Origin of the sequence: Falsirhodobacter sp. 1013 (assembly GCF_051195255.1) — a bacterium.
In the GTDB taxonomy this organism is placed as follows: Bacteria; Pseudomonadota; Alphaproteobacteria; order Rhodobacterales; family Rhodobacteraceae; genus Falsirhodobacter.
This window is the reverse complement of sequence record NZ_JBNJLK010000002.1, coordinates 435919-492150: the sequence shown is the minus strand read 5'-3', so window position 1 is coordinate 492150 and position 56232 is coordinate 435919. Positions and strand designations below refer to the sequence as shown.

General features: G+C 65.9%; 49 protein-coding genes, 2 tRNA genes and 2 pseudogenes (1 of these 53 only partly in view). 25 read left to right on the top strand and 28 right to left on the bottom strand.

All coding sequences use genetic code 11. The annotated features are described in order from the left end of the window. Nucleotides 1-114: 114 nt before the first annotated feature. Nucleotides 115-606 carry a GNAT family N-acetyltransferase gene (locus ACSHZY_RS06080; protein ID WP_435166812.1) on the bottom strand — a complete coding sequence of 164 codons (492 nt, stop codon included), beginning with the start codon at nt 604-606 and terminating at the stop codon, nt 115-117. A 71-nt stretch (nt 607-677) separates the two neighbouring features. Between ACSHZY_RS06080 and ACSHZY_RS06075 the strand changes: the two genes are divergently transcribed. Beyond that, nucleotides 678-1268, top strand: coding sequence for a flavin reductase family protein (locus tag ACSHZY_RS06075; RefSeq protein ID WP_435166810.1), 591 nt, complete (start codon nt 678-680; stop codon nt 1266-1268). Here the strand turns inward: ACSHZY_RS06075 and ACSHZY_RS06070 are convergent. Further along, complete coding sequence (locus ACSHZY_RS06070; protein ID WP_435166808.1) at nt 1222-2238, bottom strand: pseudouridine synthase; 1017 nt, start codon at nt 2236-2238, stop codon at nt 1222-1224. The two genes, ACSHZY_RS06075 and ACSHZY_RS06070, sit on opposite strands and share 47 nt — an antisense overlap. Before the next feature lie 70 nt (nt 2239-2308). On the opposite strand from ACSHZY_RS06070, the gene ACSHZY_RS06065 reads away from it, so the two are divergent. The 9 genes from ACSHZY_RS06065 (at nt 2309) to ACSHZY_RS06025 (ending at nt 8962) form a co-directional block, all read left to right on the top strand. Continuing rightward, nucleotides 2309-2761 (top strand): nucleoside deaminase, encoded by a 453-nt coding sequence (locus ACSHZY_RS06065; protein WP_435166805.1) that lies wholly within the window; start codon nt 2309-2311, stop codon nt 2759-2761. A 49-nt stretch (nt 2762-2810) separates the two neighbouring features. Further along, nucleotides 2811-3785, top strand: a complete 975-nt coding sequence (locus tag ACSHZY_RS06060) for a phosphoribosylaminoimidazolesuccinocarboxamide synthase (RefSeq protein ID WP_435166802.1) — start codon at nt 2811-2813, stop codon at nt 3783-3785. A 41-nt stretch (nt 3786-3826) separates the two neighbouring features. Then, a tRNA-Ser gene (locus ACSHZY_RS06055) sits at nt 3827-3916 on the top strand. A gap of 147 nt (nt 3917-4063) precedes the next feature. After that, on the top strand, nt 4064-4351 hold the full coding sequence (locus tag ACSHZY_RS06050) for a hypothetical protein (protein ID WP_435166799.1): 288 nt from the start codon (nt 4064-4066) through the stop codon (nt 4349-4351). A gap of 547 nt (nt 4352-4898) precedes the next feature. Next, entirely contained in the window at nt 4899-5867 is a 969-nt protein-coding gene (locus ACSHZY_RS06045) for an ABC transporter substrate-binding protein (protein ID WP_435166796.1), read from the top strand. Next, nucleotides 5864-6694 (top strand): ABC transporter permease subunit, encoded by an 831-nt coding sequence (locus ACSHZY_RS06040; RefSeq protein WP_435166793.1) that lies wholly within the window; start codon nt 5864-5866, stop codon nt 6692-6694. Before ACSHZY_RS06045 ends, ACSHZY_RS06040 begins: the two co-directional genes overlap by 4 nt. Beyond that, nucleotides 6667-7401 (top strand): ABC transporter ATP-binding protein, encoded by a 735-nt coding sequence (locus tag ACSHZY_RS06035; protein ID WP_435166791.1) that lies wholly within the window; start codon nt 6667-6669, stop codon nt 7399-7401. The genes ACSHZY_RS06040 and ACSHZY_RS06035 overlap by 28 nt, the downstream gene beginning before the upstream one ends. Before the next feature lie 13 nt (nt 7402-7414). Beyond that, nucleotides 7415-7861 carry a cupin domain-containing protein gene (locus ACSHZY_RS06030; protein WP_435166788.1) on the top strand — a complete coding sequence of 149 codons (447 nt, stop codon included), beginning with the start codon at nt 7415-7417 and terminating at the stop codon, nt 7859-7861. 12 nt (nt 7862-7873) lie between these two features. After that, a complete protein-coding gene (locus ACSHZY_RS06025; protein WP_435166785.1) occupies nt 7874-8962 on the top strand; it encodes an LLM class flavin-dependent oxidoreductase in 1089 nt (362 codons plus the stop codon). A gap of 273 nt (nt 8963-9235) precedes the next feature. On the opposite strand, the gene ACSHZY_RS06020 is transcribed toward ACSHZY_RS06025, so the two are convergent. From ACSHZY_RS06020 to ACSHZY_RS05995, 6 genes are read right to left on the bottom strand one after another with little or no spacing between them, the layout of a single operon-like run. After that, entirely contained in the window at nt 9236-10738 is a 1503-nt protein-coding gene (locus ACSHZY_RS06020) for a tripartite tricarboxylate transporter permease (protein ID WP_435166783.1), read from the bottom strand. Continuing rightward, on the bottom strand, nt 10738-11214 hold the full coding sequence (locus ACSHZY_RS06015) for a tripartite tricarboxylate transporter TctB family protein (RefSeq protein ID WP_435166780.1): 477 nt from the start codon (nt 11212-11214) through the stop codon (nt 10738-10740). Before ACSHZY_RS06015 ends, ACSHZY_RS06020 begins: the two co-directional genes overlap by 1 nt. A 1-nt stretch (nt 11215) precedes the next feature. Then, entirely contained in the window at nt 11216-12184 is a 969-nt protein-coding gene (locus tag ACSHZY_RS06010) for a Bug family tripartite tricarboxylate transporter substrate binding protein (protein WP_435166777.1), read from the bottom strand. 36 nt (nt 12185-12220) lie between these two features. Then, nucleotides 12221-13024: a citryl-CoA lyase gene (locus tag ACSHZY_RS06005; protein WP_435166774.1), complete on the bottom strand. Its 804-nt coding sequence runs from the start codon at nt 13022-13024 to the stop codon at nt 12221-12223. Next, nucleotides 13024-14247 carry a CaiB/BaiF CoA transferase family protein gene (locus tag ACSHZY_RS06000; protein WP_435166954.1) on the bottom strand — a complete coding sequence of 408 codons (1224 nt, stop codon included), beginning with the start codon at nt 14245-14247 and terminating at the stop codon, nt 13024-13026. Before ACSHZY_RS06000 ends, ACSHZY_RS06005 begins: the two co-directional genes overlap by 1 nt. Before the next feature lie 2 nt (nt 14248-14249). Continuing rightward, the gene (locus tag ACSHZY_RS05995) at nt 14250-15548 is read right to left on the bottom strand and encodes a CitMHS family transporter (protein ID WP_435166771.1); all 1299 of its coding nucleotides are present in this window, start codon (nt 15546-15548) and stop codon (nt 14250-14252) included. Between the two features lie 91 nt (nt 15549-15639). Here ACSHZY_RS05995 and ACSHZY_RS05990 point away from each other — a divergent pair, with 91 nt between their 5' ends. Continuing rightward, nucleotides 15640-16515: a LysR family transcriptional regulator gene (locus ACSHZY_RS05990; protein ID WP_435166768.1), complete on the top strand. Its 876-nt coding sequence runs from the start codon at nt 15640-15642 to the stop codon at nt 16513-16515. Nucleotides 16516-16766: 251 nt separating this feature from the next. Here ACSHZY_RS05990 and ACSHZY_RS05985 read toward each other — a convergent pair. From ACSHZY_RS05985 to ACSHZY_RS05955, 7 genes and pseudogenes are all read right to left on the bottom strand, one after another. Further along, a pseudogene (locus ACSHZY_RS05985) lies at nt 16767-17054 on the bottom strand (LysR substrate-binding domain-containing protein); the annotation flags it as partial. Beyond that, nucleotides 17015-17515 carry an amidohydrolase family protein gene (locus tag ACSHZY_RS05980; protein WP_435166952.1) on the bottom strand — a complete coding sequence of 167 codons (501 nt, stop codon included), beginning with the start codon at nt 17513-17515 and terminating at the stop codon, nt 17015-17017. The pseudogene ACSHZY_RS05985 and the gene ACSHZY_RS05980, both read right to left, overlap by 40 nt. 174 nt (nt 17516-17689) lie before the next feature. Further along, nucleotides 17690-19198: a tripartite tricarboxylate transporter permease gene (locus ACSHZY_RS05975; RefSeq protein ID WP_435166765.1), complete on the bottom strand. Its 1509-nt coding sequence runs from the start codon at nt 19196-19198 to the stop codon at nt 17690-17692. Between the two features lie 15 nt (nt 19199-19213). After that, nucleotides 19214-19675 (bottom strand): tripartite tricarboxylate transporter TctB family protein, encoded by a 462-nt coding sequence (locus tag ACSHZY_RS05970; RefSeq protein ID WP_435166762.1) that lies wholly within the window; start codon nt 19673-19675, stop codon nt 19214-19216. Beyond that, the gene (locus ACSHZY_RS05965) at nt 19675-20631 is read right to left on the bottom strand and encodes a tripartite tricarboxylate transporter substrate binding protein (RefSeq protein WP_435166759.1); all 957 of its coding nucleotides are present in this window, start codon (nt 20629-20631) and stop codon (nt 19675-19677) included. The genes ACSHZY_RS05970 and ACSHZY_RS05965 overlap by 1 nt, the downstream gene beginning before the upstream one ends. A 30-nt stretch (nt 20632-20661) precedes the next feature. Further along, on the bottom strand, nt 20662-21345 hold the full coding sequence (locus tag ACSHZY_RS05960; RefSeq protein WP_435166756.1) for an RraA family protein: 684 nt from the start codon (nt 21343-21345) through the stop codon (nt 20662-20664). 10 nt (nt 21346-21355) lie between these two features. Next, on the bottom strand, nt 21356-22342 hold the full coding sequence (locus ACSHZY_RS05955) for a hydroxyacid dehydrogenase (RefSeq protein WP_435166753.1): 987 nt from the start codon (nt 22340-22342) through the stop codon (nt 21356-21358). A gap of 113 nt (nt 22343-22455) precedes the next feature. Here ACSHZY_RS05955 and ACSHZY_RS05950 point away from each other — a divergent pair, with 113 nt between their 5' ends. Next, nucleotides 22456-23334: a LysR family transcriptional regulator gene (locus ACSHZY_RS05950; RefSeq protein ID WP_435166750.1), complete on the top strand. Its 879-nt coding sequence runs from the start codon at nt 22456-22458 to the stop codon at nt 23332-23334. Between the two features lie 240 nt (nt 23335-23574). On the opposite strand, the gene ACSHZY_RS05945 is transcribed toward ACSHZY_RS05950, so the two are convergent. Beyond that, a complete protein-coding gene (locus ACSHZY_RS05945) occupies nt 23575-23808 on the bottom strand; it encodes a hypothetical protein (RefSeq protein WP_435166747.1) in 234 nt (77 codons plus the stop codon). Nucleotides 23809-24031: 223 nt separating this feature from the next. Here ACSHZY_RS05945 and ACSHZY_RS05940 point away from each other — a divergent pair, with 223 nt between their 5' ends. The 4 genes from ACSHZY_RS05940 to ACSHZY_RS05925 all read left to right on the top strand — a co-directional run bounded on the left by ACSHZY_RS05940 (nt 24032) and on the right by ACSHZY_RS05925 (nt 34288). Continuing rightward, nucleotides 24032-24790 (top strand): HNH endonuclease, encoded by a 759-nt coding sequence (locus ACSHZY_RS05940; protein ID WP_435166745.1) that lies wholly within the window; start codon nt 24032-24034, stop codon nt 24788-24790. Nucleotides 24791-25475: 685 nt separating this feature from the next. Further along, nucleotides 25476-28658 (top strand): error-prone DNA polymerase, encoded by a 3183-nt coding sequence (locus ACSHZY_RS05935; protein ID WP_435166742.1) that lies wholly within the window; start codon nt 25476-25478, stop codon nt 28656-28658. A gap of 117 nt (nt 28659-28775) precedes the next feature. Next, on the top strand, nt 28776-31961 hold the full coding sequence (locus ACSHZY_RS05930; RefSeq protein ID WP_435166739.1) for a DEAD/DEAH box helicase: 3186 nt from the start codon (nt 28776-28778) through the stop codon (nt 31959-31961). A 107-nt stretch (nt 31962-32068) separates the two neighbouring features. Continuing rightward, nucleotides 32069-34288 carry a putative bifunctional diguanylate cyclase/phosphodiesterase gene (locus ACSHZY_RS05925; protein ID WP_435166736.1) on the top strand — a complete coding sequence of 740 codons (2220 nt, stop codon included), beginning with the start codon at nt 32069-32071 and terminating at the stop codon, nt 34286-34288. Between the two features lie 15 nt (nt 34289-34303). Here the strand turns inward: ACSHZY_RS05925 and ACSHZY_RS05920 are convergent, their stop codons facing one another. Next, complete coding sequence (locus ACSHZY_RS05920) at nt 34304-35536, bottom strand: Hsp70 family protein (protein ID WP_435166733.1); 1233 nt, start codon at nt 35534-35536, stop codon at nt 34304-34306. Between the two features lie 105 nt (nt 35537-35641). Here ACSHZY_RS05920 and ACSHZY_RS05915 point away from each other — a divergent pair. Beyond that, nucleotides 35642-35723 (top strand) — tRNA-Leu (locus ACSHZY_RS05915). Between the two features lie 3 nt (nt 35724-35726). Here ACSHZY_RS05915 and ACSHZY_RS05910 read toward each other — a convergent pair. Next, nucleotides 35727-36260 carry a 5-formyltetrahydrofolate cyclo-ligase gene (locus ACSHZY_RS05910; protein ID WP_435166730.1) on the bottom strand — a complete coding sequence of 178 codons (534 nt, stop codon included), beginning with the start codon at nt 36258-36260 and terminating at the stop codon, nt 35727-35729. After that, nucleotides 36257-37624: a magnesium transporter gene (mgtE, locus tag ACSHZY_RS05905; protein ID WP_435166727.1), complete on the bottom strand. Its 1368-nt coding sequence runs from the start codon at nt 37622-37624 to the stop codon at nt 36257-36259. Before mgtE ends, ACSHZY_RS05910 begins: the two co-directional genes overlap by 4 nt. Before the next feature lie 92 nt (nt 37625-37716). Here mgtE and guaD point away from each other — a divergent pair, with 92 nt between their 5' ends. From guaD to ACSHZY_RS05890, 3 genes and pseudogenes are all read left to right on the top strand, one after another. Then, on the top strand, nt 37717-38979 hold the full coding sequence (guaD, locus tag ACSHZY_RS05900; protein ID WP_435166724.1) for a guanine deaminase: 1263 nt from the start codon (nt 37717-37719) through the stop codon (nt 38977-38979). Between the two features lie 88 nt (nt 38980-39067). Continuing rightward, nucleotides 39068-39235, top strand: a pseudogene (locus ACSHZY_RS05895) (amidohydrolase family protein); the annotation flags it as partial. 49 nt (nt 39236-39284) lie between these two features. After that, entirely contained in the window at nt 39285-40226 is a 942-nt protein-coding gene (locus ACSHZY_RS05890; protein WP_435166721.1) for a metal-dependent hydrolase family protein, read from the top strand. A gap of 214 nt (nt 40227-40440) precedes the next feature. Here the strand turns inward: ACSHZY_RS05890 and ACSHZY_RS05885 are convergent, their stop codons facing one another. Next, the gene (locus ACSHZY_RS05885; RefSeq protein WP_435166718.1) at nt 40441-41757 is read right to left on the bottom strand and encodes a Zn-dependent hydrolase; all 1317 of its coding nucleotides are present in this window, start codon (nt 41755-41757) and stop codon (nt 40441-40443) included. After that, the gene (locus tag ACSHZY_RS05880) at nt 41757-42944 is read right to left on the bottom strand and encodes a hypothetical protein (protein ID WP_435166715.1); all 1188 of its coding nucleotides are present in this window, start codon (nt 42942-42944) and stop codon (nt 41757-41759) included. The genes ACSHZY_RS05885 and ACSHZY_RS05880 overlap by 1 nt, the downstream gene beginning before the upstream one ends. A 138-nt stretch (nt 42945-43082) precedes the next feature. On the opposite strand from ACSHZY_RS05880, the gene ACSHZY_RS05875 reads away from it, so the two are divergent. Continuing rightward, complete coding sequence (locus tag ACSHZY_RS05875; protein ID WP_435166712.1) at nt 43083-43574, top strand: MarR family winged helix-turn-helix transcriptional regulator; 492 nt, start codon at nt 43083-43085, stop codon at nt 43572-43574. A 2-nt stretch (nt 43575-43576) separates the two neighbouring features. Here the strand turns inward: ACSHZY_RS05875 and ACSHZY_RS05870 are convergent, their stop codons facing one another. Then, a complete protein-coding gene (locus ACSHZY_RS05870; RefSeq protein WP_435166709.1) occupies nt 43577-45859 on the bottom strand; it encodes a glycosyl hydrolase family 28-related protein in 2283 nt (760 codons plus the stop codon). A gap of 87 nt (nt 45860-45946) precedes the next feature. Beyond that, nucleotides 45947-47524 carry a lysine--tRNA ligase gene (locus ACSHZY_RS05865; RefSeq protein WP_435166706.1) on the bottom strand — a complete coding sequence of 526 codons (1578 nt, stop codon included), beginning with the start codon at nt 47522-47524 and terminating at the stop codon, nt 45947-45949. Nucleotides 47525-47622: 98 nt separating this feature from the next. Here ACSHZY_RS05865 and ACSHZY_RS05860 point away from each other — a divergent pair, with 98 nt between their 5' ends. Further along, complete coding sequence (locus ACSHZY_RS05860; protein ID WP_435166703.1) at nt 47623-48051, top strand: tellurite resistance TerB family protein; 429 nt, start codon at nt 47623-47625, stop codon at nt 48049-48051. Here the strand turns inward: ACSHZY_RS05860 and dacB are convergent. Both dacB and ACSHZY_RS05850 read right to left on the bottom strand, forming a co-directional pair. Beyond that, entirely contained in the window at nt 48042-49481 is a 1440-nt protein-coding gene (gene dacB, locus ACSHZY_RS05855; protein WP_435166700.1) for a D-alanyl-D-alanine carboxypeptidase/D-alanyl-D-alanine endopeptidase, read from the bottom strand. The genes ACSHZY_RS05860 and dacB overlap by 10 nt on opposite strands. A 33-nt stretch (nt 49482-49514) precedes the next feature. Beyond that, nucleotides 49515-50087 carry a nicotinate-nucleotide adenylyltransferase gene (locus ACSHZY_RS05850; protein ID WP_435166697.1) on the bottom strand — a complete coding sequence of 191 codons (573 nt, stop codon included), beginning with the start codon at nt 50085-50087 and terminating at the stop codon, nt 49515-49517. A 120-nt stretch (nt 50088-50207) separates the two neighbouring features. On the opposite strand from ACSHZY_RS05850, the gene ettA reads away from it, so the two are divergent. The 3 genes from ettA (at nt 50208) to betC (ending at nt 53846) form a co-directional block, all read left to right on the top strand. Next, nucleotides 50208-51863 carry an energy-dependent translational throttle protein EttA gene (ettA, locus tag ACSHZY_RS05845; protein ID WP_435166695.1) on the top strand — a complete coding sequence of 552 codons (1656 nt, stop codon included), beginning with the start codon at nt 50208-50210 and terminating at the stop codon, nt 51861-51863. A 178-nt stretch (nt 51864-52041) separates the two neighbouring features. Beyond that, complete coding sequence (locus tag ACSHZY_RS05840; RefSeq protein WP_271974546.1) at nt 52042-52248, top strand: cold-shock protein; 207 nt, start codon at nt 52042-52044, stop codon at nt 52246-52248. A 101-nt stretch (nt 52249-52349) separates the two neighbouring features. Beyond that, entirely contained in the window at nt 52350-53846 is a 1497-nt protein-coding gene (gene betC, locus ACSHZY_RS05835) for a choline-sulfatase (protein ID WP_435166691.1), read from the top strand. On the opposite strand, the gene ACSHZY_RS05830 is transcribed toward betC, so the two are convergent. The 3 genes in view from ACSHZY_RS05830 to ACSHZY_RS05820 are tightly spaced (at most 58 nt apart) and all read right to left on the bottom strand, a layout consistent with a single transcriptional unit that may run on beyond the window. After that, on the bottom strand, nt 53847-54122 hold the full coding sequence (locus ACSHZY_RS05830; RefSeq protein WP_435166688.1) for a SelT/SelW/SelH family protein: 276 nt from the start codon (nt 54120-54122) through the stop codon (nt 53847-53849). Beyond that, complete coding sequence (locus ACSHZY_RS05825; RefSeq protein ID WP_435166685.1) at nt 54119-56137, bottom strand: M3 family metallopeptidase; 2019 nt, start codon at nt 56135-56137, stop codon at nt 54119-54121. The genes ACSHZY_RS05830 and ACSHZY_RS05825 overlap by 4 nt, the downstream gene beginning before the upstream one ends. 58 nt (nt 56138-56195) lie before the next feature. Next, on the bottom strand, nt 56196-56232 hold the 3' end of the coding sequence (locus tag ACSHZY_RS05820; RefSeq protein ID WP_435166682.1) for a 5-(carboxyamino)imidazole ribonucleotide synthase. It continues 1031 nt past the right edge of the window; only the last 37 of its 1068 coding nucleotides appear in the window; its start codon lies off the right edge, out of view; it ends in the stop codon at nt 56196-56198.

The following is a 56232-nucleotide window of genomic DNA, read 5'->3' as shown; positions in this document are numbered from 1 at the left end:
AGGAATGCAAGTTTAGCGAAGCCCTCGCCGGACATATGTGCCTCGTTGTGTTTGTTCTTCAAACGTAGCCGAGGGTGACCCCCACGCCAAGGGCCACCGGGCGAAATGCGCCGATCAGGCGCCCCGCGCCTTTGTCACTTCGCCCGCCACGCCGTTCCAGGCGCCGGCCACCAGCGCCACGCCCAGCACGCGGTCGGGGTTGGTGGGGGGCGGCATCACCACGTGGTCCAGCTTGCGAAAACCAAAGCGGCGATAATAGGGTTCGTCCCCCACCAGCATCACGCGTTCCCAGCCAAGGATCCGCGCCTCGGCCAGCGTTTCGGTGATCAGCAGCGCGCCCAGGCCCTCCCCCTGCCGGGTGGGGTGCACGGCGACGGGGCCCAGAAGAAGAACGTCATGGCCGTCGATCTCGGCCGGCCAGTAGCGGATCACGGCCGCGATGGGGCCACCCGGATCGCGCAGCACGGCGCACAGCGCGGCCACCGGCGGCACCCCGTCCCGCAACCGATAGGACGACAGGGCCGTGCGTCCCGGCGCGAAACACAGGTCATAGAGCGCCTCGACCTCCCACCAGTCGGCGGGTTGTTCCTGCTCCAGCTGATACATCGGTTCCCCATCGTGACTGGAAATGCGCCTAGCACGGGTGCACATTCCCTGCAAACCTTCAAGGAGTTGCCATGTTCTACCGCCCCGAAGACGGCCATAACCTGCCGCACAATCCCTTCAACGCCATCGTGTCGCCGCGGCCCATCGGCTGGATCTCCACCCGCTCGGGGACGGGGGACAATCTTGCGCCCTATTCGTTCTTCAACGCGGTCGCCTATGTGCCGCCGCAGGTGATGTTCGCCTCTACCGGCATCAAGGACAGCGCCCACGCAATTCGGGAATCGGGGGTGTTCTGCGTCAACATCGTGTCCACCGATCTGGCGGCGGCGATGAACGCGACCTCGGCCAGCTTTCCGCGCGGCACGGACGAATTCACGGCGGCCGGCATCGCGAAGGCCGAATGCGACACCATCGACTGCCCCCGCGTGGCCGAGGCGCCGGCATCGCTCGAATGCCGGGTGACGGAGATCGTGGCCCTGCGGGGCAACGGCAACCTGCTGATCCTGGGCGAGGTGACGGGCATCCACATGCGCGACGATTGCGTGGTGGACGGGCGCTTCGACGTCACCCGCTTCCACCCCTTGTCGCGGCTGGGATACCGCGATTACGCCTCGGTCACCGAGGTGTTCGAGATGGTCCGCCCCGACGACCGGAAGGCTTAGGCTCCCGCTTGGTGGGGTCCGACCCGAAGGCGGTGGACTTGCCGCCCTTTTTGGCGGTTCCGAACGTCTTCGGCCCCGCACCCGCCGGCTTCGCCGGGGGGCGGCGCGGCTTGTCTTCCGTCTCCGCCTCAACCCGGCGGGTGCCGCTGCGCACCGGCTTCACGGCCGTATCGCGATCCTTCTTCAGCGTGACCACGCGGCGCGGCTTCTTCGCGGGCACGTCCTCCTCCACCGGATCGGACAGGCCCAGCTGGTCCTTCAGCACGCGCGGCTTGATCTCCTCCACCTCGCCGGGCTTCAGCTCGTTCAGGCGGAAGGGGCCGTAGCTGACGCGGATCAGGCGGTTCACGGTCACGCCGATCGACTCCATCGCGCGGCGGATCTCGCGGTTCTTGCCTTCCCGCAGGCCGACGGTCAGCCAGGCGTTCGCGCCCTGATGGCGGTCCAGCTTCACATCCATCGGCTGGAAACGCTCTCCGTCGATCACCACGCCCTTGCGCAGCGGTTCCAGCTGCGGATCGGTCGGGTTGCCCTTCACGCGCACGCGGTATTTCCGCAGCCAGCCGGTCGAGGGCAGTTCCAGCCGCCGCTTCAGCCCGCCGTCGTTGGTCAGCAGCAGCAACCCTTCGGAGTTGAGGTCGAGCCGCCCCACCGACATCACGCGCGGCATGTCCTCGGGCAGCGACTCGAACACCGTCTGGCGGCCCTTCTCGTCGCTTTCGGACGTCACCAGACCTTCGGGCTTGTAATACAGCCACAGGCGGGCCGGCTCCGGCGCCTCCAGCGGCTTGCCGTCCACGACGACGCGGTCCTTGGGCGTCACGTTCAGCGCGGGGCTGTCGATGACCTTGCCGTTCACCGACACCAGACCGGCCTCGATCATCCGCTCCGCCTCGCGGCGCGAGGCGACCCCGGCGCGGGACAAAACCTTGGCGATGCGTTCGCCGCTGGGGGAAGTGGGCTCGGTCATGGGAATCCTTCGTTTCGGCCCTGAAGGATATGGGTGGACAAGCCCGCGCACAAGGCGGCATGACATCCGCATGAGCCCCTTTCGCAGCCACATGCAGACCGCGCTGGACGAGGCCGCCGCCGCCGCCGCGCGCGGCGAGGTGCCGGTGGGCGCGGTGATCGTGGCCCCGGACGGCCGCATCGTGGCGCAGGCCGGCAACCGCACGCGCGAGCTTTCCGACCCCACCGCCCATGCCGAGATGCTGGTGATCCGCGAGGCGTGTCGTCTGGCCGGATCCGAACGCCTGGGCGGCCACGACCTTTACGTCACCCTGGAACCCTGCCCCATGTGCGCGGCCGCCATTTCGGCCGCGCGGATCGGGCGGCTGTATTACGCGGCCCCCGATCCGAAATCCGGTGGCGTGGCGCAGGGGCCGCGGGTCTTTTCCCACCCCCAGTGCCACCACGCGCCCGAAGTCTACGACGGCCTGCGCGAGGGCGAGGCTGCCGCCCTTCTGCGCGCCTTCTTCGCGGGTCGTCGTTGACAACATCCCCTCGCCCGCCCATGACGGCTGCGACAACAGGAGGCCCGCCATGCCCGCACTCGACCTGACCCGCGTCCTTCCCGAAGCCCGCATCCCCGAACTGCCGAACCCCTATTTCGGCAAGGTGCGCGATTGTTACGACCTTCCGGACAGGGGCGAGGGCGAACAGCGGATCCTGATCTCCTCGGACCGCATCTCGGCCTTCGACCGCATCCTGACGGCGATCCCGTGGAAGGGTCAGGTCCTGACGCAGATGGCCCGCTGGTGGTTCGAACAGACCGCCGACATCGCGCCGAACCATGTGGTCGCCTATCCCGACCCGAACGTCGTGATCGGCAAACGGGTGGAAATCCTGCCGGTGGAGATCGTGGTGCGCGGCTATCTGGCGGGCACCACCGGCACTTCGGTCCTCACGCTCTACAAGAAGGGCGTGCGCCAGATGTATGGCCACACCCTGCCCGACGGACTGCGCGACAACGAGGCGCTGCCCGCCCCCATCATCACCCCCACGTCCAAGGCCTTCGACGGCGGCCATGATGAACCGCTGGACGAGGCCGCGATCGTGGCGGGCGGCCTTCTGACGCAGGCGCAATGGGACGAGGTGTCGGCCATGGCGCTGGCCCTGTTCGCGCGCGGCCAGACCATCGCCTCCCAGCGCGGCCTGATCCTCGTGGACACGAAATACGAATTCGGGCTGGACGACGACGGCCGCATCCTGCTCGCGGACGAGATCCACACCCCCGACAGCTCCCGCTACTGGCACGCGGCCAGCTATGCCAAGGCGTTCGAGGCCGGCACCCGCCCCGACAGCTTCGACAAGGACGTGATCCGCGCCTGGGTCGCCGAACGCTGCGACCCCTATGCGGATGCCATCCCCGAGATTCCGGCCGAGATGATCGCCCGCACCGCCGCCGCCTATGTGGAAGCGTTTGAAACGATCACCGGCGAAGCCTTTGTGCCCGACACGACCGGTACCACCCCGCTGGACCGCGTCCGCGTCAACCTGCAACCCTTCTTCCAATAGGGCTTGCCGCCGACGCACGGTTTGCTATGCGTCGGCACCATGGAAGTGTGGCCGAGTGGTTTAAGGCTCTGGTCTTGAAAACCAGCGTAGGGGAGACCCTACCGTGGGTTCGAATCCCACCGCTTCCGCCATAATATAAGACAAACGTCTGACCTTATTGCTTAAATTGGACATTCACCAGATCATCCCACCGATAGTCCCACCAAACAAATTGTAAGATTCGCTCAATGAGAAGCCTCCCGTCCTCATAGCTAGCCCTGACGTCGAGGCCATGATCGTTGGAGCGGGTGGCACATGCTTCGCATGGATATTGGATCTACTTAGCTACCATTTTTGCCTCAGATCCCTTCCACGGACTGCTGGTGCAGGAATGCGTCGATCTCGACATCGAGGTGCGCCCCTTCGTCCCAGTGTTGCCAAACCGACTTTTCTTCGTTCAGCCGCTGGGTCCGAAGGCAAGCGAAGGAGCTGTCGCATTCGTGAAATTTGCCACTGCCCGCCTGCAGATGATGACGAATGAGCCAATGATCAAACATGCAGCGCAAGCGATCACGCGGGATAACTGACTTATCTGGGCAGCTCATACAAACCTGAGGACACTGTCATCGTTATGCTGCCCTGCATTCGGCTCGTAACGGATGAACGATAATCTAACAGTGCTCCGAAAACCTGCGTCCGGCCTTCATCGGTGAGGTCCCTAGAAGTGCCGCCCAAAACAATGAAGCCCCAAAGCTGTCGTTGAAGCAGCGCTGAGATCCTACCCGCCGTAGCCTGCGACTTACCCCCTTGATCGTCCCTCCGTCGCGCAGGCGTGGGCTGGTCAAGCGGAGCCGGACGAACAGCTTTGCCATCAACGCCCAAATCTAAAGGCGCCCGCACACACAGCAGAAGGCCATCATTGTGCCGAACAGCAGGATGTCCACGAACATCTGCGGATGCCGGCACAAAGAGTCCGCAAGGGCCCGGGGAGGGGGAAAGGCGTGCCCCCTCGAGTGCGCTCTCCTCCCATCGACGGATCAATCAGAAGTTACATTCCCCTACGCCGCCCTCCTTTGGAACGCCATCATAAATCACGAGTGATAAGGTCGTGTTGATGAACCAAGGAGAATCTGCATGCCAATGTCCATCCTGTCGCTTCGTCGCTTTTCGGCCCTTGTTCTGATGGCGACCACGGTCATGGCCCTTCCGCTTCAGGCACAGGATGTGGTACTGTGGGTGGGCGACCAGGTGGGGGCCGAACGTGCCCGGCTGGAGGCTGCGGGCCTTCTGAAGGACGTGCCCTACACGATCGAATGGTCGGTCTATCCCGCCGCCGTCAATCTGCACGAGGCGTTGAAGGCGGGTGCGATCGATGTGGGCAGTTCGGCCGACTCACCGGCCGTGGCCGCCATAGCGGGCGGGTCGAAGGTGAAGATCGCCGCCGCCTTCAACAACGGCGGGCGCGGCACCTCGATCATCGTGCCCGAGGACAGCGACATCACCTCGCTGGAGGGCCTTCGCGGCAAGACCATCTCGCCCACCACGCGGGGCAGCGTGTCGCATTACCTTGTTCTCGGCGCGCTGAAGCAGGCCGGGATCGATCCGTCCGAGGTGACGCTGGCCTTTCTCGCCCCCACAGACGCCTCGGCCGCGTTCCAGGCGGGCGGCATCGACGCTTGGGGCACCTGGGGCATCTACACTGCGCGCACGACCGGCATCCTGCACGCGCGGATCCTGACCGACGGCGCGGGCATCAACAGCGGATACTCCGTCTACTCCGTGACAGAGGAGGCGCTGGCCGACCCGGCTCGCCGCGCCGCCATCGCCGATTATGTCGACCGGATGGACCGCGCCTATGCCTGGTCTCAGGTCAATCGCGACTCGTTCCTCGAGTTCTATTCCCGCTTCACCAAGCAGGACCGCGAGGTGGTGGAACCGATGTTCGAGGAGCAGACGGCCTATGAACGTCGCCCCGTCAACGACGCGCTGGCCGCAGACTTGCAGAAGGTTCACAACACATGGGTGGAAGCGGGTGTTCTGACGGGCGATCTGGACATGTCGCAATTCATCGACCGCGGCCCGCTGCAGGAGGCCACGCAGTGACCCTGATCCAACCCATTCGACGCGCGCCGCAGCTGGAACGGCTGCGCCCCGCGACCCCGCGCAAGGGGCCGCCCCGCGCCCTGCGCCGCGCGATGGGGCCCTTGCTGCTGGTGGCGCTGTGGCAGGCGGCCTCCATGACCGGAGTCCTGCCGTCCGAGGTGCTGGCCGCGCCCTCCACGGTCATCGGCAGTGCGACGGAACTTGCCCGCACGGGCGAGTTGCAGGACGCGATCCTCGTGTCCCTGCGGCGCGTGATCTTCGGACTGGCCATCGGCGGCGGGATCGGCGTGATCCTCGCCATCACCGCCGGGCTGACCCGGCTGGGCGAGGATCTGGTCGACGCCCCCATGCAGATGATCCGGACGGTGCCGAACGTGGCGCTCATCCCTCTGCTGATCATCTGGCTCGGGATTGGAGAGGCGCCGAAGATCGCCCTCATCGCGCTGGCAACGGCCTTTCCCCTCTACATCAATGTCTATGCCGGCATCCGGGGTGTCGACCAGACGCTGGTGGAGGCGGCGCGCACCCTGGGCCTGTCGCGTGCCGCCATGGTGCGCCACGTCATCCTGCCCGGGGCGCTGCCCAACGCGCTAGTCGGCTTCCGCTACGCCCTCGGCGTCGCCTGGCTGGCGCTGGTGTTCGGCGAGCAGATCAACGCGACCGCCGGCATCGGCTATCTGATGGCCACCGCGCGGGAGTTCTTCCAGACCGACGTGATCGTGGTCTGCCTTGTCGTCTATGCCCTTTTGGGTCTGGCCGTGGACTTCATAGTCCGCCTTCTGGAAAGGAGCCTTCTTGCATGGCGTCCCTCGTTCATCGGCACTTAGAAGCCGCACCCGCCCCACCCGCCGTTCACATCCGCGGGCTGAACCGCAGCTTCGACGGTCGCCGCGTGATCGAGGGGCTGGACCTGACGATCGCGGCAGGGGAATTCGTGGTCCTTCTGGGCGCCTCGGGCTGCGGCAAGTCCACGCTGCTGCGCATCCTCGGCGATCTGGATCGTGACTTCGACGGGGAGGTGGACGTGCCCGCCCGTCGCGCCGTAGCCTTTCAAGCACCCCGCCTGATGCCGTGGAAGCCCGTCTGGCGCAATGTCGTGCTGGGCCTTCCCGGCCGGCCCGATCGGGCGCTGGCCGAACGTGCCCTGGCCGAGGTCGGCCTGTCGCACCGCACCGATGTTTGGCCCAAGGTGCTGTCCGGGGGCGAGGCGCAGCGCGCGTCCCTCGCGCGTGCGCTGGTGCGCGACCCCGAACTGCTGCTGCTGGACGAACCCTTCGCCGCGCTGGACGCGCTGACCCGCATCAGGGCGCAGGCGCTGGTGGCCGAGTTGTGGCAGCGCCATCGCTGCGCCGTCCTGCTGGTCACCCATGATGTGGAGGAGGCCGCCCTTCTGGCCGACCGCGTGCTGGTCATGAAGGACGGCGTGATCGCCCATGAACACCGCATCGACCTGCCGCGTCCCCGCGACGTGGCCGACCCCGACATCTCAAGGCTGAGGGGTCGGTTCCTCGACTGGCTTGGCGTGCACCACTGACAGGAGACATGACATGAACATTCCCCCAACGAACTGGAAAACCGATGGCATCCGGGTCATCGCCCCCCAGGCGCGCGACACGGGCACGCCTGAGACGAAGGGCATGAACCGGCAGGTCGCCATCTCGGGCAGCCGCACAGGGTCCACCTCCCTCTGGGCCGGCACGAACCATATCAAGCCGGGCGAGATCACGGGCGCGCACCACCACGGCCCGCTGGAAAGCATCATCTACGTCACCTCCGGCACGGCCCTGATGCGGTGGGGCGAACGGCTGGAGTTCATCACGAAGGCCGAGGCCGGGTCTTTCCTGCTGGTTCCTCCCTTCATGCCGCATCAGGAACTGAACGCCTCCGACACCGAGGATCTGCACTGCGCGCTCGTCCGCTCGGGCACCGAGGAGGTGGTGGTGAACCTGCCCGACCTCATCCCCGCGGACGATCCCGAATGGATCACCTTCTGATAGGAGACAGACATGAGCATCGAATTCATCGGCTTCATCGGCAACCGGAACGGATCCGAGACGATCCCCTTCACCGGCCCCGTCATCGACCGCGAGCACATCCGCGCCTCCGCCGCCATTCATGAGGCGGGCGGCTTCGACCGGGTGCTGCTGGCCTTCCACTCCCATTCCCCTGAAAGCCTGATGGTCGGGCAATACGCGGCCAGCGTCACCTCGCGGCTGGGGTTCCTGCTGGCGCACCGGCCGGGCTTCGTGGCCCCCACGCTGGCGGCCCGGCAGCTCGCGACACTGGATCACCTGACCGACGGACGTGTGGCCGTGCACATCATCACAGGTGCTGCGGACGCCGAGATGGCGCGCGACGGCGACTGGCTGAGCAAGGACGAACGCTATGCCCGCGCGTCGGAATACATCGACATCCTGCGCCTTCAGTGGCAGGCGCAGGAGCCCTTCGACTACGTAGGCGAGTATTACCGGGTATCTAGTGCCCGGTCCGACGTGCAGCCGCGTCACCTGCCGGTGTTCTTCGGCGGGTCGTCGTCGGCGGCGCTGGCCGTGGCGGGCAAACATGCCGACACCTACGCCCTGTGGGGCGAGACACTGGAACAGGTGGCGGAAACCATCGCCGCCGTCCGTGCCGCCGCCGAACCCTTCGGCCGCACCCCGCGCTTCAGCCTGTCCCTCCGCCCTATCCTTGCGGACACGGAAAAGGCCGCCTGGGCCAAGGCCGATCGCCTGTTGGCCCGCGCGACATCGCTGCGCAAGGATGGCCCCGGGCGCCACGAGATGACGGGAGGCAGCGCAACGCCGCCCAACGAAGGCTCTCGCCGGTTGCTGGCGGCGGCGGAACAAGGCAGCCGACTGGACCAGCGGCTTTGGACCGGAATGGCAAAGCTGACGGGGGCGGCCGGAAATTCCACCTCGCTGGTCGGCACCCCGGATCAGGTGGCCGAGGCCATGCTGGAATATCACCGCATCGGCATCGACACCTTCCTGATCCGCGGCTTCGATCCCCTGGAGGACGCCTTCGTCTACGGCCGCGACCTGATCCCCCGGGTGAGGGATCTGGCAGGGCAGCGGAGGTTCGTCGCCGCTGAATGATCCGGCCGACCTCGCTCCTATACAGGCCAAGCCTCACCTCGCTTGATCCTGCGCAAAACGGATGGCCGGGCTGATACCCAAGTGGCCCCGCGATGTCAGTTCCGCGGAATCCTAGATTTGCTCTGCCTAAAAACGAACGTCCCCCAAGTCCTATCACTGACCTATTTTAACTACCTCCGAGATGCAGACTCTTCGTTGACAGGAGGCTCGCCGGATGGGCCCAAATTGATGGGATAAACGCTGCAGAGTGCAGATCGCTCTGCAGCTAGCTCCTTAAACGGCTCGCCTCGCGCGGAGGCTTCGGCGTAATTCGACGGCCAATGGTAGCAGGATAGCCAGAGCCGCGAGTGCCAGCAGGGTAGCAGCGATGGGTCGGGTTACGAAGACGCTCATGTCGCCTTGGCTGATGGTCATGGCGCGACGGAACTGCTGCTCGGCGAAGGGTCCGAGGATCATGCCTATCACCACAGGGCTGGTCGGAAAGTCGTAGCGCCGCATGATGAAGCCCAAGATCCCGATGCCGTAGAGCAGTCCCAGATCGAAGACCGAACGGCTGATGCCGTAGGTCCCGATCGTCGCGAAGACGAGGATGCCGGCGTAGAGATAGGGCATCGGGATCTTCAGGATCTGCACCCACAGCCCTACCAGTGGCAGGTTTAGCACCAGAAGCATCACGTTGCCGATGTAAAGACTCGCGATCAGCCCCCAGACCAAGTCTGGTTGCGACGTCAGGAGTTGCGGGCCAGGGTTGATGCCGTAGCTCTGGAAGGCCGAGAGCATGATCGCCGCCGTGGCAGAGGTCGGCAAGCCGAGCGTCAGCAGCGGCACGAAGACCCCCGCGGCGGAGGCGTTGTTGGCGGCTTCCGGCCCCGCGACGCCCTCGATCGCCCCCTTTCCAAACTCCTCCGGGTGCTTGGACAGCCGTTTTTCCATGAAATAGGACAGGAAGGTCGGGATCTCGGCTCCGCCTGCGGGCATGGCGCCGATGGGAAAGCCCACGGCAGCACCCCGGAGCCACGGCTTCCACGATCGCGCCCAGTCCTGCCCGTTCATCCAAAGTGAACCCCTGATGGGGATGATCTCGTCCTTGCCGCGCCTGTAGCGGGTGGCAAGGTGCAGGGTCTCGCCCACGGCGAACAGGCCGACGCAGACGATGACCACGTCGATCCCGTCCAGCAGCGACATCTGTCCGAAGGTAAAGCGTGCCTGACCCGTCTGAAGGTCCACCCCGATCAGGCCGATCAGCAGGCCAAGCGCCAGTGCCGTCAGCCCCCTGATGATCGATGAACCGAGCACGGCCGACACGGTAACGAAGGCCAGCACCATCAGTGCGAAGTAGTCGGCGGGCGAGAACATCAGCGCCCATCTGACAATCACCGGTGCCAAGACCGTGATCCCTATTACCCCGATGGTGCCCGCAACAAAGGACCCGATCGCGGCCGTGGCCAGCGCCGGACCGCCACGCCCCGCGCGGGCCATCTTGTGGCCCTCCACGGCGGTCACGATAGTGGCGCTCTCGCCGGGGGTGTTGATCAGGATGGAGGTGGTCGATCCCCCGAACATCGCGCCGAAATAGATGCCCGCGAACAGGATGAAGGCCGCCGCCGGCTCCACCTGAAAGGTGATCGGCAGCAGGAGCGCGATGGTCAGCGCCGGGCCGAGACCCGGCAGCACGCCGATGGCAGTGCCGAGCGTGACGCCCACGACCGACCACAAGAGGTTCATCGGCGTCAGTGCGACCGAGAACCCGTGAATAAGAGAAACGAAGCCATCCATCAGAACAGATCCTCGATGAGGCCGTCACCCATGCGCAAGCCGAGCAGTTGGGCAAACCCAAAATAGGCGACAAGCGCCAAGACGAACCCCACCAGCGCTGCAAACCAGATCCGCCGCGCGCCGAAACCCTTGGCGATCAGCAGATACATCAGCGTGGAGGAGAGGATGAAACCGATCTGCGCGATCAGCAGCAAGTTTAGGAGAAGCCCGCCTGCGACCCAGGCAAGGGGAACGAGGTCGAGCGGCGGCTCTTCGGCGTCGGTGGCCTCGCATTGCCAGCGGCCGGCGAAGGCGTTGACCAGAAGCAGCACGCCCAGCACGGCAAGGGCCGCGCCGACGATGCGGGGGAAGACGGTGGGGCCGATGCGCGCATAGGCTGGCGAGACTTGGATCAGCGTGCTCGCCCAAAGCACTCCGATCCCCGTCAGCAGGACAGCCGATGCGACAAGGACAGGGCCGAGTCGCGATCTGTCCATATCAGCCTGCCAGCCCCAAACCTTGGAGCACGCCCCGGATCCGCGCGGTGTCTTCCTCCAGATAGGCCGCAAACTCGTCCCCTGAGAGGAACAGCCGGTCCCAAGCGCGGTCCTTCAGCGCGGTCTGCCAAGCCTCGGAAGCGTCCATCTTCGTCAGGAGGTCGATGAGCGCGGCGCGGTCCTCGTCGCTGATCTCCGGCGGTGCGAAAACGGCGCGCCAATTCAGGAGCTCCACGTCCAGCCCCTGCTCGCGGATGGTCGGCGCGTCGATCCCCGCCACCCGCTCCGGCGCAGAGATGGCGATGGCACGCAGATTGCCCGCCGCCACCTGCTCGGAAAACTCGCCCCAGCCCGAAACGCCGCAGGTCACCTGATTGCCCAGAAGTGCCGCCATCGCCTCGCCGCCGCCCGCGAAGGCGACATAGCTCACCGCCAGCGGATCGACCTCCGCCGCCTGCGCGATCAGCCCCGCAAGCATGTGATCGCTGCCCCCGGCGCTGCCGCCGGCCCAGGACACCGATCCCGGATCGGCCTTCAGCATCGCCACCAGATCCTTCAGCGACCGGATGTCGGAGGCGGCGGGGACCACGACCACCAGGTATTCACCCGTCAACCGCGCGATCGGCGTCACCATCGACAGGTTCACGGCCGAGTTGTTGGTGATGATCGCACCGACCATCACCATGCCGCCGGTCATCAGGGCGTTGCCCTCGCCGGAATACTGGTTGATGAACTGCGGCAGGCCGATGGTGCCGCCCGCGCCGCCCACATTGGTGATACGGGACGACCCGATCAGACCCTCGGCGCGCAGGACTTGGTCCATCACGCGGGCCGTCTGGTCCCAGCCGCCGCCGGGCGCGGCGGGCACGAAGATCTCCAGGTCGTCGATCTCCTGCGCCGCGGCAAGTCGGGGCATCCCGGCCATCAGGCCCAGCGCTCCGGTCGTCATCATGAATTGTCTGCGATCCATTGTCGTTCTCCTCCCTTGAAGATGCAGATGTCGCGGTCACTCCCCTTCGCGCGACATTGTCCGGTCCTCTGGCCCGTCATAGGTCCAAAGCCATTGCCTGGGGATCGGCCCCTTGTTGCGGGTCGACTCCAGGCTCTGTTCGTAGGCATGGGCCAGAATGCCGACCGAGCGGGACAGGATGAACAGCCCCCGGCACAGTGACGGCGCAAAACCCAGTTCAGCGTAGATGGCGGCGGTGGCCCCGTCGATGTTCATGGGCACCGGGCGCGACTTCGTGCGGCGCAGATGCTCATCGATGGCACGGGCGATGGCGGCGAAGCGCCCCTTCACCGTGCCCGCCGCGACCGCGTCGTCCACCAGCGCCAGAAGGCGCGGCGCGCGCGGGTCTACGGGATGGAAGCGGTGCCCGAAGCCCGGAAGGTATTTCAGCCCCTTCTCGGCCAGCACGTCCGCCACCGCATCCGGGCCGCCCGCCGCGTCGATCTCGAGGAACAGTTCGACCGCCTGCTCCCCCGCGCCGCCGTGGATGTCATCCAGCACGTTGATCGCGGAAGCCATGGCGCCATTGATCCCCACGCCTCCGGTGACGGCGATGCGCGAGATGGCGATGGAAGGCGCCTGCGGACCGTGATCAACCCCTGCGACCATCGCCGCTTCCAGCAGCCTTGCCTGTGCTTCGGTCGGGAGTTCGCCCCGGGTCATCAGCCAGACCATCTGAGGAAAGCTGACCCGGCCGATCAGGTCCTCGATCGCATAGCCGCGCATCCGGATCTCGCCGGGACGCATCTTGATTATGGAGGTCTTCCACCAGTCCTCGGCCAGCTTGCGGTCGTTGCTCATCATATCGCTCCCTCCACGGTCAGACGTTCCAGTTCGGAGGGCTCGATCCCGAGCGCGCCATATATGTCGCGATTGTCAGCGCCAAGCACGGGGGGCGGGTTGACCACTGTCGGAGCCGCACCGTTGAATTTCACTCCGGTGCGGACCACCGTGATATCCCGATCCACGCCTTCCGGTGCAGGAAACGTTGCCAGCAGCCCACGCTCTGCCACCTGCGGCGCCGAAAGGATCTGCGGCACCGACAAGATGGCGCCTGCCGGGACGCCGATGCGGTTCAGATCGGCCGCCCAATCCTCGGCACCACGGGTCGAAAGGGTCTGTTCCAGCTCTGCCCGCAGCGCGAGACGGTTCGTCTTGCGCAGCTCGCGCGTGGCGAAGCGCGCATCGGCCAGCAGATCCTCTCGCCCCAGATGAGTCGCCAGCGTCACCCACTGCTCATCCTTGTTGGCGGCGATGTTGATCGGGCCATCGGCTGTCTCGAATGCGCCCGATGGGGCAGAGGTGACGTTCTCGTTGCCGTTCGCCCGCGGCTCCACCCCCGCGATCAGGTAGTTGGAGACGACCCAGCCCATGGTCGCGACCACCGCCTCCAGCATCGATACGTCGATGAAGCTGCCACGCGCCGGCGCGTTCAGGGCGGCGGCGATGGCCATCGCCGCCGTCAGCCCGCCCACCGTGTCGGCCAGCGGGTAGCCGACCCGCAGGGGCGCGCTGTCCTTGTCGCCGGTGATCGACATGACGCCCGACGCGCCTTGGATGATCTGGTCATAGGCCGGACGATCCTTCCACGGCCCGTCCTGCCCAAAACCGGAAATGGCGCAATAGATCAGGCGCGGGTTTTCGGCCTTCAGAACCTCGTAGCCGACGCCGAGCCGGTCCATCACCCCGGGACGGAAATTTTCAACCAGAACATCGGCCGTCTGCACCAGCCGCTTCAGAAGTGCTTTGCCTTCGGGGTGCTTCAGGTTGACAGTGATCGACTTCTTGCCCGCGTTCTGCGCGAGGAACGACACGCCCATTCCGCGCCGGTTCAGCTCGGCATCCGCGCCAAGGTTGCGGGCAAGATCGCCCCGGCCGGACGCTTCGACCTTGATGACTTCCGCACCGAAATGGACCAGCTGGTGGCAGCAGAACGGCCCGGCAAGGACGTTGGTAAGGTCGAGAACGCGAATTCCGGCAAGCGGTATCATGGAACGATCCTCTGTCTTGATCTGGGTGGACATGTTCATGCGGATGCTCCTGCAAGGGGGATGATCCCGAAGACCAGCACACCGGCCAGCATCGCGACGAGCCCCACGACCCACAGGATCGAAGCGCGCTGGTTGTCGCGGTAATCGACGCCGACTAGGTTCACGAGCAGGTAGGTCGACGCGACAAGCGGGCTAAGAAGGCGGACCGGCTGGCCAATCAGCGAGGCGCGCGCCATTTCGGCGCCAGTGATCCCGTAAGCCTCGGCGGTGGAGGCGAGGATGGGCAGCACTCCGAAGTAGAGCGCGTCGTTGGTCGCGGCATAGGTCGCGACCGCGCTGGAGAGGGCGGTGACCGCTGCCATGTAAGGCCCAAGGTTGTCCGGCATGATGTTCAGGAGGCTTTTCGACATGGCATCATCCATGCCAGTGCCTGCCAGAACGCCGGTGAAGATGGACGCTGCGAAGATGAGGCCCACCACCGACACGACATTGTAGGAATGCGCGGCGATCCGGTCGCGCTGGTCGATCAAGGATGGGTAGTTGACGAGGAGGGCCACCGCGGTCGCCAGGATGAACAGGATCGGCAGCGGCAGGATGCCGGTGATCAGGCCAGCAAGCAGAGCGACCGTCAGCCCGACGTTGAACCAGCACAGCTTCGGGCGGCGGCAGTCCGGTGCCTCTTCCGTGTGCTGTTCGAGTTCGGCTTCCTCTTGCGGGCCGAGGACTCCAAGACGGCGGCGTTCGCGCAGGCCGAAGATCGTGGCCACGACGAGCAGGCACGCAAAGCCAACTGCCATGGCCGGGATCAGCGGGACGAACACTTCTGCAGCCTCAACATGCATCGCGGCCGCCGCCCGCGCCGTTGGTCCACCCCATGGCAGGATGTTCATGATGCCGATCGACATCAGAAGGAGCGTCGCCATGTATCGCGGGCTGAGGCCGATCGCGCGGTAAATGGGCAAGAGTGCGCTGACGCAGATGACGTAGGTGGTGGCGCCGTCGCCATCCAGCGCGACTGAGGTGCCGATGACGGCCGTTCCGACGAGGATCTTGAGCGGATCGCCCTTCGCGATGCGCAGGACGCGGGAGATCAGCGGGTCGAACACCCCGGCATCGGTCATGATGCTGAAGAAAAGGATGCCGAACATGAGCATGGCGCCCGTAGGCGCCAGCATCACGAGGCCGTCACGCATCATGTCGCCAAGACCGGCCGGATCGATCAACAGCCCGAACGCGGCCGGGACCAGCGCCAAGGCGACGAGTGCAGATAATCTTCCCGTCATGATCAGGGTGAGGAACACCCTGATCATGGCGAAGCCGCCGAATGAAAGCATTGAAGTCTCCTCCGTGTCACATGCATGACAGGAAAGACAGCGGCGAAAAATTCAGTTATATTCAGCGACCGCAAACCATCAGGACGCTGTCATGGATGTTCGCGATTTAGCCTATCTTCACGCCATCCTGCGCACCGGCAGCGTCGCCGCCGCTGCGGAACAGATGGGGCGAACTCCACCTGCCCTGACAAAAGCAGTCCGGCGTCTGGAGGAAGAACTGAACGTGACCCTGTTCCGTCGCATGGGGCGCGGACTAGAGCCGACCGAGGCGGCGACGTTCCTTGCCGACCAGACTTGGGGGATGGTGACGCGACTGGAGGTTGTCGGGCGCCAGGTCCGAGATGTCGGGGCGGGACGACGGGGACACCTGAAGCTCGGCGTGGCAGCCACCATGGCGGCAATCTTCCTGCCGTCTTTCCTGCGACGCCTCGGCGCGGAGCATCCCGATCTACGCATCTCCGTGATCAACGGCATGAACGACGTCCTGCACACGGCACTGCGCGAAGGCGACATCGATCTTGTGCTGGGCGTCGTCGACCGGACCAATCCAGACATGACAGATGCTCTTGTCCTTGCAGAGGATCATGTTCGGATCGCGGCGGCGGCCCATCATCCTCTGCAAGGGCGCCCCGTCGCCCTTGAGGAGGTCCTTGCGCAGAAATGGGTCCTGCCTGCACGAAGTGTTGCGATGCGCCAATGGTTCGACGCCGCCTTTGCCGCACGCGGCCTGCAACCACCTTCCCCTCATGTGGAGACTTCGTCGATCGCGGTGCTCGAAGAGCTGATCGGGGGAACCGAATATCTCAGCTTCATCTCTGGCCTGAAGATGGAACTTCCAGCCTTGGCCGACCGAATATCACCTTTGATGATTGATGAGTTCAGCATGGTGCGGCAGATGGGCGCCACTTGGGGGAGTGATCCTTCCCCTTCCACTCGCGTCGCGCTGTCGCTGCTTCTGGAAGCATGAACGCCGAGCCTTGATACAGAACTGAACGGCAGCTTCTTCCCATTAAGCTCATGGAGGGCGTGGCACGCGTATGGACAAAAGTCGTCAGCCGGCTGACAAAATATTTCAGGCGGGTTGCGATCCCATGGATGGGGTGTCATCCGGAGGCTCCAGAAGATCGGCTTCAAAATCGTCACCTGCTTCATGATCGGGAGCATCACCTCGGCCAGAGGTGAAGCGTCATGCCGCATCATGGAGAAGTGTGTTACCAGCGGCAGCCTCAGCACGACGCCAATAATTTGGCGGGCGCCTTCCGCGATCTGTGGCGCAAAGTGGTTGACCGGAAGGTAGCGTACCCCAAGGCCGTAGGTTGTAAGTTTGGCCACCATGCTCAGGCTGTTGCAGGACAGCACATTGTTCAGAACGAAGCCGTTTTCCGCGAACCACTTGCGATACGGGACCGTCAACACGGAATTTTCAGGCTGGCCGATGATCGGCAGCGCCGAGATCTGCTGCGGCGTCAGGGTGCCCTCGGGAAGATTGAGTGTCGGGCTCGCCATCCAGGCATTGCAGATGCGCCCGAGCGGAACGGCGTCGGCAGATCCTTCAGGACGCCTTCCATCGGGACGAGCTGATCCCCGGTCGCGTAAATCTGCACGTGCCAACCCAGAGGCGCGATCCGCCGACAGATTTCCTGCAACCGCTCCACCGTCGTCTCGCCCCACGACTGAGAAACGAAGTTGACCCGGACGCCGGTTGCCCTTTTCGCGGCCATGTCCCGAAGTTCCGTCTCGGCAATGTTGGTGTCGATCACTACCACGGCGCGCGCATCGCGGCCCATCTCCACCGTCGCGTTGAGCGTGCAACGGTTGTCGGTGCCGCAGGTGGACAGGTTGACGATGACGGCACGGCGGGTGCCGATCCGCGCCTGAAGCTGCTGGTAGGCGGTCACCGTCGCATCCTCCACCCGTTGTCCTTTCCAATGCAGGGACGCTGGATATCGCGTATCGAAGATATGGATGTGAGAGTCGCAGACATTAGATGGTATACGAAGCTGCGGTGGCGCATTGCCTGTCGAGGACGGAGCCGCCTAGCCTCCATTCCGTAATGTCGCACCTCGAGTGATATATCGGGTCATTTGGTTCTTCCCAAAACCTTCGGATTGACAAAGGCCGAGGTTGCCCCCGGCCTTTCGTCAGCTTTCTTCTTCTTGGAACGCTTCCTCGCGCTTTTTCCGGAAGCTGGGCAGGATCATCAGGGCCAGCAGGATCACCGTCGCCGCCAGCATGGTCAGGCTGATCGGGCGTTCCACGAAGATCGACGGATCGCCTTGCGTGATCAGCAATGTCCGGCGCAGGTTCGCTTCCAGCAACGGACCGAGGACGAAGCCCAGCAGAAGCGGCCCGGGTTCGCATTTCGCCTTGCGGAAGGCGTAGCCCAAAAGGCCGAAGCCCGCGGCCAGCAGCACGTCGAAGATCCGGTTGTTCATCGAATAGACGCCGACGCAGCAGAACAGAAGGATTGCCGGATAAAGAAGGCGGTAAGGCACCGTCAGCAGCTTCACCCACAACCCGATCAAAGGCAGGTTGATGAAGACCAGCAGCGCGTTGCCGATCCACATGGAGGCGACAAGGCCCCAGAAGATCTCCGGCTGCGAGGTCAGCACCGTCGGGCCGGGCGTGATACCGTGGATCATGAACGCCGACAGCATCATCGCCATCATGTTGTTCGACGGAATGCCCAGCGTCAGAAGCGGAATGAATGACGATTGCGCTGCCGCGTTGTTGGCCGCTTCCGGCGCCGCCACGCCTTCGACCACACCTGTTCCGAACTTCTCCGGGTGTTTGGAGACCTTCTTTTCTAAGGAATAGGCGCTGAAGGATGCCAAGGTCGCCCCACCGCCCGGCAGGATCCCGAGGAAGCTGCCGATTCCTGTGCCGCGCAGCACGGCAGGCCAAGAACGACGGAAATCCTCACGCGTGGGCCACAGGCGGGTCAGTTTCGCCACCTTGACGCCTTCGGAACCCGACCGTTCGAGGTTGGAGATGATCTCGGAGAATCCGAACAGGCCAATGGCGATGACCGTGAAGTCGATACCGTCGAACAATTCCAGCGAGCCAAAGGTCAGACGTTCCGCCCCCGTCGCCTGATCCGTGCCGACCATCCCGAACAGAAGACCGATCAGGATCATTCCGATGGCTTTCAGCACCGGACCGCTGGCAAGGATCGTCGCGGCAAGAAGCCCGAACACCATCAGGGCGACGTATTCCGCAGGTCCAAAGTTCAGCGCGAAACTCGACAGCATCGGCCCGGCGATGGCAATGCCGAAAGTGGCCACCGTGCCCGCGAAGAACGAGCCGAGCGCCGCAACGGCCAGTGCCGAACCGGCACGACCTTGCTGCGCCATCTGGTAACCGTCCAGCGCGGTGACTACCGCCGACGCCTCGCCGGGCAGGTTCACGAGGATCGCCGTGGTGGAGCCGCCGTATTGCGCGCCGTAATAGATCCCTGCCAGCATGATGATGCCCGCAAGCGGGGGCAAAAAGAAGGTGATCGGTAGCAGCACGGCGATCGTTGCCGTCGGGCCGATGCCCGGAAGCACGCCGATCAGCGTGCCCAAAAGCGCGCCGACCAGGCAAAAGCCGAGGTTCGCGGGGGTCATCGCTTCCGAAAACCCCAGCATGAGAAGATCGAATATTTCCATGTTCTTTTCCTCGGCTCAGAACGGCCAGAGTTCGATTTGCACGCCCAGACCATAGACGAAGACCAGTGCGCCGAACGCCGTCAGCCCACCCGCGAGCATCAGCGTGGTGCGCCAGCGGCCGCCGGGATCAGCCAGCGATCCGGCAATGATCAGCCAAAGCGACGCGATGATGAAGCCGCCGTGTTCGCAAAGATAGGCGAAGCCCACGATAGAGAGCACGATGACGAGCAGCGGACGCAGGCGCATGGCCTCGATGGCGACCGCCTCGCGGCGCAGGGCCGTGACGCCGATCACCGCGCCCAGCAGGATCAGCAGCCCGCAGACGGCGCGGGGCAGATATCCCGCACCCATCTGCGCCAGCGTGCCCTGATCCAGATCGCGCGCCAGCCAGAAGCCGAGCGCGCCGAAGCCGATGAACAGGCCTGCTGTCAGCAGGTCCGGACCGTCGCCTTTTCTCGCAACGCTCGGCCCGGTCATCACTGCCCCTCTTTGATCAGCGCGAAGATCTCGCGATAGCGGTCAAGGCGTGCGGGCATCGCAGCCTGCCAGTCGGAACCGGACTGGAAGGACAATGGCAGCGATTGCTGCTGCGCCTGCGCCTGGAATTCGGGGTTGGCCAGTGCGGCGTTGACAGCTTCGGCAAGGCGGGCGCGGATCTCCTCGGGCACTTCGCAACGGGTCGCAAGACCACGCTCAGAGGACATGATCACGTCGTAACCCTGCTCCTTCGCGGTGGGCAGGTCCGCGGCCAGCACCGACCGTTCCTCGGCGAACTGCCCCAAGGCGCGCATGGCGTTCTTGTCGGCCGTCGCGTATTCGCCGACGTTCAGGCCGATGGCGGTGATGTGGCCGCCCAGAAGCGCGGTCTTCGCCTCGTTTGCGCCGCCGAAGGGGATTGCCGTCAGGTCGATGTCGGCCGAACGTTCCAGCTGCAGCATCGCCATATGTTCGTCCGTGCCGACGCCGGTGGTGCCGATGGACACCGCGCCGGGGTTCTCCTTGGCAAAGGCGACAAGATCCTCCAGCGTCTGGAAGTCGGAGGAGGCCGGCACGATGAAGGTGCCCGGATCCTCGACGATGCGGGCGATCGGGCAAATCTCCGCCGGGTCGAAACGCAGCTTGCGGTCGATTTGCATGGTCAGGAAGCCCGGCGTGTTCAGCGACGACACCGTGTAGCCGTCGGGCCGCGCCTGCGACAAGGCGGTGTAGGTAATTTCGCCAGCGGCGCCGGGTCGGTTCAGGACCGGGAACTGCGCGTCCAATTCGGATTCGAGATAAGGCGCGAGCGTGCGCAGCATGATGTCGGTGCCGCCGCCGGGAGCGTAGGCGACGATCATCTCGACGGGGCGGTCAGCCGGCCAGTCGGCATGAGCCGCACCCGTTGCGGATGCAAGGACGGCTGCCGCGAGCGGCAGTGATTTCAGATAGGTCATGGTAGTCCTCCCTTGGTTTCTCCCCGGTTGTCAGATTCCGTCCGGAATCTCGCAACCCAGCTTCTTCAAGGCTGCGTCAACCCAGGAACGGTCGTTCGTTCCTGCTTCGATCGCGGCCATCTGCTTCGCCTCGGCCTCCCCCTTGGCGACGGTCTTGTCGTAGATGTCTTTGGCGGCGTCGAACGGCACGGCAAGCACGCCGTCGCTGTCGCCGATGACCAGGTCACCCGGCTCGATCACCATCCCGTCGATGGCGATCGGGACGTTGATCTCCCCCGGGCCGTCCTTGTAAGGACCGCGATGCGTGACGCCGGCGGCGAAGGTCGGCAGGTTGACCTTCACGAACGCGTCGGCGTCCCGGATGGCCCCGTTCAGCACGAAGCCCGCGACCCCCTTTTTCACGGCATAGGCCAGCATCAGCTCGCCCATCAGCGAATTGGTCAGATCGCCGCCGCCATCGACGACGATCACATCGCCGGGCTGCGCCATGTCGATGGCCTTGTGCAGCATCAGGTTGTCGCCGGGGCGGGCCTTCACCGTGATCGCGGGCCCGGCCATCTGGCCGTCGGCGTGCATCTTCATCAGGCGCGGACCGGCGGCGGTCATGCGGGACATGCTGTCGCTGACATTGGCCACGGGCAGCTGCAGATAGCGCTGCACGAGGTCGGCGGAGACGGCACGGTTGCGTTTCAGGATGCGAAATCCGGTAGCCATGATGCTCTCCTCAGGCCGTGATCTTGAGTTTGGCGCGGTTGACGATGCGCGCAGGGGAAACGGAACGCCCCGCCAAGACATCGACGATGCCCTGTGCCGCCTCGACACCGACGCGGTTATTGGCTGCCGCAGTCACGCCTCCGATATGTGGACTAAGGACCAGTCGCGGCTCGGACCAGAACGGGTGGTCGGCCGGCGGCGGTTCCTGTGCAAAGGTGTCGAGACCGGCACCGAAGATTCGGCCTTCGGCCAAGGCGGCGGCAAGGGCCGTCTCGTCGATCAAGCCGCCCCGCGCCGTGTTTATGATGATGGCATCGCGTTTCATCAGCGCGAGTCGTCTGGCATTGACGACGTGCTTCGTCGCGGGAGTCAGCGGGGAATGCAGGCTGAGAACGTTGCTGGTAGCGAACAGCGTGTCCAAATCCTCGACCCGTTCCACGCCCTCGGCGGCGAAGACCTCGGCCGGGGTGAAGGGGTCGTAAGCACGGACGCTCATCCCGAGCCCTTTGGCAAAGCGGGCGGTCTGCCGCGCGATGGCCCCGAAAGCGACAAGGCCCATGACCGATCCTGCAAGTTCGCGGCCTTGAAAGCCTGCCTTTTCCCAGCGACCTTCGCGGATGCTTTGGTCGAGCGGGATGACCTTCTTGGCCACCGCGAACAGGAGGGCGATCGCATGTTCGGCGACCGACACCGCATTGGCCCCGGCGGCGTTCAGCACAGGGATGCCCCGCGAGGTGGCAGCGTCCACGTCGATGTTGTCGACGCCGGCCCCGTGCTTGGACACGACGCGGAGGCGGGGCGCCGCATCGAACACACCGCCGTCGATCCGCCCCATGCGGGCGAGGATGCCCACCGGATCGGCCTGACGCACCGCGGCGATTAGCCCGTCTCCGTCACTGTAGGGTGGCACGTAGACCGGGACGTAGCCCGCATCCACAAGCACGTCGGTGGCGGCGGGTGCCAAGCTCGGCCCCGTGATCAGGATATTGTTTGTCATCGTCCTCCACGATGCCACTTGCGGCACCTTCCTCGAAAACAGAGGATCATCTTTCAGCTTTGGGAAATCTAGCGCATAATATTAACAATCGTTGTAAGGGATTCTTCACATACATGGATATTCGCCAACTCAGGACATTTCTTGCGATCACCGAACTGGGCAGCTTTTCGAAGGCAGCCCTTCAGGTGAATCTGACACCGTCCGCCGTCAGCCAGCAGATGCAGGCGCTGGAGACGGAGATCGGCGTTCCCCTGTTCGACCGCACCAGTCGACCCCCGCGGCCCAACACTGCAGGCATGCAGATGATCGACGCCGCTCGCGAACTGATCCGCACGGCGGACGACGCAATCGGCACGATCACGGGACGCAAGGTGGTTGGCACGCTGGCGATCGGATCGGTTCGCACCAGCGCCATGAGCCTGCTGCCGAAGGCGATCGTCCAGCTGAGGGAACGCAATCCCGACCTGCGGATCAGGCTGCGGGTGGGATCGTCGGATGCGCTCCTTCAGGACGTGGCGGCAGGGCGCCTCGACGCCGCGATGGTGGCCGAGAACCGCGACCTGCCCGCCGCGCTGCGCTGGAACCCGTTCATCCGGGAGCCTCTGTTCGTCATCGCCCCGCCGGACACGCCTGCCATGCCGGATCAGGACCTGCTGCGGGCATTCCCCTACATCCGTTTTCGGGCGGCCGTTCCCTTGGCGCAGACCATCGACCATGAACTCGCCCGGATGAACATCCCCCTGACCGAGATTGCCGAGATCGATACCATCTCGTCCATCACCTCCTGCGTGGCGAATGGCCTTGGCGTTTCGGTGGTGCCCAATATCGCGATCCGGGAATGTCCGGCCCCGCTGGTGGCGGTCCCCTTCGGCGATCCAGTTGTCACCCGGCGGATCGGCCTTGTCCAGCGGATTGGAAACGCGCGCGCCGTGATGATCGAACAGCTGCTGACCGATCTGAGAAATGTCAGTGGGGATCACGCGTCGTCATAAGCATTCGACCGGCCTTAAATCCGTGTCATTAGGAATGGATAAGGCTCGGTCGCCCGCTTTGCACGAAAGCGATCCGGGAAAGATCGAGCCTACATGAAGATCGCCCGCAGGGCTGCCCGCGTCCTCGTGGTAAGACGGGGATCAGTGCCCTTGGAGGCCGACCTGATCTCGTCCAGCCCCTGCTCCTCGTTCGCAGAGACAGGTGGGCCCATGATCTCGATCAGCGCCTTGGCCACAGTGTCACCGGCCGCTTGCTCCAGCGCCAAACGCAGGAGAAGAGCAGGATCGCAGCCGAGCGGGCACCCGGTCGACGGGCAGTTTGGTCGCACCCGACCGCAGCATCGACATCATGTTCGGCGACACGAAGCCCGCCTCCTCGGCGATCTCGCCTTGCGATCCGACCGGCTTCAGTTTCAGGAGGCGGCGGTACACGAACTTCGTCAGGGCGGTGTGTTCGAACGGTCTTTTCGGCATCTCGGTTCTCTTCTCGATTGACTAAGAGACTTATACCGATCGCAGCAGATCCTCCCTCGCGGGACCGTCAATGGCTTGAGCGATCCCAAAGATATCTTGCCATTCAGCCCATTTCTGCTTTCCTGGCGGCATGGTGAAGCTGGTTCTCCTCCACAAGTCGGCGTCGATCTACGACGACCTGCTCGACAGCGTCTAAGACTTCCCGCGCGCTTATCTGAAAGCGGTGACGGAGGCGGTTGGTGACTGGATCGTCTACTATGAGCCGGTGAAGGCGGGCGCCCGGGGGTATTTCGCGGCCGCTCGGATCCCAGAAGTCCTCCCAAAACCGCGTGAAGGACGCTACCTCGCGATCATCACGGATTACATGGAATTCGTCGAACGTGTCCCGCGCCTCCTGAACGGCCTTCCGCTGGAAACCAGCCTGATCGACGCCGCGGGTCAACCGATGCGGGGCGGCCTTTCACAATCAGCCGTGCGGCGTCTGCTGGAACCGGACTTCACGCGCATCGTGAACCTTGGCCTGCCCGAGAATTTGGAGAAGGTGGAGGCAACGCGCTACGACAAGCCGCTGCCTGGCCTTCAGGACGAGCCTTTGATGTTTCAGCGCCCAGTCATTGAACGGCTGACACGCCGTAAGTATCGAGACGTCGCCTTTAGCCGGAAGGTCCGCGAAGCCTACGACTACCGCTGTGTGATGTCCGGCCTGCAGCTCCGCAACGGAGGCGGTAGGCCGGAAGTCCAAGCAGCCCATATCCACCCGGTCGAAAGGGACGGCACCGACTCGGTGCGGAACGGGCTGACCCTTTCAGGAACGTTGCATTGGATGTTCGACCGCGGCCTGATCTCAATAGCCGACGACAACGAGACGATCCTCGTGTCGCAGAACAAGGTGCCGGGCGACGTGGTCCAGCGCCTCCTGCCGCCGGATCGAAAGTTGCTGAGGCCCCGGAACCCTCATCATGCTCCCATCCCGAGAACTTGAGGTGGCACCGCGAGAATGTCTTCGGGCAGGTGGTGCAGGAGAATGCCCCTTGGGACTGAAACCTCCCGGCAGCGAGCCATTCGCAGTTAATCCAAATGTCTGGCGTGACTATCCGCGCACGTGCCCCTCTTCCTGTGCTGCAGGATGATGACGCCGTCTCCTACCTGCGCGTCAGCACGTCCCTAGCAGTCTTCTGATTTTTCTGGCGGTCAATCGCCATCACGACTCTTAATAGCCGCCAGCAAATCTCCCACGCGCCCTCAGAGCTATAAGGGTGAGCATCGAGATGCTACTGCATCAACGGGGGTGGTGAATGAACAACCCGCATTTCGCCAAACGCGTGGTTCAGTGCAATGGCAGGTGCGTCGGGATCAAGCGAGCAGGCTCCTTGCCACGTCGTTCGCGGCCGGAGCCTCCATATTCTGCGTCTCAACAAGGATGGATGTAGCACCACCGGAGCCGTGACCGACCTGTCGAAGACATGCCTCCCGAAACGTGACAACTAAAGCCGTTTTATCCACGCCGACCTTGGCTTTGCCTCCGTCCCCTCCTCCTTCACAAACAGGTCAAACGGATTGACGCCTCAAGAAGAATAGGAACAAATAGTGAACTATTCCTTGTCCTGAATTGCCCCCGCCATGCCCCTGCATCCTTCCCCGACGCTCCGTGAACACATGGCCTTCGGATGAGCTATGCCGAGCTTCAGGTCAGTTCGCACTTCTCCTTCCTGCGGGGGGCGTCTTCGGCCGAAGAATTGTTCGCGACGGCGGCCGTCATGGGCATCAAGGCGCTGGCCGTGGTCGACCGCAACAGCGTCGCGGGGGTCGTGCGGGCGTGGGAGGCGGCGAAGACCACCGGCGTCCGGCTGGTGGTCGGCTGCCGGCTGGATCTGGTTTGCGGCATGTCCCTTCTGGTCTATCCCACCGACCGCATAGCCTGGTCGCGGCTCTGCCGCCTTCTCAGCCTTGGCAAGGCCCGCGCGGGCAAGGGCGGCTGCCACCTGGAATGGAGGGACATCGCCCCCTATGCCAAGGGGCTGATCGCGGTGCTGGTGCCGGACCGTGCCGACGACACCTGCGGCTTGCACCTGCGCCGGTTGCGCGACCTGTTCGGCGACCGCGCTTATCTCGCCCTGACCCTGCGCCGCCGACCCAACGACCAGCTGCGGCTGCACGAGCTGTCCACGCTGGCCGCGCGGATGCGGGTGCCGACGGTGGTCACGAACGACGTCCTTTACCACGAACCCTCCCGCCGCATCCTGCAGGACGTGGTCACCGCCATCCGCCACAACACCACGGTGGAGGCGCTGGGTTTCCGGCGCGAACGGCACGCCGACCGCTACCTGAAGCCGCCCGAGGAGATGCATCGCCTGTTTGCCCGCTACCCGGAGGCGCTGGCCCGCACGATGGAGATCACGGACCGCTGCCGCTTCTCGCTGGACGAACTCAAGTATCAGTATCCCGAAGAGCGGGACGATCCGACGCTGACGGCGCAGGAGACGCTGGTCCGCCTGACATGGGAAGGCGCCGCCGCCCGCTACACCGGGGGCATCCCAGAAAACGTCACCGCCGCCCTGAACCACGAGCTGACCCTGATCGCGCAGCTCGAGTATGCCCCCTACTTCCTGACCGTGCACAGCATCGTCCGCTTCGCCCGCTCCCAAGGCATCCTCTGCCAAGGGCGCGGCTCGGCGGCGAACTCCGCCGTCTGCTTCGTCCTTGGCATCACCTCCATCGATCCTGCCCTCAACGACCTCCTGTTCGAACGCTTCATCTCGGCGGAACGGCACGAACCGCCCGACATCGACGTGGATTTCGAGCATGAGCGGCGCGAGGAGGTGATCCAGTGGATCTACAAGACCTATGGCCGCGACCGCGCCGCCCTGTGCGCCACCGTGATCCGCTACCGCGCCAAGGGGGCGCTGCGGGACGTGGGCAAGGCGATGGGCCTGCCGGAGGATCTGACCGCCTCGCTGTCCGGCCTCATCTGGGCGTGGTCGGAAACGGGGGTCAGCGACCAGCACATCCGGGAACTGAACCTGAACCCCGACGACCGCCGCCTGCGCCTGACCCTGTCGCTGGCCGCCCAGTTGCAGGGCGCGCCCCGGCACCTCAGCCAGCATCCCGGCGGCTTCGTCCTGACGCAGGACCGGCTGGACGATCTGGTCCCCATCGAACCCGCCGCCATGGCCGACCGGCAGATCATCGAATGGGACAAGGACGACATCGACGCGCTGAAGTTCATGAAGGTGGACGTTCTGGCGCTTGGCATGCTGACCTGCATGGCCAAGGGGCTGGAGCTGATTGCGGATCACAAGGGCGTCCACCACGACCTCGCCTCCATCCCGCAGGAGGACGGGCCCACCTATGCCATGATCCGCAAGGCCGACACGCTGGGCACCTTCCAGATCGAATCCCGCGCCCAGATGGCGATGCTGCCGCGCCTGAGGCCGGAGAAATTCTACGATCTGGTGGTGCAGGTCGCCATCGTCCGCCCCGGCCCGATCCAGGGCGACATGGTGCACCCCTACCTGCGGCGGAAGGCCGGGCATGAGGCGGTGGAATATCCGAAGCCGGAACTTGAAAAGGTGCTGGGCAAGACCCTCGGCGTGCCGCTGTTCCAGGAACAGGCCATGCGCGTCGCCATCGACTGCGCCGGTTTCACCCCCGGCGAGGCCGACCTGCTGCGCAAGTCCATGGCCACCTTCAAGTTCACCGGCGGCGTCAGCGCCTTTCGGGACAAGCTGATCCACGGCATGGTCGAACGCGGCTATGCGGTGGAGTTTGCCGAGCGCACCTTCCGGCAGCTGGAAGGCTTCGGCTCCTACGGATTCCCCGAAAGCCATGCGGCCAGCTTCGCGCTGATCGCCTATGCCTCCGCCTGGCTGAAATGCCACCACCCGGACGCCTTCTGCGCCGCGCTTCTGAACAGCCAGCCCATGGGCTTCTACGCCCCCGCGCAGATCGTGCGCGACGCGCTGGACCACGGGGTGGAGATCCGGCCCATCTGCGTCAACGCCTCCCACTGGGATTGCACGCTGGAGCCTGCGGGCGACGCCTTTGCCGTCCGGCTGGGGCTGCGCATGGTCAAGGGCCTGGCCAACATCCACGCCGCGGCCATCGTCACCGAACGAAGGGACGAACCCTTCACCTCCATCGACGATCTTTGGCAGCGGGTTGCGGGCGTGCCTGTCGCCGCCCTGCATCGCCTCGCCGAAGCCGATGCTTTCCGACCCGGCCTTGACCTTGCCCGGCGCGAGGCGCTTTGGGCCATCAAGGGCCTGCCGGACACGGACCTGCCGCTGTTCGCCGCGGCCCGAGCGGACGCCGCCGAGCCCGCCGTCACCCTCCGCCCCATGCCCGCCGGGCGCGAGGTCGTGGAGGATTACAGCCACACCGGCCTGTCCCTGCGCCGGCATCCGGTGGCCTTCCTGCGCGACGATCTGCGCAAGCGGCGCATCATCCCCTGCGCCGAGGCCATGGCCACCCGGAACCGCCGCTGGTGCGAGGTGGCGGGCCTCGTCCTCGTCCGCCAGCGCCCGGGGTCGGCCAAGGGGGTCATGTTCCTGACGCTGGAGGATGAAAGCGGCATCGCCAACCTCGTGATCTGGCCCAAGGTCTTCGAAACCCATCGCCGCATCATCCTGGGCGCGGGGATGATCGCCGTGAAGGGCCATGTGCAGCGCGAAGGCGAGGTCGTGCATCTGATCGTGCGCCGGGTCACGGACCTTTCGGCCGAGTTGAGGGGCGTGGGGGCCCTGACGGACGCACAGGCCCCGCCCCCGGCCACCGGCCTGCGCACGCGCGACATGTACATCCGCGACCTGCATCTGGACACGATCCGCACGAAGACGCGGGATTTCCGATGACGTCCAACCCACACACGCGGCAAAACCCGCACCCTTTCCGGGAACCCCATCCGGTGGCCCAGAATTCATAGGGGACGCGGGCAGATCCCCTGACCGAGGCGACGATCAGAGGTGCGCATGACCGATCCCATCCCCACCGCCGCGGAAGCCCTTGCGCTTCTTCGAACCCTGGGCGCACAGGACCGGGTCCTGCACGTGACCCGGGACGAACGCACGGCCGAGGCGCTGGCCGCCTTCCTGCGCGGCGCGCTGCCGGATCGGCGCATCCGGCTCCTCCCCTCATGGGATTGCCTGCCCTTCGACAGCGCCTCCCCCACGCCCGAGGTGATGGGGCGCCGCATGGCCGTGCTGAACCGGTTGCAGGACCCGCAGGACGGCGACATCGTCCTCGCCCCCCTGTCCGTTCTACTGCAACGCCTGCCGCCCCGGCCGGCCGTGCGCCATTTCCCCGTCCGAAAAAACCAGCCGCTGGACGTGGCGGCACTGGAAGCCTTCGCCCGCGACGCAGGGTATGAGGCGGACGACCGGGTGGACGAACCGGGAGAGATCGCCTTCCGCAGCAGCACGATCGAGGTCTTTGGCGGCGGCGAATCCCGCCCCTGCCGGATCGAGATGGCGGACGGTCAGGTGACGGCGCTGCGGGGCTATGATCCGGCCACGCAACGCTCCCTCAGCGAAATCGACGCGCTGGACATCGTTCCCGTGACGGAACTGCCCCCGGCCGAGGAGGGGCACGAGCGCGGTGCCGAACACCGTCTGCCCGCCGCCTGGGACGGCCTGAGCCTGCTGCCCGACCACATGGGCGATGCCCGGATCACCGCCCTGCCCGCCACGCTGGCCGACGCCGCCCGCCGCCTGTCCCGGCTGGAAGACGCGCGTGCCGAGGCGGAGGCCGACGCCACCCATCCCCTGCCCGTCGACGCCCTGTACCTGAAAGCGGGGGAGTGGGAGGAGCTGAGCGCAAGGATCGAGGCCCTGCCCGATCCCCAAGGACGCGCCGTTCCCGGCTTTGCCGCCGCCCCCCGCCCCCGCGCCCGGTTGGCACAGTTCCTGAACAGCGACGGTGTGGCGGGGCGACGGGTGATCTTCGTCGCAGGCTCCGCCGCGGAACGGGCGCGGCTGGTGCGCATGGTCGGGCAGGCCACCGGGCAGCCACCCGAACCCGCCGACGACTGGGCGGGATGCGAAGACCATGACCATGCCGTCCTTGTGGCCGATCTGGCGCAGGGCGCCGTGACGGAGGATCTGGTTCTGGTCACCGCGCAGGACCTGATGGGCAGCCGCGCGCAGGCGGCCCGCGACCGGCTGGTTCCGGCGCTGGATGCGCTTCCCTTCACCGGCTTCGACCTTGGCGATCTGGTGGTGCACGAGGATCACGGTCTGGCCCGTCTGGAGGGGTTGGAGCCACTGGATCCCGACCGCCACGGCGCCGAGGCGATCCGCCTGACCTTCGCCCAGGACGAACGCCTGATGGTGCCCACGCATGATGCGGGCCGCATCTGGCGCTATGGCACGGCCGAGGCGGGGGTGAAGCTGGACCGCGTGCGCGGCACCGCCTGGCCCCGCCGCCGCAAGGCGACCGAGGACGCGCTGGCAAAGCTTGCCGATCACCTCGTGGCCCTGACCCGTGCGCGGGAGGCAGCAAGTGCGCCGAAGCTGGTTCCGCCCGCGCGCGACTTCGAACGCTTCATCGCCCGCTTCCCCTTCCCCCTGACCCCCGATCAGGCCGAGGCCACGCGCGCGGTGCTGGCCGACCTCGCCTCCGGTCGGCCGATGGACCGGCTGGTGATCGGCGATGTGGGTTTTGGCAAGACCGAGGTGGCACTGCGCGCCGCCGCCGCCGCCGCCTTCGCCGGCCGCCAGGTCGCCGTCTGCGCCCCAACCACGGTGCTGGCACGGCAGCATTTTGAGACCTTCCGCCGCCGCTTCGCCCCCCTGGGGATCGAGGTGGGACACCTGTCGCGGCTGGTGACCGGCAAGCCCGCCGCCGCCGTGCGCGCGGGGCTGGCCGATGGAAGCATCCGCATCGCCGTCGGCACCCATGCCCTGATCGGCAAGAACGTCCACTTCCCCGATCTGGGCCTTTTGATCATCGACGAGGAACAGCGCTTCGGCGCCGCCCAGAAGGAAAAGATGCGCACCCTTGGCGACAGCGTGCACGTCCTGTCGATGAGCGCGACACCCATCCCCCGCACGCTGCAAACCGCGCTGGTCGGCCTTCAGGACCTCAGCTTCATGGGCACGCCACCGGCCCGTCGCCGCCCCATCCGCACCCTGATCGCCGAGGAAACCGACACCACCCTGCGTCAGGCCCTGCTGCGCGAACGGCGGCGCGGGGGCCAAAGCTTCGTGGTCGTCCCGCGGATCGAGGACATCGCCCCCGTGGCCAAACGGCTGGAACGGCTTCTGCCGCGGCTGCGGGTGCGGATCGCCCATGGCGACCTTTCGGCGGCCGAGATCGACGCGACCATGGTCGGCTTTGCCGCGGGCGACGGCGACGTGCTGCTGGCCACCGGCATCATCGAAAGCGGGCTGGACGTGGCGCGGGCGAACACGATGCTGATCCTGCGCCCTGCCCTGTTCGGTCTGGCGCAGCTTCACCAGTTGCGGGGGCGCGTCGGCCGTGGCGCCGCACAGGCCTATTGCCACCTGCTGACGGCCGAAGGGGAGGAGCTGGCCCCCGACGCGCAGAAACGCCTGGGAACGCTTCAGGCCATGGACCGCCTGGGCGCGGGCATGGCGATCAGCGCGGCCGATCTGGACCGGCGCGGCGCGGGCGATCTTCTGGGCGACCAGCAGGCGGGCCACGTGCAGCGCGTCGGCCTTGGCCTGTACCAGGAGATGCTGGCCACAGCCCTGCGCCGCGCCAAGGGCGAAGCGGACGCGCCCCCCTCCCCCAAGGTTCCGGGCGAACCCGGCCACATTCCCGCCGACTACATCCCCGAGCCCGAAAACCGGATCGACCTGTATCACCGCATCGCCCGTACCCAGCGCGCCGAGGACGTGACCGGCCTGACGGACGAGATCGCCGACCGCTTCGGCCCCCCGCCGGAACCGGTGGACACGCTGCTGCGCGCGGCCCTGCTGCGGGTGCTGGCGGGCGGGCTGGGGGTGAAAACGCTCAACCTCGGCCCCGAGGGGGTGGCGCTGGATTTCCGCGATGGGGTGGACCTGAAGGATTATGCCGAACGGGACCCCGCCTTGAACGGCCTGACCTGCGAGGACCGGCGCCTGACCCTGCACCGCCCCGGCCCCGAAGACCGGCTGGAGGTCGCGAACGACCTGCTGGAACGTCTGGCCTGACCCGGGCGGCGGAACGCGCGCAATCCATTCAGATTGTGCGCATTCTCCCCCACCTCTCGTGCAGGGTGATCAGGAGCCGTTAACGTTTCCCGCCCACAGTCGGGATCATGCGACATCCTGATCCCAGTTTCGGCAGTTCCCGGCGATCGGTTTCGATCACCCTCCTCGCGATCCTCTTTCTGGGGCTTGCGGGGGTGATCGTGGCCAGCAGCTTCTCGTTCATGGGGGTACGCAAGGTCGATCGCGACTCGGCCGAGCGTGAGGTGGCCTTTGCCCGCCTTGCGCTGGCGTCGCTTCTGAAGACCCAGCCGAAGGACCAGCAAAGCTCGGCCATATGGAACGACGCCGTTCTGCGCGTGCGGGAGGAGGATGCGGCCTTCATGGAAGGCAATTTCGGCGTCTGGATGCAAGAATTTTTCGGGCATGACCGGAACTTCGTCCTGCGGCCCGACGGCGTGCCCATCTATGCCTCGTCCGCGCTGGCCACCGTGCCGGTGGACTCTCAGGCCGAAGTGTACGCCGCGATCGGCCCCATGATCGCCCGCCTGCGCGAACAGGTGCTGGAGGCGGAAAGCGCCAAGGATGCGTCCAGCCTGTCGGGCATGGACGTCATCGCCCTACTAGGCGGACCGGCTTTGGCCAGCGTGGTACCCATCGTGCCGGAGAACGAGGAGATTCCCTTCGATCCGGCCCACACCTACCTGCACGTGGCCCTGCGGCATCTGGACAAGGCCTTGGCGGAGAAGATCTTCCGCCCCTACCAGCTGTCCGCCCCCCATTTCGAGCCCGTTCCCGCGACGGGGTCGGAGCATTCGCTGAAGGTGATGGAACAGGCCACGCAGAACCTGTGGCTTGTGTGGACGCCCAACCGTCCCGGTCTGATCCTCGCGCGCGAGATTGCGCCCGCGGCGATGATGGCCGCCCTTGTCTGCCTGATGATCCTGTTGCTGCTTGGCCTGCGCCTGAACCGCACCACCAAGGATCTGGAAGGCAGCGAGGCGCAGGCCCGGTACCTCGCGCTGCACGACCGGCTGACGGGTCTGGCCAACCGCGTCCTGCTGGAAGAACGGCTGGAACAGGCGCTGGCGCAGGCCCGCGCCGGGGGACCGGCGCTGGGCGTCATCATGGTCGATCTTGACGCGTTCAAGCAGGTGAACGACGCCTATGGCCACCCGATGGGCGACAAGCTGGTGCAGCAGGTCGGCACGCGTCTGGCCCGGATCGTGTGGGACGGCCCCACCGTCGCGCGGCTGGGCGGCGACGAATTCGTCATCCTCCTCCCCAACCTTCGGGACGAGGAGGAGTTGATGCAGCATTGCCGCTGGGTTCAGGACGGGCTGTCCGAAGGATTCCGGATCGACGGCCACTATTTCCAGGTCACCGCCAGCCTCGGGGCCGTTCATTCCGACGCCTGCAGCCCCGACAAGGACGAGGTGATCCGCTGCGCCGACATCGCCCTGTACCGCGCGAAGAACGCAGGGAGGGCGCAGTTCAGCCTGTATCACGGCGAGATGGACGAAACGAACCGCAAGCGGAACCGGCTGGCGTCGGACCTTGCCGCCCTTCTGACGGAAGGCAAGGGTGCCATCGCGGTGCATTACCAGCCCATCTTCGACCCCCACGGCCATCTGGCGGGGGCGGAGGCGCTGGCCCGCTGGAACCATCCCGAACTGGGCCCCATCCCGCCCGATGTCTTCGTCGTCCTGGCCGAGGAACGTGGGCTTATCGAACCCCTCGGCCGCGCGGTGCTGGAGGAGGCGTGCCGTGTCGCGGCGCTGGCCGGTCTGTCCAAGGTGGCGGTCAACGTCTCGCCGTTGGAAATCTGCCGGGCCGGTTTTGCAGCGCAGGTGCTGCAGGTGCTGCAACAGCACGGCCTCGCCCCATCGCGGCTGGAGCTGGAGCTGACCGAACGCATCGCCATCAGCTCCCCCACCGCCGCGCAGAAGAACATCGCGGTGCTGCTTGCGGCGGGGGTCACGCTGGCCTTGGACGATTTCGGAACGGGCCATTCCTCCATCCGCTATCTGCGCGATTTCGGGTTCGACCGGGTCAAGATCGACAAGTCCTTCGTGCAGCAGACCGAAGCCGATCCCACGGCGCTGAAGCTGGTCCGCGCGATGATCGACATGGCCTTCTCGCTGGGCATCGCCGTGACCGCCGAAGGTATCGAGGAGGAGGCGCAGTTGTCCCTTCTCACCACCCTCGGCTGCAGTTCCTTCCAGGGCTATCTGCTGGGCCGCCCCATGGACCACGAGGCCATCACCCGCCTGTTCCAAAGCGCGAACAACGTAACCTGGCTGCCCGTGGCCGGCCGCTCCATCGCGTGACGGACGGCGGCCGGCTTATCCCCGCGCCGCCAGCGCCAGTCCGTCAACCACCGCCGTAAACGCCTCGCTCCGCAGGATGCGGGCCTGCGGGCACAGCTGCGCCGCGGCCTCCCCCACCAAGGTCATCAGGCTGGATCCGCCCACCAGGATCACCCGCCCCACCGCCGCCGGTGCCACGCCCGCGCGGCGCAGGGTTTCGGCCGCCGCCTCCTCCAGATCGGCCCGATAGGCGGCGAGCGCCTGGTTCAAACTGTCCGGCGTCACCGGCTGCGACAAACCACGTTCGATGAAGCCCATGGCGATGCGGGCATCGTTGGTGCGGTTGTTGGCGGCGATCTTGCCACGCTCCACCGCGAAGGCCAGTTCGTGGCCCAGCTCCTCCTCCAGCACGGTGGCCAGACGTTCCATCTTCCGCCGGTCCACCGCCATGCGCACCATTCCCGCGACCATGCGGCGCGTGTCCGGCGTGTAAAGGAAGGGGATCTTCGCCCAAGTCGCCAGATCCACGTACACGCCGTTCGGCACCGGCAGCTGCCCCGCCCCCATCTCGCGCCGCAGCTCTCCGCCATGGCCCAGCGCGGGCATGGCATGGGCCATCGACACGGCGTGATCGAAATCGGTGCCACCCAGACGGATGCCGTGGCTGGAAAGGATGTCGAGGCCACCGTCCCGGCTTTGGAACAGCGTGAAGTCCGAAGTGCCGCCCCCGATGTCCACGATCAGCCCCAGGTCGTTCTGCTGGCCAAGGCCGTGGCTGGCGATGGCCGCCGCCTCCGGTTCGGGCAGAAAGGCCACGTCCTCGTATCCGGCGGCCAGGTAGCAGGCGCGCAGGTCGTCCTCCGCCTGCCGGTCACGCGCGGGATCGGGATGGAAATGCACCGGCCGGCCCGACAGGGCGCGGCGGAAGGTCAGGCCGGTGGCCTTGTCGGAGCGCTCCCGAATCTCCACCAGAAAGTCGGTGATGATGTCCGCGATGGTGCGGCGGCGGCCGCCGATCATCCGCGATTCGTGCAACAGCGGCGTGCCGAGGACGCTTTTCAGCGCCCGCATGTAGCGCCCCTCCTCCCCCGCGATCAGGGCCTCGGCGGCGGCGCTGCCGATGCGCATGCCGCCCCATGCCGGAAAGAACACGGCGGTCGGCAGCGTTTCGGCCCCTTCCTCTACCGGGATGCGGACGATCCCTGCCGGGGTCGCCAGCGCGGCGGCCGAGTTGGAGGTTCCGAAATCGATCGCGAGGGTGTCTGTCATGGTGCCTGCCTGCGGATGGGCCGCATCGCGTAGCGGGAAAGCCGCACCGGCACAAGCCGTTCCGCATTGCCCCTTCCGCTGCCTGTGGCTAGAACCGAACCGGATGCGGGCGTGGCGAAATGGTAAACGCTGGGGTCTTAAACACCTCTGCTTCGGCTTGTCGGTTCGAGTCCGACCGCCCGCACCACCCCTAGAACACCGTCAGGCCCCGTTCGGTGATGATCGCGTCCAGCGGCTGATCCGTCGGTTCCACCGGCACGGCCGGCATTTCCTGCACGGCGAAGGCGAAGCCCACGGCCAGAACCGGTCCCTGTGCGCGAAGGCGTTCCAGCGTCCGGTCATAGAAGCCGCCGCCATAGCCCAAGCGGAAGCCGTTCGCGTCAAAGGCCACCAGTGGCAGGATCACGATGTCCGGCACCCGCCATGCGCCCATCGCGGGATGCGTCGTGCCGAAGGGGCCGCGCTCCAGCGCCCCGTCCGGCGTCCAGTCGCGAAAGCGCAGGGGCTGGCCCGCGCCCTCCACCACCGGAACGCAGACGGGGCCGGCATGGGCGGTCATCGCGGGACGGGGATCGATCTCGGTCCGCAGGGGAAGATAGCCCGCCAGCACCTTGCCCGCATGGGGGGCCAGCCAGGACGCCAGATGATCCGCCGCCGCCCCCTGCCCCATCGCATGGGCCTTCGCACGGGCGGCCAGCGCAAGGGCCCGCGCCTCGGCCTTCACAGCAGCACCAGTGTCGCCAGCCCCAGGAAGGAAAAGAAGCCGACCACGTCCGTCATCGTCGTCACGAAGGTGCCGGAGGCCAGCGCCGGGTCCAGCTTCAGCTTGTTCAGGGCCAGCGGCACCAGAACCCCCGCCAGCGCCGCCACGGCCAGGTTGATCACCATGGCCGAGGCGATGACCCCCGCAAGTGCCAGCGACCCGCCATAAAGGAGGATCCCCATCCCGCCCATCACGACGGCGAAGAACAGCCCGTTCACCACGCCCACCGCCACCTCGCGCCGCACGACGCGGGCGGCGTTGGAACTGGTCAGGTCGCGCGTGGCCAGCGCGCGCACGGCCACCGTCAGCGACTGGGTGCCCGCGTTTCCGCCCATGGACGCGATGATCGGCATCAGCGCCGCCAACGCCACGATGACCGAGATGGTGCCTTCGAACTGCGAGATCACCCAGGCCGAGATGTTGGCCGTCAGCAGGTTCACGAACAGCCACGGCGTCCGCGCCCGCAACGTGTCCCAGACCGAGTCCGAGATGGAGCTTTCGTCGCCCACGCCCGCAAGGCGCAGGATGTCCTCCTGGTGTTCTTCGTCCAGCACGTTCATGGCGTCGTCGATGGTGATGACGCCGACGAGCCGCCCGTCATCGTCCACCACGGGGGCGGAGATCAGGTGGTACTGGTTGAACTGATAGGCGACGTCCGACTCCGGATCCTCGGGGTGGAAGGTGCGGTAGCTGTCTTCGGACAGGTCGCGCAGCGCGATGTCGCGGCGTGACGACAGCATCCGCCCCAGCGTCACATAGGACACGGGCTTCATCCGCGGATCGATCAGGATCACGTGGTAGAACTGGTCGGGCAGGTATTCGGCGTTGCGCAGGAAATCGATCGCCTCCCCCACCGTCCAGTGTTCGGGGGCGATCACCGCCTCGCGCTGCATCAGGCGGCCCGCGGAGTATTCGGGATAGGTCAGCGCCTTTTCGACCGCCGCCCGGTCGGCCCGGTTCAGCGCGCCAAGGATGATCTCCTGCTGCGGCAGTTCCAGATCCTGCACGATGTCCACGACATCGTCGGTGTCCAGCTCGCGCACGGCGTCGGCCAGCACCTGCGGCGACAGGGTGTCGATCACCTCCTCGCGGATGCCTTCGCGGATCTCGGACAGCACCTCGCCGTCCATGCCCTGCCACAGGGTCAGCAGGTCGTGCCGTTCGGGCGCGGTGATCTGTTCCAGAAGGTCGGCGATGTCGGCGGGGTGCAGCGGTTCCAGCAGACTCGTGACGCGGGCGGGGTCCTGCGCCTCGACCGCGTCCAGGATGTCCTGCGCCAGCCGTTCGTTCAGACCCTCGTCCTCACGTTCGTCAAGTTCTGCCATGCGACCTCTCATAATGCTTCGTCGGCGATAACCTGCGTTTCCCCGGCCAGAAAGAGGGTTTAGTATGACATCACGTTAAAACGAGGAACGTGATGGACATTCTTCTGGGTCAGGTGCTGCGCTTCGACGGCGATCCCTTCGCGGACGGCACATCGCGGATCGACGAGGCGGTGGCGGTGGCGGGCGGCAGGATCGTCGCCACCGGCACGAAGGATGCCCTTTGCGCCGCGCATCCGCAAGCGCGGGTAACCGATTACGGGCGATGCCTGATCTCGGCCGGATTCATCGACGCGCATGTGCATTACCCGCAGACGGCCATCATCGCCAGCTGGGGCAAGCGGCTGATCGACTGGCTGGAAAGCTACACCTTCCCCGAGGAGATGCGCTTCGCCGACCCCGCCTATGCACGGGAAATCGCGGACCGCTACCTGGACCTGACGCTGGCCAACGGCACGACCACGGTCTGCACCTATGCCACCATCCACCCCGAAAGCGTGGAGGCGTTCTTCGCCGCCGCACAGGCCCGCGACCTTCGGGCGTTCGCCGGCAAGACCTGCATGGACCGCAATGCCCCCGACCGCCTGCGCGACACGGCGCGATCAGCCTATGATGATTGCAAACGCCTGCTGGAAGCGTGGCATGGGCAGGACCGGTTGTCCTATGTCATCACGCCACGGTTTTCCCCCACCTCCACCCCGGAACAACTTGCGGCGCTGGGTGCGCTGTGGCGCGAACATCCCGATTGCCTGATGCAGACCCACCTGTCCGAACAAACGGACGAGATCGAGTGGGTGCAGGCTCTGTTCCCCCAATCCCGCGACTATCTGGACACGTATGAGGCGCAGGGATTGCTGGGCGAAGGCGCCGTCTTCGGCCACGCCATTCACCTGACCGAACGCGAACGCGCCCGGCTGATGGACACGGGGGCGTCGCTGGTCCATTGCCCGACCTCCAACACCTTCATCGGGTCGGGGCTGTTCGACATGGGGCTGGCCCGCACCAGCCTTCGGATCGGGCTGGCCACCGACACGGGCGGCGGCTCCAGCTTCTCGATGCTGCGGACGATGGCGGCGGCGTATGAGGTGGGACAGCTGCGCCGCGACCCGCTGCATCCGTCGCAACTGTGGTGGCTGGCGACCCAAGGCTCGGCGCGCGCGCTGCGGGCAGAGGATCGCATCGGCAACATCGCCCCGGGGATGGAGGCCGACCTCGTGGTGGTCGACCTCGCCTCCACCCCCGCGATCGAACAGGCGACCCGCCGCGCCACGGATGTCTGGAGCGAGGTCTTCCCCACCATCATGATGGGCGACGACCGCGCCATCCGCGCGGTCTGGGTGAACGGCCGCCCCCGTTAAGGGTAATCCTGCTCGTGTTGTTGTCAGAAACAGGAGAAGCGTGCGCAAAGGCGTCAATCGAAATCCGCGTGGCCCGTTGATCGAGCCCATGGATGTGCTGGTCGATGGTACCACCATCCGAGAGGTTGGGACGAACATCTCCACCTCCGCCACGATACGGGACATGGCGGGGCTTACGGTCATGCCGGGCCTGATCGACTGCCACGTCCATGTCATCGCCACGAAGCTGAACCTTGGCACGAATGCGCAGTTGCCCAATTCGCTGGTCGCCCTCAGGGCCGCGCGGATCATGAGGGGGCATGCTGATGCGCGGCTTTACCACCGTGCGGGACCTCGGCGGTGCGGATATCGGGCTCGTAGAGGCGGTGGAGGAAGGCACCATCGTCGGGTCGCGTCTCGTGATCTGCGGCAAGGCCCTGTCCCAGACGGGCGGGCATACCGACTATCGTGGCCCCTATGACCGCCGCTCCGTCGCGTATTATCCGGACCAGCTCGGCGCGCTTGGCCGTGTCTGCGATGGCGTGGACGAGGTGCGCCGTGCCTGCCGCGAGGAGGTGAAGGGCGGCGCTCAGTTCATCAAGCTGATGGCGAATGGCGGCGTCTCCTCCCCCACTGATCCGATCGCCAATCTCGGCTTCTCCATGGACGAGATCGTGGCTGCGGTGGAGGAAGCGAAGAACGCGCATACCCATGTCGCCGCCCACCTTTACACCGACGAGGCAATCCGCCGGGCGCTGGAAGCGGGCGTCATCTCCATCGAGCATGGCAACCTGATTACACCTGAAACGGCCCGGCTAGCCCGGGATAAGGGAGCCTTCGTCGTTCCGACCAACATCGTCTACGACCGCCTGGCCAAGGATGGCGCGGGACTGGGCCTGCCGCCGGCGTCGGTTGCCAAGATCGAGGATGTCCGCAGCATGGGCCTCGACGCGCTGTCCGTCCTGCACGAGGCGGGCGTGCTCATGGCCTACGGCACCGATCTTCTGGGAGAGATGCACGAGCATCAATCCGAGGAGTTCGTGATCCGCGGGGAGCGCCTTCCGGCCAAAGACGTCATCCGTTCCGCCACGCTGGACGCGGCAAAGGCCCTCCGCATGGAGGGCCGTATCAGGACGATCGCGCCCGCGGCCTTCGCCGATATCATCGCGGTAGATGGCAACCTTCTACAAGATCTCAAACTTCTGACAGGTCAGGGGCGGCATATTCCCTGCATCATGCGGAATGGCGAAATCATCAAATCGCTCTGACGCTCGCTGTCATGGCACCTCGCAAGCTGGAAATGTTGAGGTAGGACCGGGCGTTGAATTCCAGCCTGAGCATAACGGTTACGGCGATGACGGCAACGGAAAGGAGAACCATTGGGCACCTATCGTGACCGGTTCCGCCCCTGCGCCGGTCCTTTAGGCACCCGAAACTCCTTGTCTGCGCGCACACCACCTTCTCGATCTCGTGCTGCCCACATCAAACAATCTCATCCGGAAAGCTTTTCTGGATCGGAGAACCATGCATTCCAAAATGCTCACGCATGTTTCTCCTGTGTTTGACACCCGTCAACTCGCACAGCGTGGCGAAGACGACGTCGACGCCCCGCGCCAGCTGCGCGTAATCCGTCCACTCCTCCGGCGCGTGGGAAATGCCGCCCCGGCTGGGCACGAAGATCAGGCCGGTGGGGGCGAAACCGGCCATAATCATCGCGTCATGGCCGGCCCCGCTGACCATCGTCCGGTGCTTCAGGCCCAGCGCCCCGGCGTGGCGGGACAGGCTGGCGTGCAGTGCGGCCGACAGGGGCGTGGGGGCAACGAACAGCTGCTCCTCCACCTCGGTCGTCAGGCCGTTGCCCCCGGCCGCCTGGATCACCGCCGTCGTTTCGGCGATCAGCTGGCGGACGACGGACTCCTCCGGCGCGCGGATGTCGACGGTGAAGACCACCAGATCGGGGATCACGTTCGCGCCGCCGGGGCTCACCTCCATCTTGCCCACCGTCAGGACCGAGTCCCGCCCGATGCGGCGCGCCAGATCGGGCAGTTGCGCCAGGGCCGTCACCGCGCCCACCAGCGCGTCGCGCCGCGCGTTCATCGGCGTGGTGCCCGCATGCCCCGCCTGCCCGCGGAACGTCACCTTCAACTGGGACAGGCCAACGACGCGATCCACGATGGCCACATCCTCGCCCTGCGCTTCCAGGACAGGGCCCTGTTCGATGTGCAGTTCTAGGAACGCATGGACCGATCCGGGGGCCAGCACGGCCTCCCCCGCCCGTGCGGGGTCGAGGCCATAGGCCGTCATCGCCTCGGCCGCCGTGACGCCGGTGTCATCGGCCAGCGTGTTCAGATCGGCGGGGTCCAGCTGCCCCGTCAGGATGCGGGAGGCGAGAAGCCCGCCCCCGAAGCGGGAGCCTTCTTCCTCGATCATGGCGATGACCTCGATCGGGCGGTCCGGCGTCAGGCCGTGCTGGCGGAACAGGAAGGCCGCCTCGATCCCCGTGACCACGCCGGCGGGGCCATCGAACCGCCCGCCATTGGGGACGGAGTCGAAATGCGACCCGACGATCACCGGCGCCAGCGTCGGATCGCGTCCTTCCAGCCGCCCGAACAGGTTGCCCACCGCATCCTCGCGCACGGTCAGGCCGGCGGCTTCCATCTGCGCGCGCAGGAAATCGCTTGCCCCCCGGAACTCGGGGCTCCAGGTCAGCCGCGTCGTGCCCTGGCCCGGCGTGGCGGTGAAGCGGTCCAGACCTTCGATCATCTGTTCCAGGCGGTGGGGATCGGCAAAACGCTCCATCACAGCCACCCCGCGAAGATACCGGCCAGAACAACGGACACCATGGTCACCGTCACGAAGCCCGCCACCAGCATGGGCGGCAGCATGTGCGCGATCAGGACCTCCCGCTCGTCGGGGTCGTCGGTCAGGGTATTCACCACCTCGTTCGTGATGACGTAATCGGCGGGAAAGCCGTAAAGCGCCGTCAGCGAACAGGCGAAGGCCATGGCAGGCGTGAAGCCCAGAAGCCGCCCCACGACGAAGGAAAACACGTACATCCCCAGCACGCCGATCGCGATGGTCACCACCATCGGCACGGCCAGTTCCGCCAGCATCTGCGGCGTGGCCTGCTTCAGCCCGTCGAAGATGAACACCATCAGGATCAGGATGGTGAAGCCGAAGGCGTTGGCCGACCGCAGGGGCTGACGCTCCAGAAATCCGACAGACGTGGCGATCACGCCGAACACCAGGCACAGCACGAAGGGGCTGATGGTGACGACGGGTTTGGCCAGTTCGGCCGCGCCCCAGGCCAGCAGGGCCACCACGCCCAGCCGCAGGAACATGAAGTAGTGACTGTTATAGGCGGGCGGCATCGCGGCGAACAGGCGCGGCGGCGCCGCCACGGCCCCATGGCCCGCGGCGGCCGCCACCGGCCCCTGCCACTCGCCGGCACGGTGACGGGCCAGCACGCGGTTGCCTTCGCGCTTCAGCATCACCGCCGTCAGCGGATAGCCCACGAAGCCCTGCATCACGTAGATCAGGATCGCCAGCACCGACAGGCTGGTCAGCCCCGCCTCGGCCGCGGCCTGCGACATGATCAGCGAGGCCACGACCCCGCCCACCAGCGGCGGCGTGGCCACGACCACGGTCTGGAAATCCAGCACCGCCGCGCCCAGCGTCATCAGCAGCGCCACGATGCCGACGATGCCCGAAAGCGCCACGACCACGGTGCGCCATTGCCGGGCCAGCTCCTCGAACGACAGAAGGGTGCCCATGTTCGTGATCAGCAGATACATGGCCAGGAACACGATCGGCGTCTGGAAGCCGGCAAGGGCCACGATGTCCGGGGGAAAGAACGTCCAGTACCCCAGCAGGAACAGGACGGCGCAGACGAACACGGAAGGCAGCCAGGACTTCGTCCGGGTGGATACGGCGTCGCCGATGAACAGGATCAGCGCGAGGATGGCAAAGGCCAGCAATTGCGGCATGGGTCGGAACTCCGCCTGGGGGATGGAACACGCGGAAGGACGACCGTCGCTCCGGCAGGAACGATGTTTGATCCATATGGATGTATATCGCAATCGCGAATACCCTCCGCAGGCCGACAAGCTTCAGGACCCAGGAACATGACCACGCCCGACATTGCGCAGATGCTGGACGACACCTTCGCGTCGGACCTGCGCTATCTCATGGCCGTCAGCCATGTCGTGCTCAGCAACAACCAGATCACCAACCGTTTCATCGAACGCGAATACGACATGCCGGTGCAGGCGTGGTCGGCGCTGTACGCGATCGTCACCTTTCCAGGCCTGCGTGCGCGCGACATCCAGGCGCTGTTCCCCCGGCCGCAGAATTCCATCAGCCGCGCGGTGGGGCTTCTGCTGCGACGCGGGCTGGTGCGCGAGGAAACCTCGGCCACGGACGGCCGTGCCAAGCAGCTGTTCCCGACGCCAAGCGGCGCGGACCTGCTGGGGCGGATCCGCGCAAAGGTGCTTCAACGGCAGGAGGAGATGTTCGGCGCCCTGAACAACGCCGAACGCGAGACCTTTCTGGCCCTGTGCCGCAAGATCGTGCGGGACCCGGGCCTTGGCCGGTCCAGCGCGATGCCGTCGGACTGACGTCAGGTCGGATTGTCGCAGCGCAGGGTCACCTGCGTCACGCCGCGCACCGCCTGCATCCAGCGCAGGTTCACCGACGCCTTGGTCGTCCCCTGCTCCACCTCGGTCCAGGGGGCGGGCAGTTGCGTGCGGCCCGACCCGTCGGTGATGGCGCCCTTGGCCACGATCGCCGTCACGTTGCGCGCCCAGCTTCCGAAGGGCAGGAAGCCGCCCGCGTCCACCGTCCAGGTGGCCGATGCGGTGTTCTGCGTATGCTCCACCGTGACGGGGCTGAAGGTGGCCTGGGTGATCCCGTTGAACGTGTTCGACAGGAACACCGTGTTGCGGAACCGGCTGTAGGTGAGCGTGGCATAGGTTTCATCCACCATGTCCACCCGGTCCACCGTGGCATTGACGGTCCGGAACGCGTTGCCCATCACGCTGAGGCCGTTGATGAAGTGCCCTTCACCACGGGGCGTCACCACCAGCCACCGGAACGACGGAAGCACCCCGCTGGCCATGAAGATGTTGCCCGTGATCGTCAGCCCCCCATAGGAGAATTCGGAGTTGAAGGCCGGGCTCTGGTCATGTTCGTTCGTCCATTCGAGGAAGCAGTTGTCGACATAGTTGCCGGTGAACAGCGTCTTGCAGTTCATCTCGGTCAGCACGATGCCGGCGCGCCGCACCGCCGTTTCCCCGTCCCCCTGGAAGAAGTGGTTGCCGATGAACATGTGGCCGGACCCGTTGGCCACCGCGAAATGGGCGAACCGCACCACGCGGTTGTGGCGCAGCTTCACATCGTTGGCGTTGACGTTCAGCGCGATCGTCGTGCGGTCCACGGCGGTGACGGCCTGTTCGTTCGACAGGAACTGGTTCTCGTCTAGGATCATCCCTTGGCAGCCGGTCCCGATGGAGGTGATGCCCCGGTCCAGCGGCTTGTTGATGACGCTGTGGGCTAGGCGGAAGATGGTGCCGGCGGGGGGCAGCAGGATCGCGCTGCAATAACCGTTGCACTGCATCTCCACGTCCGTGATCTCGAACTTCGAGAACTTGGCGAAGCCCGAAAAGTCGAGAAGATACTTGAAGCGCGAGAAGGTCAGCTTGCGCGTGCCCACGGTGGCGCCGGGCGGCAGGTTCAGTTCCACCGTGCCCGCGCCCACATCCACCGATTTCACGTAAATCTCGCGCGGGATGCCCGGACCGCTGACATGGGAGCCGACGGCGATGTTGGCCGCGTTCTGCACATCCGTCAGCCGGTAGGGGTTGGACACGCTGTAGGTTGCGGCCGAGGTGACGACATCCGTGGCCCATTTCGCGTTCGCGTTCGCGTTCAGCTGGCCGTTGGTCAGGACGCGCCGCTGTTCGAAATTGGCAAGGCCGGACAGCGCGGCGACGTCCACGGGTTCCGGGATGTCGACGATGCGGCCCGACAGGTCCAGCGAGACGTGGTTGGTAAAGTGAAACAGCGCCTGAAGCGCCTTGCGGAAGCCTTGGTATTCGCCGCCGAAGGCCGCCGCATAGGTGTCGAGGTCGTAATTGTGCGTGCAGGCCAGCCGCATCGCTTCGGGCATCTTCAGCGTTCCTTCGAACCGCACCCGGCTGTTCAGCGTCAGGTGCGACGCGATGTAGTAGGTTCCGGGCGACACGAACAGCCGCTGGCCGTTGGTGGCGGCGTCGGCGGCCAGGAAGGCGGCCCGGTCGTCGGTGACCCCGTCGCCCAGCGCACCGTAATCGCGCACGTCCACCATCCCCATCATGTCGCGCAGGAAGACGGAGGTCACATCCTCCACCACGATGTCGTCGATCCGCACCACGCCGCCGTTCGGACCGGTCAGGTCGAGGCCAAGATGGGCGTTGACGGGCGCCGTGCCCCAGACCATGTCGACGCCCTGACGGTTGCCCGATCCGATGATGGCGGTGACCTCGACCACCTCGCCATAGGATTTCAGCGTGGTTTCGGGGCCGGTCAGGGGAACGCTGACGGCCTTGCCCTTGGCATCACCGGCCCATGCCGCGATCCGCACGGTCGGGAAGGTGCCGCTGATCGCCTTCACGCGGGCGGTCACGCGCAGGTAAAGCCCGGGCTGGAAGGGGATGGACTGGAAGCAGCGCAGCTTTTGCGTGGCTTCCTGCTTCAGCAGCTCCATGCAGCCGGCGAAATCCTGGTCCGAAGGGACGTAGGCCGCGTTCGCCTGCCCGGCATAGCTGGCCTGCCCCGCTTCGCCATCCGCCCGCGACCAAAGGCTCAGCCCCTGGGAGAACGCCGGCGGCATCAACACCAGACCGTCGGTAATCGCCTTGTTCATCGAAATCCTCGCCTCGCTTGAGTTGCGGGCAGGAGTATCAACGGACGGTTAAGCCCCCCCGACGCCACCGCGCGGAGGGGCGCAACGTCAGGCCAGCTCGCCGCGCAGCGCGGATTCGATCAGGGCGATCGTCTCGTCCACGCCGTAAAGGGCAATGAACCCGCCGAAACGCGGCCCTTCGGACGCGCCCAGAAGCACCTCGTACAGCGCCTTGAACCAGTCGCGCAGCGGCTCGAACCCGTGCTCCTTGCCGACGGCGAAGACCATGGTCTGAAGGGCCTCGTCCTCCAGCCCGCCGTCCCAGCCGCGCAGGCGGGACAGCAGATCCTCCATTGCCGCGCGCTCCTGATCGGTAGGCAGGCGGAACTGACGCTTGGGGGCCACGAAGTCGTTGAAGTAGCGGACCGCGAATTCCGCCGCCTGATCCAGATCCGGGTTCCCTTCGGGTGAGGCGTCGGGCGCATAGCGCTTGATGAAGCCCCACAGCCCCGCCTTGTCCTTGGCCGCCGACACCGAAGCCAGGTTCAGCAGCATCGCGAAGGGCACCACCATCTTCGATTCGGGCGGGTTGCCGTTGTGGATGTGCCAGACCGGGTTGTCGACGCGCTTGGCCTCATCCTGCATGGCATAGGCGCGCAGCTGCTGGTGGTATTCGTCCACCGCCTTCGGGATCACGTCGAAATGCATCCGCTTGGCCGTCTTTGGCTTCAGATACATGAAATAGGACAGCGATTCCGTGGAGGCGTAGGTCAGCCATTCGTCGATGGTCAGCCCGTTGCCCTTGGACTTGGAGATCTTTTCCCCGTTCTCGTCCAGGAACAGCTCGTAGGTGAAATGCTCGGGCTTCTTGCCGCCAAGGATCTCGCAGATCCGGTCATAGATCGGCGTGTTGGTGGAATGGTCCTTGCCATACATCTCGAAGTCCACGTCCAGCGCGGCCCAGCGGGCGCCGAAATCGGGCTTCCATTGCAGCTTCACGTTGCCGCCGGTGACGGGCAGCGTCGTCTCGGTCCCGTCCTCGTCGTCGAAGGTGATGGTGCCGTCCTGGGCGTTCACGTCCCGGATCGGGACATACAGCACCCGGCCGGTCTTGGGGCTGATCGGCAGGAAGATGGAATAGGTCGCGCTGCGTTCTTCGCGAAGCGAGGCCAGCATCACCTTCATCAGGTCGTCATATCGCTCCACCGCGCGCAGCAGCACCGCGTCGAACCGCCCGGACTTGTAGAATTCGGTAGCCGAATAGAACTCGTACTCGAACCCGAACGTGTCCAGGAACCGGCGCAGCATGGCGTTGTTGTGGCCGCCGAAGCTGTCGTATTCCCCGAACGGATCGGGAACCGAGGTCAGCGGCCGCTGGATGTTCTCGCGCAGCATCTCCTGCTCGGGGACGTTGTCGGGCACCTTGCGCATCCCGTCCAGATCGTCCGAAAAGCAGATCAGGCGCGTGGGGATGTCGCAGATCGCCTCGAACGCACGGCGGATCATGGTGGTGCGCGCCACCTCGCCGAAGGTGCCGATATGGGGCAGGCCCGAAGGGCCGTAGCCCGTCTCGAACAGGACGTATCCCTTTTCGGGCACCTTGCCGCCGACGCGTTTCAGAATCCGGCGGGCCTCCTCGAAAGGCCAGGCTTTGGAATTCATCGCGGCGTCCTGAAGGGCCGTCATGGGCACATCTCCCTTGTTGCGCGGCACCCTGCCGCTGCGCGTGGTCTATTGCCGACACCCCTGCGCGTCAATAATCTGGACAAAAGAAGGACACGACCATGGACGACACCATCCCCTCCCTTTCGCAGCCCGACGCGCTTCTGGCGCTGATGATCGCCGTTTCCGCCTCGCACGGGGCGGTGGAAACGTCGGAACTGGTCGCGATCCAGCAGATGCTGAACCATCTGCCCGTCTTTGCCGAATACGACATCGACCGTCTGGGCAACGTGGCCCGCGTCGTGTTCGACCTGTTCAACGAGGAGGACGGGCTGGACGCGCTGTTCGCCCTGGTGCGCGCCGCGCTGGACGAACGCCTGTTTGAAACGGCCTATGCCCTGGCCTGCGACGTGGCCGCCGCCGACGGCCGCCTGTATCAGACCGAACTGCGCCTGCTGGAGGAGATCCGCGAGGAGTTGCGGCTGGACCGCCTGCACGCCGCCGCGATCGAACGCGGCGCCCGCGCCCGCCACGCCCGCCTTCAGGCCTGAGCGACCCACGCCTCGATCAGGCGGCTTTGCAGGATGCGCGCGTTGCGCGTCCATGCGGCCCCGCCGACGGGGCGGGCTTCCTCGTCCGAATCCAACCCTTCGCGCCGCGAAAGGTCCGCGCAATAGATGGCGAAGACACGCTCCACCCCGCCCGCGCTGACATAGCCCACCAACCCCGACGCGAAGTTGAGCGTGCCGGTCTTGCCCTTGATGCGGATCGCGTCCGACAGGCGTTCGCGGCCATTGGCGTCGAACAGCCCCTCGTTCTTCATCAGGCCGCGCAGGTAGCGCCCGTTCGGATCGGCCTGCGCCAGGGCCAGCGCGTGCACCATCTGCGCCGGGGCCACGCGCGACCGGCCCGACAGGCCCGAATGGTCGCGCAGGTCCATCGCCACGCCGTACTTGGCCGCGGCCCACTGGCTCATCGCCGCGCCCGAGGCCGCCAGCGACCCTTGGCGCGAGGCGGTCAGCCCCACGGCCTCGGCCGACATGTTGTTGGAATATTCCAGCATGTCGGACAGGATTTCGGTCAGCGGGCCGCTGGCATGGGTGGCCAGCACCGTCCCGGACGGGGCCGAACGGGTGACCACCGGCTGCGGCAGCGCGACACCGTGGCGCGCGGCCAGCCAGCGGAACACCTCGGCCGTGTAATCGTCGGGATGGCGCACCGGCAGCCAGCGGTTGCCCCCGCGGCCCAGCGCGGCCGAGGCCACCGTCCAGTTGTCGATCCCCTGCCCGGACGAATAGGTGTAGGCCGGGCTGCTGCGTCCCACGACGCGCATCCGCGACATCGTCACCGGCGGCACCACGCGGCCCGACCGCGCATCAAGGCTGGCCCCCGCACCCCCCGCGCCCCAGCGGAAATAGACGCGGTTGAAGTTCAGGTTCAGCCCCGAGATGGCGGCGTTGTAGTTCGCGCCCACCGGCTGCTGCGGGTCGATCTGCGCGATCAGCGGCAGCGCCCCGCCATAGGCCATGAACCGCCCCGTCACGCCGCGGATGCCCCGCGCGGCCAGCTGCGCCGCCAGCGCGTCCAGCGCGTCCGTGTCCAGCGTCGGATCGCCTGAACCCGCCAGCCACAGATCCCCCTGCACCACCCCACCCGACACCGGCCCTGACGCCATGAGAGAGGTCGCGTAGCGGAAGCCCGGCCCCAGCCGGTCCAGCGCGTACAGCGCCGTGATCGCCTTGGCCGTGGACGCCGGCGGCAGCGTGCCGTCCCCGCCCCGGCTGTCCAGCACCCGGCCCGAGGCGTCGGCCACCACGAAGGCCACGCTGCCCGACACGCCCGAGCGCGCGATCAGCGCCTCGGCCGCGCCGGTGCTGGTCAGGCGCACCGGCGGGCGGGGGGATACGGCGGGGGCACCGGCACATCCGGGCACCGCGGCGATGGCGGCCAAACCGCCCATGATGAAACGTCTGGAGATCATGTGTCGGACGCTATCCAAGCCTGTGTTTCCGCGCTAGCCCCATTCGCCACGCGCCCGGATCGCGGTGGAGGAGACGTCCACCATCGGCAGGTCCGCGAAGGCCCAGGCGGGCGCGTCCGCATGGCCCAACCGCTCCGGTGCGGTTCGGCAGTTGCCGAAGGCCCGCGCCGCACGCCCCAGCCGCCCCTGCACGCCCCACCCCGGACGCGCCAGGACCCCGATCGGCACCGTCTTCATGATCCAGCGCCAGTCGTCCCAGCGGTGGAACTGCACGAGGTTGTCGGCCCCCATCAGCCACACGAACCGCACCCCCGGATAGCGCCGTCGAAGGGCCCGCAGGGTCTGGGCGGTGTGGCGCGTGCCCAGCCGCGCCTCGAGGTCCGTGACGGCCACGCGGGGGTGGCGCATCAGGGCGCGCGATCGGTCCAGACGTTCCTGCATCGGGCGGGGGCCCTTGGCCTTCAGGGGGTTGCCCGGACTGACCAGCCACCACACCCGGTCCAGACCGAACCGCTTCATCGCTTCTGTCGTGATGTGGACGTGCCCCGCATGGGCCGGATCGAACGATCCCCCCAGCAGCCCGACCACCATCCCCCTGCGCGCCATCGGCCAGCCCTGCAAGACGCCCCTCCCGTTGTCCGGCGGCCAGAAACCACCCCCACATTGCCCTTGTCCAGCATTATCGCTATGTAGACGGCCAAATCCCCGAAAGATGGAACACAGCCCATGGCCTCGTACCAATTCGTCTACCACATGGAGGGCGTCTCCAAGACCTATCCCGGCGGCAAGAAGGTGTTCGAGAACATCCACCTGAACTTCCTGCCGGGCGTGAAGATCGGCGTCGTCGGCGTCAACGGCGCGGGGAAATCCACGCTGCTGAAGGTCATGGCCGGCCTCGACAAGGACTTCCAGGGCGAGGCATGGGCCGCCAAGGACGCCCGCGTCGGCTATCTTCCGCAGGAACCGCAGCTGGACGAGGCGCTGAACGTCCGCGCCAACGTCATGGAAGGGGTCGCGGCCAAGCGCGCCATCCTGGACCGCTACAACGAACTGGCCATGAACTACTCGGACGAGACTGCCGAGGAGATGGCCGCCCTTCAGGACCAGATCGACGCCCAGAACCTGTGGGAACTGGACAACACCGTCGACATCGCGATGGAAGCCCTGCGCTGCCCGCCGGACGATGCCGACGTGTCCACCCTGTCGGGCGGGGAACGCCGGCGTGTCGCGCTCTGCAAGCTGCTGCTGGAAGAGCCGGACATGCTGCTGCTGGACGAACCGACCAACCATCTGGACGCCGAAACGATCGCCTGGCTGCAAAAGCACCTGATCGAATACAAGGGCACCATCCTGACGGTCACCCACGACCGCTACTTCCTGGACGACATCACGTCCTGGATCCTGGAGCTGGAGCGTGGCCGCGGTCTGCCGCACGAAGGCAACTACTCCTCCTGGCTGGAAGCCAAGGCCAAGCGCATGGCGCAAGAGGCCCGCGAGGACAAGTCCAAGCAGAAGGTTCTGGAGAAAGAGCTGGAATGGATCCGCGCCGGCGCGAAAGCCCGTCAGGCGAAATCCAAGGCCCGTATCTCGGCCTACAACAAGCTGGCGGACGAATCCGTCAAGGATCTGGTCGGCCGCGCGCAGATCGTCATCCCGCATGGCCCCCGTCTGGGCGGCAAGGTGATCGAGGTCGAGAACCTGTCGAAAGCCATGGGCGACAAGCAGCTGATCGAGAACCTCTCGTTCATGCTGCCCCCCGGCGGCATCATTGGCGTCATCGGTCCGAACGGCGCGGGCAAGTCCACGCTGTTCAAGATGCTGGTCGGGCAGGAACAGCCGGATTCCGGCACCGTCACGCTGGGCGACACCGTGAAGCTGGCCTTCGTGGACCAGTCGCGTGATTCGCTGAACCCCGACGCCAACGTGTGGGAGGAGATTTCCGGCGGGGCCGAGGTGATCGAACTGGGCGACGCTCAGGTGAACTCGCGCAACTACGTGGGCTCGTTCAACTTCAAGGGCACCGACCAGCAGAAGAAGGTCGGCCTCCTGTCGGGCGGGGAACGCAACCGCGTCCACCTGGCCAAGCTGCTGAAATCGGGCGGAAACGTCCTGCTGCTCGATGAACCGACCAACGATCTGGACGTGGAAACGCTGCAGGCGCTGGAAGCGGCGATCGAATCCTTCGCCGGTTGCGCGGTCATCATCAGCCACGACCGCTTCTTCCTCGACCGTCTGTGCACGCACATCCTGGCATTCGAAGGCGACGCCCATGTCGAGTTCTTCGAAGGCAACTTCGAGGATTACGAGAAGGACAAGATCCGCCGCCTCGGCCCGGACGCGGTGAACCCGAAACGCGTGAAGCACAAGAAGTTCACTCGTTAACGTTAACTTAAGCTCTATCGGCACACGACGCTTGCGCGATTTGTTTTTCGTGCTAGCGTCGTGTGTGCGACGTTACCCTTTATCGACCTGTCCTTTGCGGCCACAGCGACTCGATCTTGCTCTGACTTAGCCACGCCGTCGCATGACGCGGACGGTCCCGGAACAGGAGACACTCACGATGGCCAAAGGCACCGTGAAATGGTTCAACGCCACCAAGGGCTTCGGCTTCATTGCCCCCGAAGGTGGAAGCAAGGACGTGTTCGTCCACATCACCGCGCTGGAGCGTGCGGGCATCCGTTCGCTGGATGATGGCCAGGCTGTGACCTTCGACGTCGAAGCCAGCCGTGACGGCCGCGAATCCGCGGTCAACATCCAGCTCGCCTGAATTTCAAAGGCGCGGCTTCGGTCGCGCCTTTCCTCCTGCCCGGTCCTTGCAGCACCGGGCCTGCCATGCGACACAGCCGGCCGTCCGACCCCGGAGGTTTCATGTCGCGCCCCAATATCCTGATCCTGATGGTCGACCAGCTGAACGGAACGCTGTTTCCCGACGGTCCGGCCGATTTTCTGCACGCCCCGAACCTGAAGCGGCTGGCCGAACGGTCGCTGCGGTTCACGAACACCTATACAGGATCGCCCTTGTGCGCCCCGGCGCGGGCCAGCTTCATGTCCGGCCAGTTGCCGTCGCGCACGCGGGTCTATGACAACGCGGCCGAATTCGCCTCCGACATTCCGACCTACGCCCACCACCTGCGCCGTGCAGGCTACCAGACCTGCCTGTCCGGCAAGATGCATTTCGTCGGCCCCGACCAGATGCACGGGCTGGAGGAGCGCTTGACGACCGACATCTACCCCGCAGACTTCGGCTGGACGCCGGACTATCGCAAGCCCGGCGAACGGATCGACTGGTGGTATCACAACCTCGGCTCCGTTTCGGGCGCCGGAGTGGCGGAGATCACCAACCAGCTGGAATACGATGACGACGTGGCGCATCAGGCGATCCAAAAGCTCTATGACCTGTCGCGCGGGGCGGACGACCGCCCCTGGTGCCTGACCGTCAGCTTCACCCACCCCCACGATCCCTATGTCGCGCGCCGAAAATACTGGGACCTGTACGAGGATTGCCCGCAGACCGAGCCGCCCGAAACCATCCCCTATGACGACATGGACCCGCATTCCCAGCGCCTGTGGGACGCCTGCGACACCGACAACGCCACGGTCACCGACGACATGATCCGCCGCGCCCGCCGCGGCTATTTCGCCAACATCTCCTATGTCGACGACAAGATCGGAGAAATCCTGAACGTGCTGGAGGCGACTCGGCAAGAGGCGATCATCGTTTTCACCTCCGACCATGGCGACATGCTGGGCGACCGGGGGCTGTGGTTCAAGATGAACTTCTTCGAAGGCTCCTCCCGCGTGCCGCTGATGATCGCGGGCGTGGCGACGGGCCGGATCGACACGCCGGTGTCCACCATCGACGTGACGCCGACACTCTGCGACCTCGCCGGCATCTCCATGGCCGAGATCATGCCCTGGACCGACGGCACCACCCTTCTGCCCATCGCCGAAGGTGAGGCGCGCCAGCCCGTTCCCATGGAATACGCCGCCGAAGGCAGCATCGCCCCGCTGGTCGCCATTCGCGACGGTCGCTGGAAATACATCCGCTGCGAGGTTGATCCCGAACAGCTGTATGACGTCGTGGCCGACCCGGCGGAACGCCGCAACCTGATCGACGCCCCAGAGGCGGCGGAAGCGCTGGCCGCCCTGCGCGAACAGGCCGACCACCGCTGGAACCTTTCCCAGTTCGACGCGCAGGTGCGTGAAAGCCAGGCGCGCCGCTGGATCGTGTACGAGGCACTGCGTCAGGGCGGATATTATCCGTGGGACTACCAGCCCCTGAAGAAGGCGTCCGAACAATACATGCGCAACCACATGGACCTGAACATCCTTGAGGACAGCAAGCGCTTCCCCCGGGGGGAGTGATCAGCGGTCCACATGCCCAAGGTCGCGATCGGGCCACACCCGGTCGCGCACCAGCTGCTTCAGCGCCTTGCTGTCCGGAAACCCGCCGTCGCGCTTGCGGTCCCAGACCAGCTCGCCATCCACGGTGATGGTGAAGATCCCGCCTGTGCCCGGCACCAGCGTGACCGACCCGATGTCCTGCCCGAAGCTTTGCAGCAACTCCTGCGCCATCCAGGCGGTGCGCAGCATCCAGTTGCATTGCGTGCAATAAGTGAAGGTGATGGCGGGGGCGGTCATGCCAGCCCCCTCCCCTTCAACAGCGGCTCCACCCCCGGCATCCGGCCACGGAAGGCGGTGTAAAGCGCTTCGGGATCCTGCGACCCGCCGGCCGACAGGATGTGTTTTTCCAGCTTCTTCGCCACGGCGGGATCAAACGCGTCCCCCGCCTCGGTGAAGGCGGCAAAGGCGTCGGCGTCCATCACCTCCGACCACATGTAGCTGTAATAGCCGGACGAATAGCCGTCGCCCGAGAAGACGTGGCTGAAATGCGGCGTCGCGTGGCGCATGCGGATCGGCTTCGGCATGCCCAGTTCGGCCAGAACCTCGGCCTGTTTCGCCATCGGATCGGCGGGCGCCGGTCCCTCATGGAACGCCAGATCCACCATGGCCGAGGAGACGTATTCCACCGTGGAAAACGCCTGATCGTAGGTGCCCGCCGCCAGCAGACGCCCCATCAGGTCCTGCGGCATCGCCTCGCCCGTCCGGTAATGGCGCGCGTGTTTCGCCAGAACCTCCGGCACCTCCAGCCAGTGTTCGTACAGCTGGCTGGGCAACTCCACGAAGTCCCGCGCGACGGATGTGCCCGAGATGAAGCCATAGGTCACGTCCGACAGCATCTGGTGCAGCGCGTGGCCGAATTCGTGGAACAGCGTGCGCGCGTCGTCATAGGACAGAAGGCTCGGGTTGCCCTTGGCGAAGTTGCACACGTTCATCACGATGGGCGCCTGCACGCCGCCCAGCTTGCGCTGCGTCCGCATCGCCGTGCACCACGCCCCCGACCGTTTCGACCCGCGCGCGAAATAGTCGCCGATGAAGACCGCGATGTGTTGGCCCTCCCGCGTCACCTCCCACGCCCGGGCGTCGGGGTGGTACAGCGGCACGTCCAGCACCTTGAACTGCAACCCGAACAGGCGGCTGGCCACGTCGAACGACGCCTCGATCATCGCCTCCAGAGAGAAGTACGGCTTGATCGCCGCCTCATCCAGATCATGCTCCGCCATCCGGCGCTTTTCGGAATAATAGCGCCAGTCCCACGGTTCCAGATCCCCGTTGATGCCGTCCGCGTGCATCATCCGGGCCAGCACGGCGGCGTCCACCTCCGCCTTTTCGCGTGCGGGCTGCCAGACGCGCATCAGAAGGTCGCGCACGGCGTCCGGCGTCTTCGCCATCTCCGGCTCTAGCTTGTAGGCGGCGAAGCTGGCATAGCCGAGGAGGTTCGCCCGCTCCTCCCGCAGGGCCAGGATCTCGGCCGCGATGGCGCGGTTGTCGGCGGCGTTGCCGTTGGCGCCGCGCGCCGTCCACGCCTCATAGGCGATGCGGCGCAACGCGCGGTTCGGGGAAAACTGCAGGAACGGCACGATGAGCGAGCGGTTCAGCGTCAGCACATGCCCGTTGCGTCCACGCTCTGCGGCGGCAGCGGCGGCCGTTTCAACCACGAAATCCGGCAGGCCCGCCAGTTCATCGTCCGACAGGGCGCGGAACCAGTCCCGCTCCTCGGCCAGAAGGTTCTGGCTGAACTGGGTGCCCAGCACCGCCAGCCGGGCCTTCACCTCGGTCAGGCGCGCGGCCTCGGCCCCGCCCAGACGCGCGCCGGCCCGCACGAACATGCGGTGATACAGCTCCAGAACGCGCGCTTCCTCGTCGTTCAGGCCCAGCTGGTCCTTGGCCTGCCACAGCGCGTCGATCCGCAGGAACAGCGGCCGGTTGTTGATGATCTCGGACGAAAAGGCCGACATCTTCGGCGCCAGATCGCGCTGAAGGTCTTCGCGCGCCTCCGTGCTGTCGGCGCCCGACAAGGGATAGAAGACGCCCCCCACCCGGTCCAGCGTCCCTTCGGCCAGTTCCAGTGCCTGGATGGTGTTGGCAAAGCTGGGCGGGGCGGGATCCGCGGCAATGCGGGCGATGTTGGCCCGCGCCTCGGCCATGGCGGCGTCGAAGGCGGGGGCGAAATCCTCGTCCCGGATCGCGTCGAAGGGGGGCAGGCCGAAGGGGCCGGTCCAGTCGGTCAGCAGCGGGTTCGCTTGGGCGGTCATGGGCATCTCCTTTGCCCATGAAGCTAGTCAGCGGGGCCGGGAACCGCCAGCCCCCGGGTTACGCCCCTTGGGTCACGCGGTTCACATGGCCCATC

What these genes read in the sequence shown, in the direction of transcription:
- ACSHZY_RS05970 (WP_435166762.1), bottom strand. Translation starts at nt 19,675, where the DNA reads ATGACCGGGCCGAGCGTTGCGAGAAAAGGCGACGGTCCGGACCTGCTG.
- ACSHZY_RS05840 (WP_271974546.1), top strand. Translation starts at nt 52,042, where the DNA reads ATGGCCAAAGGCACCGTGAAATGGTTCAACGCCACCAAGGGCTTCGGC.
- ACSHZY_RS06045 (WP_435166796.1), top strand. Translation starts at nt 4,899, where the DNA reads ATGCCAATGTCCATCCTGTCGCTTCGTCGCTTTTCGGCCCTTGTTCTG.
- ACSHZY_RS05870 (WP_435166709.1), bottom strand. Translation starts at nt 45,859, where the DNA reads ATGAACAAGGCGATTACCGACGGTCTGGTGTTGATGCCGCCGGCGTTC.
- ACSHZY_RS05875 (WP_435166712.1), top strand. Translation starts at nt 43,083, where the DNA reads ATGACCACGCCCGACATTGCGCAGATGCTGGACGACACCTTCGCGTCG.
- ACSHZY_RS05950 (WP_435166750.1), top strand. Translation starts at nt 22,456, where the DNA reads ATGGATATTCGCCAACTCAGGACATTTCTTGCGATCACCGAACTGGGC.
- ettA (WP_435166695.1), top strand. Translation starts at nt 50,208, where the DNA reads ATGGCCTCGTACCAATTCGTCTACCACATGGAGGGCGTCTCCAAGACC.
- ACSHZY_RS05930 (WP_435166739.1), top strand. Translation starts at nt 28,776, where the DNA reads ATGACCGATCCCATCCCCACCGCCGCGGAAGCCCTTGCGCTTCTTCGA.
- ACSHZY_RS05965 (WP_435166759.1), bottom strand. Translation starts at nt 20,631, where the DNA reads ATGACCTATCTGAAATCACTGCCGCTCGCGGCAGCCGTCCTTGCATCC.
- ACSHZY_RS06075 (WP_435166810.1), top strand. Translation starts at nt 678, where the DNA reads ATGTTCTACCGCCCCGAAGACGGCCATAACCTGCCGCACAATCCCTTC.
- ACSHZY_RS06065 (WP_435166805.1), top strand. Translation starts at nt 2,309, where the DNA reads ATGAGCCCCTTTCGCAGCCACATGCAGACCGCGCTGGACGAGGCCGCC.
- ACSHZY_RS06035 (WP_435166791.1), top strand. Translation starts at nt 6,667, where the DNA reads ATGGCGTCCCTCGTTCATCGGCACTTAGAAGCCGCACCCGCCCCACCC.
- ACSHZY_RS05935 (WP_435166742.1), top strand. Translation starts at nt 25,476, where the DNA reads ATGAGCTATGCCGAGCTTCAGGTCAGTTCGCACTTCTCCTTCCTGCGG.
- ACSHZY_RS05850 (WP_435166697.1), bottom strand. Translation starts at nt 50,087, where the DNA reads ATGGCGCGCAGGGGGATGGTGGTCGGGCTGCTGGGGGGATCGTTCGAT.
- ACSHZY_RS06025 (WP_435166785.1), top strand. Translation starts at nt 7,874, where the DNA reads ATGAGCATCGAATTCATCGGCTTCATCGGCAACCGGAACGGATCCGAG.
- ACSHZY_RS06070 (WP_435166808.1), bottom strand. Translation starts at nt 2,238, where the DNA reads ATGACCGAGCCCACTTCCCCCAGCGGCGAACGCATCGCCAAGGTTTTG.
- ACSHZY_RS05885 (WP_435166718.1), bottom strand. Translation starts at nt 41,757, where the DNA reads ATGGAGCGTTTTGCCGATCCCCACCGCCTGGAACAGATGATCGAAGGT.
- ACSHZY_RS05975 (WP_435166765.1), bottom strand. Translation starts at nt 19,198, where the DNA reads ATGGAAATATTCGATCTTCTCATGCTGGGGTTTTCGGAAGCGATGACC.
- ACSHZY_RS05945 (WP_435166747.1), bottom strand. Translation starts at nt 23,808, where the DNA reads ATGCCGAAAAGACCGTTCGAACACACCGCCCTGACGAAGTTCGTGTAC.
- ACSHZY_RS05825 (WP_435166685.1), bottom strand. Translation starts at nt 56,137, where the DNA reads ATGACCGCCCAAGCGAACCCGCTGCTGACCGACTGGACCGGCCCCTTC.
- mgtE (WP_435166727.1), bottom strand. Translation starts at nt 37,624, where the DNA reads ATGGCAGAACTTGACGAACGTGAGGACGAGGGTCTGAACGAACGGCTG.
- ACSHZY_RS06060 (WP_435166802.1), top strand. Translation starts at nt 2,811, where the DNA reads ATGCCCGCACTCGACCTGACCCGCGTCCTTCCCGAAGCCCGCATCCCC.
- ACSHZY_RS05860 (WP_435166703.1), top strand. Translation starts at nt 47,623, where the DNA reads ATGGACGACACCATCCCCTCCCTTTCGCAGCCCGACGCGCTTCTGGCG.
- ACSHZY_RS05995 (WP_435166771.1), bottom strand. Translation starts at nt 15,548, where the DNA reads ATGCTTTCATTCGGCGGCTTCGCCATGATCAGGGTGTTCCTCACCCTG.
- ACSHZY_RS06030 (WP_435166788.1), top strand. Translation starts at nt 7,415, where the DNA reads ATGAACATTCCCCCAACGAACTGGAAAACCGATGGCATCCGGGTCATC.
- ACSHZY_RS06080 (WP_435166812.1), bottom strand. Translation starts at nt 606, where the DNA reads ATGTATCAGCTGGAGCAGGAACAACCCGCCGACTGGTGGGAGGTCGAG.
- ACSHZY_RS06015 (WP_435166780.1), bottom strand. Translation starts at nt 11,214, where the DNA reads ATGGACAGATCGCGACTCGGCCCTGTCCTTGTCGCATCGGCTGTCCTG.
- ACSHZY_RS05880 (WP_435166715.1), bottom strand. Translation starts at nt 42,944, where the DNA reads ATGCCGCAATTGCTGGCCTTTGCCATCCTCGCGCTGATCCTGTTCATC.
- ACSHZY_RS05925 (WP_435166736.1), top strand. Translation starts at nt 32,069, where the DNA reads ATGCGACATCCTGATCCCAGTTTCGGCAGTTCCCGGCGATCGGTTTCG.
- ACSHZY_RS05960 (WP_435166756.1), bottom strand. Translation starts at nt 21,345, where the DNA reads ATGGCTACCGGATTTCGCATCCTGAAACGCAACCGTGCCGTCTCCGCC.
- ACSHZY_RS06010 (WP_435166777.1), bottom strand. Translation starts at nt 12,184, where the DNA reads ATGGATCGCAGACAATTCATGATGACGACCGGAGCGCTGGGCCTGATG.
- ACSHZY_RS05830 (WP_435166688.1), bottom strand. Translation starts at nt 54,122, where the DNA reads ATGACCGCCCCCGCCATCACCTTCACTTATTGCACGCAATGCAACTGG.
- ACSHZY_RS05890 (WP_435166721.1), top strand. Translation starts at nt 39,285, where the DNA reads ATGCGCGGCTTTACCACCGTGCGGGACCTCGGCGGTGCGGATATCGGG.
- guaD (WP_435166724.1), top strand. Translation starts at nt 37,717, where the DNA reads ATGGACATTCTTCTGGGTCAGGTGCTGCGCTTCGACGGCGATCCCTTC.
- ACSHZY_RS05865 (WP_435166706.1), bottom strand. Translation starts at nt 47,524, where the DNA reads ATGACGGCCCTTCAGGACGCCGCGATGAATTCCAAAGCCTGGCCTTTC.
- betC (WP_435166691.1), top strand. Translation starts at nt 52,350, where the DNA reads ATGTCGCGCCCCAATATCCTGATCCTGATGGTCGACCAGCTGAACGGA.
- ACSHZY_RS05920 (WP_435166733.1), bottom strand. Translation starts at nt 35,536, where the DNA reads ATGACAGACACCCTCGCGATCGATTTCGGAACCTCCAACTCGGCCGCC.
- ACSHZY_RS05955 (WP_435166753.1), bottom strand. Translation starts at nt 22,342, where the DNA reads ATGACAAACAATATCCTGATCACGGGGCCGAGCTTGGCACCCGCCGCC.
- ACSHZY_RS06000 (WP_435166954.1), bottom strand. Translation starts at nt 14,247, where the DNA reads ATGTCCACCCAGATCAAGACAGAGGATCGTTCCATGATACCGCTTGCC.
- dacB (WP_435166700.1), bottom strand. Translation starts at nt 49,481, where the DNA reads ATGATCTCCAGACGTTTCATCATGGGCGGTTTGGCCGCCATCGCCGCG.
- ACSHZY_RS05990 (WP_435166768.1), top strand. Translation starts at nt 15,640, where the DNA reads ATGGATGTTCGCGATTTAGCCTATCTTCACGCCATCCTGCGCACCGGC.
- ACSHZY_RS06005 (WP_435166774.1), bottom strand. Translation starts at nt 13,024, where the DNA reads ATGAGCAACGACCGCAAGCTGGCCGAGGACTGGTGGAAGACCTCCATA.
- ACSHZY_RS06020 (WP_435166783.1), bottom strand. Translation starts at nt 10,738, where the DNA reads ATGGATGGCTTCGTTTCTCTTATTCACGGGTTCTCGGTCGCACTGACG.